The following is a 56742-nucleotide window of genomic DNA, read 5'->3' as shown; positions in this document are numbered from 1 at the left end:
TTCGCACACCAAAAGCAGTTTAGCCACACTGGCCGCCCTCTTTCCTTTTTTGCGCCCCTACCGCAGCCGATTCATTCTGGCTGGCATAGCCCTGCTGGTAGCGGCTGGCGCCACCCTGGCGATCCCTTACGCATTCCGCCAAATGATCGACCTCGGCTTCGGCGCCGCCGGCACGGCAGCCGCCGCAAGCGCCGCGCATATCGACCGCTACTTTCTCGCATTGTTCGGCGTCGCCTGCGTGCTGGCGCTTGCCACCGCCGCGCGCTTTTATGTGGTGTCCTGGCTGGGAGAGCGGGTGACTGCCGACCTGCGCAACGCAGTGTATCGGCACGTGGTCGAACAAAGCCCGCAGTTTTTCGAGACAGCCCAGACTGGCGAAGTTCTGTCCCGCCTGACCACCGATACCACGCTGATCCAGACGCTGGTCGGCACCAGCATTTCCATGGCCCTGCGCAATGCCCTGCTCCTTGGCGGCGGCATGGTGATGCTGTTTCTCACCAGCGCGCGTCTCTCACTGCTCATCCTGGTGTTGCTGGCATTGGTCATCGTGCCCATCATCCTGTTTGGCCGAAGAGTGCGCAAACTGTCACGCGACTCGCAGGATCGCATCGCCGCCGCCTCCGCGCTGGCGGGCGAAATCCTCAATGCCATGCCAACCGTACAAGCCTATACCCAGGAAAGGCGCGAATCGCAGCGCTTTGCCGCCACAGTCGAACAGGCTTTCGCTACTGCCATCGCGCGCATCCGCGCCCGCTCGCAGCTCACCGCATTGGCGATCCTGCTGGTCTTCGGCGCGATCGTATTCGTGCTGTGGCTAGGCGCGCAAGCCGTTCTGAACGGCAGCATGACCGCCGGCCAGCTCGGGCAGTTCATTCTCTATGCTGTCATCGTTGCCGGCGCCATTGGTGCGCTTTCAGAAGTATTGGGCGATGCGCAGCGTGCCGCCGGCGCCACAGAACGCCTGCTGGAATTGCTGACGTTAAGCTCACCGATCCAGACGCCGGCGCATCCGCATCCTTTGCCGCAACGCGATAGCAGCGGCGCTGCACTGACGCTACACGACGTCGGCTTTTGCTATCCATCGCGTCCGCAGACGCCCTCGCTTTCCCAGCTCTCACTGAGCGTTGCTCCTGGCGAGACGGTAGCGATCGTCGGCCCATCCGGCGCAGGCAAGACCACCTTGTTTCAACTGCTGCTGCGTTTTTACGATCCTCAGCAAGGCAACATTCACCTGGATGGCATGGATATCCGCCGCCTCGATTTGCATGACTTGCGTAGCCAAATCGGCATCGTCCCGCAGGATACCGTGATTTTTTCCGCAGACGCGATGGAAAACATCCGCTATGGCCGTCCCGATGCCAGCGACGACGACGTATTGAATGCAGCGAAAATGGCAGCCGCGCACGAATTCATCGAACGCCTGCCGGAGGGCTATCGCACCTTCCTCGGCGAGCGCGGCGTACGGCTCTCCGGTGGCCAGCGCCAGCGCATCGCCATTGCACGAGCCTTGCTGAAAAACCCGCCCCTGCTGCTTTTGGATGAAGCCACCAGCGCGCTGGACGCCGAATCCGAAAGACTGGTGCAAAGCGCACTGGAAGCCGCCATGCAAGGCCGCACGACGCTGGTCATTGCGCACCGCCTGGCCACCGTGCAGCGCGCCGACCGCATCGTGGTCATGGAACATGGCCGCATCGTCGAATCCGGCACCCATGCGGAACTGGTCGCGCACGGCGGGCTCTATGCCAGCCTGGCAGCGCTGCAGTTCGGCCAGACCTGAAGCAGCTTTTCCGGATAATTTCCCGCGCCATTATGGTAGGATGCCGGGCTGAACCCGCGACGGCGGGCGCCGCCACAAACACGAAATACGCATGCGCCAATATCTCGATCTGATGCGCCATGTCCTGGAACATGGCACCGAAAAAACCGACCGCACCGGCACCGGCACCCGCTCGGTGTTCGGCTACCAGATGCGCTTCAATCTGCAGGATGGCTTTCCGCTGGTGACCACCAAGAAGCTGCACCTGAAGTCCATCATTCACGAGCTGATCTGGTTTCTGGCCGGTTCCACCAACATCAAGTACCTGAAAGACAATGGCGTCTCGATCTGGGACGAATGGGCTGATGCCGAAGGCAACCTGGGGCCAATCTACGGTTACCAGTGGCGCTCCTGGCCGGCGCCGGACGGCCGCCACATTGACCAGATCGCCCAGGTGCTGGAGCAAATCAAGCACAACCCGGACTCGCGCCGCATGATCGTCTCGGCCTGGAACGTGGCCGATATCCCGCAGATGAAGCTGCCGCCCTGCCATGCCTTCTTCCAGTTCTACGTCGCGGACGGCAAGCTGTCGTGCCAGCTTTATCAGCGCAGCGCCGATATCTTCCTCGGCGTGCCGTTCAATATCGCTTCCTATGCCCTGCTGACCCACATGATGGCGCAACAGGCAGGACTCGAAACGGGTGAATTCATCTGGACCGGCGGCGATTGCCACCTCTACTCCAACCACATGGAGCAAGTGAACGAGCAACTCTCGCGCGAGACCTTGCCGCTGCCGACCCTGCACATCAAGCGCAAGCCGGAATCCATCTTCGATTACAAATTCGAGGATTTTGAAATCGTCGGCTACCAATCGCATCCGCCCATCAAGGCGCCGGTAGCAGTATGAAAAAGGCGGCCCGGCGCCGCCTTTTATTTTTGATGTGATTCTTGCCGCGTTGGGATGGATGTTGTGTGCTTAATCAAGCCTTGCCGAGCTGGTCGTTAAGTTTGCATGCTCGTAAAAACGTCACGTAAACTGAGCAGGCCGCAAGGCATCACGCCAGGATTTTTACAAACTTGTAATCTTCTGGGTACAAGTCATAGCAATAAATTGCCAGATTGCCACTTCTTTGCCGGATCACATTTATTTCTACTGCACAACAGCAGGATTACAACAATTTACTGGGCGCAATTACAGTAAAATAGGCAATCCGACTCAAGTCGCTCCCGGATATGCATCATGAGTAACACGATTTTCGAATTACGAGATTCAGTCGAAGTTTCCATCGGACGGCTAGGCCATGTCCGCATGAAACAGGAAAACTACAATCAGGAAGTTGCGATCATCACCGTGCACCCTGACGATATTCCGCAATTGATTGAGCAGCTCCAGAAAGCAGGGATAGAGGCTCAGGCAATTCGCGATGAATTGAATAACCGCTCGGTGGCAAAAGACACCGACAAGCAGTGATTTCCATCCCAATGCCTTGCTTGTCTTTAGCTTAAGCTATGGCAACGACCAGGGAAGTCAGGACTACTGCCATCAAGGCGTAAGCGATTTTTCTGGTCTGGCGCCGCGCTGTTTCCAGCTTGTCCCAGCGCTGATTAAATGTTTGATTCTGTGCTTCCACGATACCACTCCATGTATCAAAATCCCGCCGACAATTTTTGAGGGTTAGTAATTTATTGTAGGCCGTAAAAACGAGAATATATCGGGGTATTCGTCAATTAGTGTTGATTTGCGACATTCCGTAGGCTTTCAGTCAATTGCATACAACACTTTCCGCCTTAATCGCCTGCCCAAATAAAAGGCAAGCTTTCCTCCAGTTTTATTGCTGCAATGCACACCGATTGAGAAACATCTACTAGTTGATTTAGCTCACGCTCTCTCTTCCAAGAAGAATTAACCTTGCTCAAGCATTTGCAAGCGACGTCCTGACGGTAAATAAAAATGGAGGAGACAAATGGAATCAGCACTGAGGTATTTCACTAGCGAGTTGAAACAGGCAGTTTTTGCTTATCAGCCCATCACCAAATCAAGCGAGGAAGACCGCCATGCGAGGGCATGCTGGTACTGCAACCATCCGCTTTCCAATCGGCGCACGTTTTGCAGCAATGAGTGCCGGGATGCGTTGTATGAAGATAATGAATATGCCAGGTCGCGTCGCCTGATCCTCGGATGCCAGTGCTGAGGACGCACCCGCACAAACAAGACATATTCAAGCCGGTATTTTGTGTTCTTCCCTGCTGAAGAACCGGGCTTTGAGTACAAGCAGGCGAACCAGGCGAGGTAGTTGATAGAACATAACGGCCCCGACAATCAAAGATTTATTGTCAAAGTCATTCGATCAATGACTGCCTGGGGCTCTATATGTCCGTTACTACTACGCCAGTAATTCCTGACTTTGACATGCTGGTGAGCTTGCATGAACACGACCCGGAAGCATTCGAAGCATTGCGCCGGCACTTATTGTGGGACGCCGTCAGAGCCGCTCCTGTAGAACACCAACCGAGTCTTGAAAGGCTACTGGCTCGTATCGAAGCGACTCGGGCTTCCGCCGGCAGTCCGGCTCAGGCAGCCAACCAGGCGTTTGAAATGATGGCCGAGTCGCTGAAGGAATTACGAGAGTCCTGGCATCAGGCTTGCCATAGCTTGAGCGAACTTCAAGCCCGCTTGCTAATAGAACGGGTCAGGTAAGACATCCTGCCCTATTTTTTGCCAGCAAGAAATTAGCCTTCCAAATCATTCACTTAGAGGATTTCTCCCAAGCTTATCCACAAGCTTGTTCACGGTTCATGTGAACAACTTGGCGATGTGTTGCGGAACCGTGGATCAGTGAGCTTTTGCCGTCTCCTGCCGGCATCCGGCGAAATCCTCGAAGGCTCCGTAGGCCGCGCGCGCTGCCCGTTTGCCGTTGCATAAATCGATCGCGTCAACTGCAGCGGGCCGACGCCGCGGCACCTTACCCTGCCAGGCAAGGTCGAGTTCGGAAGGCTGGCGATACAGCTTGCGCATGGCATGCCAACCCAGGTAGCTGCCATAAATTCCGCCGACAAGATTATCCGCATCACGCACGACGCCATCATCCCGGCTGCGAATGATGCCATCCACGAGATTGCCTTCCAGGTCGGCGCTGCTGACGGCAAAGCGTACCGTGATCCCTGCTGTATCGAGCAGCGTGTTATGCGTCACGCGGGCTGTCGCAGATTTGTTCAGATAGATCCCGTCGTCCGAACAAAAGGCAATCAGGTTGTCATTGATGCTGCCGCCATCGTGCTCGGTCAAGCAACGCCGGTCGCGGCAAAATTGCGTGCCCGTTCCGCCGCCGCCGAACGACAACCCGACGCGTTGACCAGGAAATTCGCGCAAGCGATGTTCGCAAAGCACGATATTTTTTTCAAAGCGGTTGCCGCTGCCGGCTCCCTTGGCAAACGCCCCGTAACTGACAAGATTGCCATCCCCTTTCACGAAGTCGGTGATGAGATTGCGTTGGATTTTCCAGTCACTGGCGCCCACCATGTCAATCGGCGTGACCGGGTTGCTGGTTTGCCGCACGCCGGCATTGGTCAGCGTATTCGCTTCGATAATGCCCTGGTCCGGATAAATTCCTGCTTCCCCGTTCACCTTGAAGTGCGAGTTGAAATCTTCAACGACATTATTGCGGGCGATGAAATGGGAAGCCTCACCTACGACATGGAAGGCATGTTCGCATTCGGCATGGGCCTTGCACACGCCCCTGATCGTCAAGCCTTCGAAAATCCAGTAAGGCTTGGAAACCTTGAATCCTTCGGTGATGGCGAAATGCAGCACTACCTTGCCTGCATGCTGCGCCCGGACGGTAATCGGTTTGTCCGGCATCCCGGCTTGCCTCGCCTGTATGGAGCGCCCGTCAAAATAATAAGTGCCGGACAAAAATGTGATGACATCGCCCGGACGTGCCCCTTCGATGGCGGCACGGGCAGATGCGGGGGAATCGACGATGACCTCGCGTTCGCCTTTGCCCGCAACGGCGGGCGCGGTCGCGGATGAAGCATGTTGCGCCCCCAATGTCAGCGGCGGCAAGGCAAAAGGAAGTTGTTCGCCACGGTCTAGCGTGACGAGGGTTTGGCTCAGCCAACGCCCCGATTTCTCGATCAGGGCATGATGCCCCAGCGATCGTCGCTCCAGGTAAGGCCCAAGCGAACGGGGAGCGATTTTCAAGTGCCCGATGGCGAAAGCCAGAAGGAGCATCATGATTAGCAGGACGCCAATCAGGCTCCACAGAATTCGCTTACGGATAAGGAAAAATGCGGCAGGCATGTCCGTGTTCGCTCAAAGGATGGTGAGAAACGGGAAGCCATTAGGCGAACTTCCCGTCTTGCAGATCCCGGAGTGTAACGGATCAATGTATTGCTGGCAAAACTGACAATCTTCCTTTCCGGCGCCGTCTAATGCAAGGATGACGCCGTTCGTTGTTCAATCCATGTCGTCATGCAGCCTGGGCGCGGAAAGCCCAGGGTCCGATCACCAATGGCTTATCGGCCATGCTGGAGTGCAACATGCGCCTTGCCACTTGCTGAATCTTGTATTCATGTCGCCGGTAAATGGCATCCAGATCCTGCGGATCCGCATCCTCGGAAAGAAGATATAAGGCTTGCTTCAGCACGATGCATTTCCTTCTAGAAAATCCCTCGGCAAGAGTAAACATTACGCCATCCACATTCAGGTCTGTTTCATTGTTTGACAGCTCGTTTAGCATTGTCATCCTCCTAGTGATCCCGTTTGCAGGGTTGTACTAGAAGCAAGGATAAAAGTTGGCAACGATTAATTATTGTGACTGCTCAATGGTTGTATCTGTCGTGCTGCGGCCTTTTCTCTTCTCTGAACTTTGCGCATGCTGCTAACTGTGTTGCCACACCGACTACCAGAAATTTTCAAATAAATGCCACTAAGAATTAATTTCGATCTACAATCCGCTCATTCTCGTTTCGATGGTGATTTTGATGCTGTTCATCTTGACTATTTCGGTAGTACTTGTTCTTGCATTAATCAGTATTGGGTTGATCTGGTTTAGCTCTGAAGACGGCGTGACTGTCAAAGATCTCGACAAGGTGTTTTCCCTGGATCGCGCCTATATTGCCCAGGCCAGACGCGATTCCTGGAACGATCTCGATTAATTCCTTTTTTGCCGCGCCAGCGCATGTTCTCCTTAGGCCATGACGTGGCCGGACGGTGCTGGTCAAACCAAGCCTTTCATGAAAACCGCTCGTATAGCAGGAGCGGTTTTTTTATATCTTTTCCCGCTCATCCAGTCCCCTGGCGCCTGATCGCCAGGCGCAACACCCAAGTAGCGAACACTATCCAGCTCAATACAGTCTAACGACAGTCTTATCAAGTAAGGTGTCGATCATGCCTGCAATCACTTTCAACAAAGGCGGTTGCCATGGATAAGCCAATCACAGCACCTGCGGGTGCCGAACGCATGGCCAGTCCATGGCTCGGCACCCTGCATCGTGAATATCCCTTCTATCACGAACCATACAACCAGGCGCCCTCTGCCAACCTTGATCGCATCCTCAAATCCTGGATCGGCAAGCTGACAGCCAACGTTTCGCCGATGTCGATCTGGATGGCCTACGTTGACTGGTTGCTGCATGTCCAGTATTCGCCGTCCAAGCAGCAGGAGCTGCTGACCGACGCGGTACGCAAGATAATGCGCCTGAGCGAATACGAACTGGAAGTGGCACAGGATGATCCGAATGCCGAGATAACGTCGGTTACGCCGCTGCCGCAGGACAAGCGCTTCGCCGATCCGGCTTGGCGACGCTGGCCTTTCAACGTCATTTCGCAAGGCTTTCTGATGACGCAGCAATGGTGGCATCGCGCCACCACCGATGTGTCGGGCATGTCGCTCCACCACGAGGAAGTCATCAATTTCATTGTCCGCCAGATCCTCGACATGTATTCGCCGTCGAATTTCTTGCTGACGAATCCGGTGGTGTTGAATGAGACCTTGCATACGGGAGGAAAAAATCTCCTTGCCGGCATGCAGAATGCCGCCAAGGATTGGGAGCACGCCATCAACGACACGCATCCGCAGGATCGCACGGAGTTCAAGGTCGGCAAGAACCTCGCGATCACACCGGGCAAGGTCGTCTATCGCAATCGCCTCATCGAACTGATCCGCTACGAGCCGACGACGGAAACGGTCCACGAGATGCCGGTCCTGTTCGTGCCGGCATGGATCATGAAGTACTACATCCTCGACCTGTCGCCAAAGAATTCGCTGGTCAAGTACCTGGTGGATCAGGGCTACACGGTTTTCATGATTTCATGGAAAAACCCGCAGGCCTCCGACCGCGACTTGTCGCTGGAAGATTACCGCCGGCTGGGAGTGATGGATGCGCTGCGGGTGACCATCGAGGAAACCGGCGCGCCGCATGTCAACGCGGTCGGCTACTGCCTCGGCGGCACCTTGCTGTCGATTGCCGCGGCATGCATGGCACGCCACAATGACCGGCGGCTGGCCAGCATGACGTTGTTTGCCGCCCAGGTCGATTTCAAGGATCCGGGCGAACTGTCGCTGTTCATCGATGAGAGCCAGATCACCCTGCTCGAAGCCATCATGTGGGACCAGGGCTATCTCGATACCAAGCAGATGGCGGGAGCATTTCAATTGCTGCGTTCGAACGACCTGATCTGGTCGCGTCGGCTGAACCAATACCTGCTTGGCCGCGCCGAGCCCTATAACGACCTGATGGCATGGAATGTCGATGCCACCCGCATGCCGTTCCGGATGCATTCCGAATACCTGCGCAAGCTTTTCCTCGACAATGAACTTGCCGAAGGCAGCTATTGCATTGAAGACCAGCCGGTCGCCCTTACCGATATCCGCGTTCCGATATTTTCGGTAGGGACATTGGCGGACCATGTCGCGCCATGGCGCTCCACGTTCAAGATCCACCTCCTGACCGATACCGAAGTGACGTACCTGCTGACCACCGGCGGCCACAACGCCGGCGTGGTGTCGCCTCCCGGTCACCCGCGGCGCAGCTATCAGGTGGCGACCAGCCAGCACCATGATCCCTATGTCGATCCGGATATCTGGCAATCCAGGACGCAACGGCATGATGGCTCGTGGTGGCCGGAATGGGAACGCTGGCTGCGCAAACAATCCGGCAAACGTATCGAGCCACCGCCCTTCGGCCAAGTGCTCTACAACGCGCCGGGAAAATATGTCCTGCAGCCCTGACTTAATTTAACTCAGCGTATTATCCGTATCGGACATTCGCACTCAGGCACTCAATTCCTCCACCTTGATTTTCACGGAGATTGATTTCCCCTTACGCCAAACCTCGGCGTTGACCGTCGTGCCGGGACGCGTGCCGCTGACTTGCCTTGCCAGCTCCGCCGGATTCTCCACAACCTTGCCGTTGTAATTCAGGATGATGTCGCCCGGAATAATTCCCGCCCGGTCTGCGGGACCGCCACGCTGCACCGCAGCGACCAGCACGCCATGCGCCTCCTTCAAGCCGAGCGCTGTCGCCAGATCCTGCGTCAATTCCTGCGACTGCACGCCGATGCGTCCGCGCACGACCTTGCCGGTTTCGCGCAATTGCTTGGCGACGTCCATCGCGATATCGATCGGGATGGCAAAGGATATGCCCATGTAACCTCCGGTCTGGCTATAGATCTGGGAATTAATCCCGATGACATCGCCGCGCGTGCTGAACAAGGGACCGCCTGAATTTCCCGGATTGACTGCTACATCAGTCTGGATGAACGGCACATAACTGCCATTGGGAAGCAACCGTCCCTTGGCGCTCACCACCCCGACTGTGACGCTGTTTTCAAACCCGAAAGGCGCACCGATCGCCGCCACCCATTCGCCGGCCTCCAGCCTGTTCGGGTCTCCCAGCGTTACCACCGGAAGATTCTTGGCATCGATCTTGATGAGCGCCACATCGGTGTAGCGGTCGACGCCGACAACCTTGGCTTGAAATTCCCGCTTATCGGTCAGCTTTACCATGACTTCATCGGTATCGGCAACGACATGGGCATTCGTGAGAACATAGCCGTCGGCGTTGACGATGAATCCCGAACCAAGCCCGACCTGCGGTGCTTCGCCGAATTCCGGAACGCCGCCGAAGCGCTTGAAGAATTCGTAGAAGGGATCGCCCTCGCGCGGCCCGCCACGACCCGCGCGCAAGGTACTGATATTGACGACTGCCGGCCCCTCTCGCTTCACCAGGCCGACAAAGTTCGGCAGGCTTATCCCTGGCGCAGGTCCTGCCTGAACTGTTGTCGGCGGCGTTGACGCCACGGTCGCAGACGGCGTGGCGGATTCGTCGGATGAACGGGAACATGCTGCCAGTGCCACAAGCAGTATTGCAGCCATACAACTTGCAGAATGTGCTGACCGCTTGAACATGCTTGCTCCTTGTTTCGAGAGAATGAGAATGGAAGAATGTCGTCGCTTGCGTGGCAGCCAGAAGGTTCCGCCCCCTGGATACGGCATAGCCATGCCTATGATGCCTACATGCCCTGAAAACGGCCTTCATCTGCATCAACCACAACATCATTCCCTTGAATTCAAGCGGCAAGCCCACATGTCTAAGCAACAGTTTTCCGATCAAACCGGTTCATCATCTAGCCAGGAAAGTCCACGCCATGTCACTGCATCTCGTTTGCCCTGCTTGCCAGGCGGTCAATCGCGTTCCCGACGAGCGACTCCGTGACGCGCCCGATTGCGGACGCTGCCATCGCCCGCTGTTTTCCGGACAGCCGGTGGCATTGAACAGATCCGAATTTGAGCGGCAACTGGAGAAAAGCGACATTCCCTTGCTGGTCGATTTCTGGGCTTCCTGGTGCGGTCCATGCCGTATGATGGCGCCGGCTTTCGAACAAGCCGCGGCGCAACTGGAGCCGCACTTCCGCCTGGCGAAGGTGAATACGGAAGAACAACAGGAACTGGCCGCCCGTTACGCCATTCGCAGCATCCCTACCCTGGCGATCTTCAGGAACGGACGCGAGATCGCGCGCCAGGCCGGCGCCATGGGCACAGTCGATATTGTGCGCTGGGCACGCAGCGCAGCCGCTTGAACGCCATGCTCCAGGTCTTCAACTAGCGTGGCTCCGATAAAAAAGGCGCGGCATTTGCCGCGCCAACTCTCGCCAATTCGATAGCGTGAAAGCGATGCCTATTGCGCCTGCTTCAGCTGATCCAGGATGGCCGGGTTTTCGAGGGTGGAGATATCCTGGGTAATTTCTTCGCCCTTGGCCAGCACGCGCAGTAAGCGCCGCATGATCTTGCCCGAACGCGTCTTCGGCAGGTTGTCGCCAAAGCGCAATTCCTTGGGCTTGGCAATTGGCCCGATCTCTTTCGCCACCCAGTCGCGCAATTCCTTGGCGATCTGCTTGGCCTCGTCGCCGCTTGGCCGGGCTCGCTTCAGCACCACGAAGGCGCAGATCGCTTCACCCGTGGTCTCGTCCGGCTTGCCTACCACTGCCGCTTCGGCCACCAGGGGGTGCGCCACCAGCGCCGACTCGATTTCCATCGTGCCCATGCGATGCCCCGAGACATTGAGCACATCGTCGATACGGCCGGTGATGGTGAAGTAGCCGGTGTCCTTGTTACGGATCGCCCCGTCGCCTGCCAGGTACAGCTTGCCGCCAAACTCTTCCGGAAAATAACTCTTCTTGAAGCGCTCCGGGTCGTTCCAGATGGTGCGGATCATGGATGGCCAGGGACGCTTCACCACCAGGATGCCGCCTTGCCCATTAGGCAAATCATGGCCAGTCTCGTCCACGATTGCCGCCATGATGCCCGGCAAGGGTAAGGTGCAGGAACCCGGCACCATCGGCGTAGCACCCGGCAATGGCGTGATCATGTGGCCGCCGGTCTCGGTTTGCCAGAAGGTGTCGACGATCGGGCAGCGCTCCTGACCGACGTTACGGTAATACCACATCCAGGCTTCCGGGTTGATCGGCTCACCCACCGAGCCCAGAATGCGCAGGCTGGAAAGATCGTATTTCGACGGATGCACATTTGCATCGGCATCGGCCGCCTTGATCAGCGAGCGGATCGCCGTGGGAGCGGTATAGAAGATGGTTGCCTTGTGGCGGGCGATCATGTCCCAGAAGCGCCCGGCATTCGGATAGGTCGGAATGCCTTCGAAGACGATTTGCGTGGCGCCCACCGCCAGCGGGCCATAGGTGATGTAGCTGTGGCCGGTGACCCAGCCGATATCGGCGGTGCACCAGAAAATATCCTGCGGCTTGATATCGAAGGTCCACTTCATCGTCAGGGCCGTCCACAGCAGGTAGCCGCCGGAGGAGTGCTGTACGCCCTTGGGCTTGCCGGTGGAGCCGGACGTGTAGAGGATGAACAGCGGGTGCTCGGCATTGACCCATTCCGGCTCGCAGTCGGTGGGCTGGTTAGCCACCAGTTCATGCAGCCACAGGTCGCGCCCTTCTGTGAAACCAATATTGCCGCCCGTGCGGCGGTAGACGATGACGTTCCTGATGCTTTCGCAGCCGCCCAGCGAAATTGCCTCATCGACAATGGCCTTGAGCGGCAGCTGCTTGCCGCCACGCTGCTGCTCGTCAGCCGTAATCACCGCCACGGCGCCGGCATCGTTGATGCGTTCCTGCAGCGACTTGGCGGAAAAGCCGCCAAAAACGACCGAGTGGGTGGCGCCGATGCGCGCGCAGGCCTGCATGGCGGCGATGCCTTCGACCGACATGGGCATGTAAATGACGACGCGGTCGCCCTTCTTGATGCCCAATGACTTCAAGCCATTGGCCAGCCGGCAGACGCGCTCGTAGAGGTCGCGGTAAGTGACGCGGGTAACCTCGCCGCCATCGGCCTCGAACAGGATCGCGGCCTTGTCGGCGTTGCCATTCTTCAGATTGCGGTCTAGGCAATTATAGGAAACGTTCAACTCGCCGTCGTTGAACCATTGGTAAAACGGCGCCTTGGACTCATCCAGCACCTTGGTGAAGGGTTTGTGCCATTCCAGGGTTTCATTGGCAAGCCGGCCCCAGAAGCCTTCATAGTCGCGCTCCGCTTCCTGGCACAGTGCCTGATAAGCCGGCATTCCTGAAATCGTTGCCTGCTGCACCAGTGAAGCCGGCGGCTCGAATATGCGGCTTTCCTGTTTGGTGTTATCTGCTTCAGCCATGAAAGTCTCCTGCAAGCTGTTGAATTAATTAAATAAATTGCACCAAATTGGGCGCAGAAAGTTATTGGCAGCGCCAGACCATGTATTTTTTACTATTGTATCCCTAGTTATTTAATTTGCACGCTTATCGAAAAGTGGCTTGTTTCCTAACAAGCGAAATATCAATTCCCATATCTCCGGTAAATAAGGCCGTGCAAGCCATGGTCGGCGGCGTGTAAAATTGCAGAGATTCATTTTTACGCATTACTTTTAGGAAGAGCATGTCTTTGAAGGAAGATCCAAATCTGGTGGCCAGCCGGCCTATCCGCCCTCTACCCAATCTGATTTTCATGAGCCGTTGGCTGCAGCTGCCGCTGTATCTGGGCTTGATCCTGGCGCAAGCCGTGTATGTATTTCATTTCTGGGTTGAACTCACTGACCTGATCGGTGCGGCATTTGGCAATGCCAGCTCCCTTGAGCACATCCTGACCGCTGTCTCCATCGATGGCGCGCCACGCGGCACCAAACTGACTGAAACCACGATCATGCTGGTGGTGCTCGGCCTGATCGACGTTGTCATGATTTCCAACCTGCTGATCATGGTGATCGTCGGCGGCTATGAAACCTTTGTGTCGCGCATGAACTTGGAAAATCACCCGGACCAGCCGGAATGGCTGTCGCATGTGAACGCTTCGGTGCTGAAAGTCAAGCTGGCCACTGCCATCATCGGCATTTCATCGATCCATTTGTTGAAGACCTTTATCAATGCCGGCGCCTATGACATCAAGGTACTGCTGGCGCAAACCGGCATTCACATTACTTTCCTGCTGTCGGCGCTGGCAATCGCCTATACCGACAAGCTGCTCAATGCCGCCCACGGACCGAATCCTCATCATTAATCTTTTGAAAGCACTGACATGACTATCATCAAGCAAGAAGACCTGATCGAATCGGTCGCTGCAGCACTTCAGTACATCTCTTACTACCATCCTCAGGATTACATCCAGCATCTGGCGCGCGCCTACGAGAGCGAGCAAAGCCCGGCTGCCAAGGACGCCATCGCGCAAATCCTGACCAACTCGAAGATGTGCGCCGAAGGCCGCCGTCCGATCTGCCAGGACACCGGCATCGTCAACGTCTTCCTGAAGATCGGCATGGATGTGCGCTTCGAAGGCTTCAAGGGCTCGATCGAGGATGCGGTCAACGAAGGCGTGCGCCGCGGTTACCTGAATCCGGATAACGTGCTGCGCGCTTCCGTGCTGTCGGACCCGATCTTCGACCGCAAGAACACCAAGGACAATACGCCGGCTGTGGTGCACATGAGCGTGGTGCCGGGCAATACCATCGACGTCATCGTCGCGGCCAAGGGCGGCGGCTCCGAAAACAAGTCGAAGTTCGTCATGATGAACCCGAGCGACAACCTGGTCGACTGGGTCCTGAAGACCGTGCCGACCATGGGCGCAGGCTGGTGCCCGCCGGGCATGCTGGGCATCGGCGTCGGCGGCACCGCCGAGAAGGCCATGATGCTGGCGAAAGAGTCGCTGATGGAAGACATCGACATGTACGAACTGCTGCAGCGCGGCCCGCAGAACAAGCTGGAAGAATTGCGCATCGAGCTGTATGAGAAGGTCAATGCGCTCGGCATCGGCGCACAGGGCCTGGGCGGCCTGACCACCGTGCTGGACATCAAGATCAAGACCTATCCGACCCACGCCGCCTCCAAGCCGGTCGCCATGATCCCGAACTGCGCCGCTACCCGCCATGCGCATTTCGTGCTGGATGGTTCGGGCCCGTCCTACATCGAACCGCCGTCACTGTCCGACTGGCCGGACGTGCAGTGGGTGCCGGATACCGAGAAATCCAAGCGTATCGACCTGAACACCTTAACGAAGGAGGAAGTCGCCTCGTGGAAGCCGGGCCAGACCCTGCTTTTGAACGGCAAGATGCTGACCGGCCGCGATGCCGCGCACAAGCGCATCCAGGACATGCTGGCCAAGGGCGAAAAGCTGCCGGTCGACTTCACCAACCGCGTGATCTACTACGTCGGCCCGGTCGATCCGGTGCGTGAAGAAGTCGTCGGTCCGGCCGGCCCGACCACCGCGACCCGCATGGACAAGTTCACCGACATGATGCTGGAAAAGACCGGTTTGATCTCGATGATCGGCAAGGCCGAGCGCGGCCCGGTCGCCATCGAATCGATCAAGAAGCACAAGTCAGCTTACCTGATGGCCGTCGGCGGCTCGGCTTATCTGGTCTCGAAAGCGATCAAGAGCGCCAAGGTGGTCGGCTTCGAAGACCTGGGCATGGAAGCGATCTACGAATTCGAGGTCAAGGACATGCCGGTCACCGTGGCGGTCGATGCCAACGGTATCTCCGTGCACAACACCGGTCCGAAGGAATGGCAGGAGCGCATCGCTTCCGGCAAGGCCATCGGCATCCCGGTAAAGACTGTCTAAGTTTTTCGCTACCCTCCATGTCGCAAACTGCCTCCCACGGTCTGGCTGAGAAGCCGGACCGGCTGCGGCAGCGCGGAGCCTCTTCCGCGGATTCCAGCCTGCGCCCGATCGGCGTTTTTGACTCGGGCATAGGCGGCCTGTCGGTCTTGCGGCATATCTGCAAGCATCTGCCCAACGAAAACCTGCTGTATTTTGCCGATTCCGGCTTTGCTCCCTATGGCGGCAAGCCGGTTGACGTAATCGTTGCCCGCACCATGGGCATCGCGGAATTCCTGCTGAGCCAGGGCGCCAAGGCACTGGTAGTGGCCTGCAATACCGCTACTGCTGCCTCCATCAAGGCGCTGCGCGAGCGCTACCCTGCCCTGCCGGTGGTCGGCGTCGAGCCCGGCTTGAAGCCGGCCGCCGCGATTTCCAAAACTCGCAAGGTTGGCGTACTGGCCACGGAGCGCACTCTCGCCAGTGAAAAATTTCAGCTGCTGCGCGAGCAGATCAGCAGCGCGACTTCCGTCGAATTCCTTTCCCAGGCCTGCAAGGGCCTCGCCGACCAGGTGGAGAAAGGCGAGCTGCATTCGCCCGCTACGCTGGTGCTGTTGAACCAGTACGTCACGCCCCTGCTGCGGGAAGGCGTCGATACGCTGGTACTCGGCTGTACCCATTACCCGTTCGTCCAGCCGGCTATCGAAACCCTGATCCGGCAAATTTCCGCGCATCCGGTCGAAATCATCGATACCGGCGAAGCGGTCGCACGACAGCTTGGGCGCCAGCTGGAACTGCATGGCTTGCGAAGTCGGACAGGCGAACCCGGCGCGCTGCAGGCATTTACCACAGGCAGCCGGACGGCCCTGGCACAGGCATTTGGCACGCTGCTGCACCTGAATCCTGAGATCTCAGCGATCCAGTCCGAGGCTGCCGGTTAATCAAATCGCCTGCTCTGGCGCACCCGGATGAAAAAATTACAGCCGGAGTGCAGAAGCAATTGCCAGAATCGCGAGGCTTTTGTATAATGGCGGACTGCCAATATGCAAGTGATTGCGGCAAAGCTGTTTCAGTGGCGACTGTAGCTCAGTTGGTAGAGTCCAGGATTGTGATTCCTGTTGTCGCGGGTTCGAGCCCCGTCGGTCGCCCCACCAGATGCATGCGAAAAGCCCGGCCATGTGCTGGGCTTTTCCTTTCTATGCCTCTTCATCGGCCCATGTAGCTCAGTGGCAGAGCACTCCCTTGGTAAGGGAGAGGTCGGCAGTTCAATCCTGCCCATGGGCACCACCATCTTCTCCAGTTCTTCTCGAAGCCGGTAATAGCCGGATTCACATGCGTAGTCTCGCGGGCTGCGCTAAACGGCTTTCCCCATCCCAACAGGAACTCCACTCGCCAGGCGCAGACTAAAAATCTGATAACTGTCATGGAGCCTGTCTTATGCCCGAATTGATTTCAGTTGCCTATCCAGATCCGTACAAGGCAGCGGACGTACTCAACGCCATGCGCCGGCTCCAGAACGAATATCTCATCGATCTCGAAGATGCCGCCTATGTCACCAAAGACAGTGACGGCAAGATTCGCCTGCATCAATCCGTCAACATCCCCGCGATTGGCGCCGTATCAGGAACGTTCTGGGGTGCGCTGATCGGTTTGATTTTCATGAACCCCTTGCTCGGCGCAGCGATCGGCGCCGGCAGCGGCGCGCTGACCGGCGCCCTCACCGACTACGGCATCGATGATGACTTCATGAAAGACCTGGCAGCGGAACTGCGCCCGAACAGTTCCGCACTTTTCATCCTCGCCCGACGCTATACGCCGGACAAGGTCATTCAGGAATTGTCACGCTTCGGCGGCACCGTGCTGCGCACATCCCTGACGCACGACGCCGAAAATCAATTACAACTTGCACTAAATGGCGAAGGCCCGCTTGTTGAAGGTACGTACTCCGTCATGCCCGATGCACAAAGGGGCGCGCAATCTGCGCCTCCCTGATAAAGCGCAAGATAACGTCGATAAAAAACGTTGTAATGAATGCACGGTAGCGTAGTGATGCGCAGTTGGCGATATCGTTAGTTCGGCGCACGGTCGGTGAGACACATCGGGTCTTGACTCTGATGACGGACTTTCCGATTCGCGCTGCTCCTGAAAAGTTGTTTCCTTTAAAGAGTGCAATAGGAGTGCTTCCATGAATCCTACTTACCCATCGTCTTCTTCCACGACTTCCAGCGACATGACTTCATCCCAGTTGAGCAGCAATCTGGACGATGTCACCGACGATACCACCTTGAGCAGCGCATACCAGACAAGCAGCCGCAGTCAATCCACCAGCTCGGCATTGCGCACGGAGCTGAGCAATCTGAAAAGCGATCTCGATACCCTGCTGTCGCGCGCAACCAATTTGTCCGAGACCGAGCTGCGCCAGGAATATTCGCGCCTGATGGGCAAGTTCAGTTCTTTGCGTTCCTCCGCGCGCAACGTGGCGGCACAGGGGAAACAGCAACTCAACCGCGGCATGGATGTCACCAGCGGCTACGTCCGTGAAAAACCGCTGCAATCGGTCGCGGTCGCAACCGGCGTCGGCATGATGCTGGGCATGCTCTTCAAGCGCCATTAAGCAAACCTACGGATAATTAACGTCCCATGCTAAATACCTTACGCAAATCCAGAAAGCTCTATGCAATTGCATTGAACCGGATACAGGATTACAAGGAACTGCTCCGCATCGAAATGAAATTGCAAGGGCGTGGCGTCGGCATGCTCGTCGCCGCCTACGTACTCGCCGCGTTCTTTGCGGTTCTGGCCGTGATCTTCATTGGCGCGGCCATCATCGTGTCTGCCTGGGATACCGATTACCGTACCGAGGCGGCCTGGCTGGTCGTGGCCCTGTACTTTCTTATTGCCGGAGGCTGCGTCTATTTCGCCAAGAACTACCATGCCGAGTCGGCAATCAACACTGTAAAAAATGAACTGCAACGCGATTACAAGGCTTTGAAGGAGAGTCTGTGAACCGGCACCAGCGCGTATCCCTAACTGACGAAAAAGAAGCCCTGCTGGCCAGGATGCAGGCTAGCCGCGGGGCTTATCAACGTATGCTGTTGGGCCAGGAAGAGCCCATTGTCGAGGTAAAGCCGCCGCCACCTGCCAACGCTTTCCCTAAAAGTAAAACGATAAGCTGGATTCGCGACCATCCCTATCTGATGCTGGCCGGCGTGGCAGCCGCAATTCTAGCGACGCAACGCCGCCCGCGCCAGGCGGCACGAACCGTCGTGCGCAAAGGAGGGACGGCTGCGAAAGCGTTTTCACGCAATCACCAGACCATCCAGGCAGCGATCGGCATTGTCGCCATGCTAGCCCGCGCTGCGGGACAACGGCGGCGCCGATAAACGCCTTTGCACCGCTCGATTACGATTCGGTATCAGTTGGCTACACCAGGCATGGAAACATGCTTCTAGCTATGTTTTTTAATCCAATAGACAGGAGGCCTATATGGCAAAGCGATTGCTGCTTATTTTGAGTGTGCTCACTTTTACAGCTGGAATGACCGCATGCAATACGATGAAGGGGTTCGGCCAGGACGTAGAGCGTGGCGGTGAAAAGATTCAACGCGGTAGCGACGACGCCAGAAAGTAACGCCGCATAACGCTGGCAAATAAAAACGTGCCAATGCGAGTTGGCACGTTTTTATATTTAGCGTAAATGAGGAATGAATACTTCGATGAAAGAGTAAAGTGTTAACCCCTTCTGACAACGCCCATCTTCAATCTGCTTAGCCATTCAAGCTCGATTCACTCTTTATCCCTGCCATACCTTTCCGAACGATAGCTGTCGGTGCCGTAGCTTTCCCTGCTTCCCGCATCGCTTCCCGTCGATGACGTGGCGGACGAGTGCGATGGCCAGACAAACGTGACCGGGCGCGCATGACCTTTTCCAGCTTTGACGGCAGCAGATCGGTCAATCGTCCTGCCACCGGATTCGGCATGAATACGATAATTGCCGCCGGACGGCAAATCGACAAGAAGAATCGGCCCGTCACACTTGGTTTCCAGTACTGTACGGCCACGCGCATCCACGATCGATACATCGACATTTGCCACATAGGATCCGGTTTTCTCGGCGAAGGTCATCATCAGATCGTAATCCTTGGCCGCAGCTTGCTTCATGTAGGCAGTTTCATCCTCTCCCACGCCGCCGCACATGTAAGTCACGCCATTTTCGGTACGCGGCGTAACAGCGACACTTGATGAACTGCTTGCAGGACGCGACTGCGCGATATCGGGCGTAATCAGTTGACCACCGCCGCCGGAAGTCGAGGTCTGCATACCGCTTGCTCCAGACGAATCTCCTCCACCGTTCTCGCTGCCTGATGGAACCTGTGAACCGCTTCCCATGGTTGGCGGCGGATATTGCCCTGCGCCTGCAGGTGGCGTCGCGGTTCCCGATTCCGACATGCCGCCTGATGAAGGCTGCTGCGGGACTGACTGGACAGACTGCGCCAGGACGGTGGATGAAACAAGGCCCAGCGCGACAAGCAAGGTGCTACATGATTTCATGACTTATCCTCCTGCACAACAACAAAAAATTTACCTGCCCAATGCCGGCCAAGCGCCGACGGGCAAGCCGCGAAGATTCATTCATGCATCCAACAGTATCCGGCTAATACAGTCTGTTCGCCGTACCACCTTGTGGTGGCTTCTGCATCGATCCGGCTGCATGGGAATTGTTTCTGGCGGCGACATATCCATGCGACATTTCCCGCAAATACTCCATGACCTTGGCATCTTCCACGGGAGCGGAATCCTCATACCATTGATCCACGGAAGTGAGCCAATCCGGCACCATCAAGCAAACGACGTTTTGCACTTCCGTTCGCAATTCGGTGATGCTGTCGGCGCTGGCTACCGGCACGGCCACGATGATCTGCGCCGGCTGCTCATGCCGCAAGGCCCTGGTCGCGGCCAGCATCGTCGCACCGCTCGCCAACCCGTCATCGGCAACGATCACCACCTTGTCCTTCAGATCGAGAGGAGGACGCACGGCACGATAGGATCGTTCACGCTGCTTCATTGCTGTCAATTCCCGTTGCGCTATCGCTTCGATGGCATCCGGGGCAATATCCATCAATGAAATCGTTTCCGGACGCAAGACGCATACGCCTCGGCTACTTATCGCGCCAAGCGCGACACCGTCATGTCCGGGGACACCAAGCTTGGCAACGGGCATCACATCGAGCGGACATTCAAGACGCGATGCAATCGCAAAGCCTACCGGCACACCGCCGCGCGGCAGTGCCACGACCACCGCATCTTGTCGACCGGCATATTCTTTCAGCTGCTGGGATAGCAGCTGGCCTGCCTGCAATCGGTTGTGAAATGGTTCCATGATGGGAAGTCCCGCAACGCAGTTAAGTGTCTGCAAAATTGGGAAAACGATTTAACCGGGCACGCGTAATTTTGTCCCTGTGTATTGTTTTCCAGGTTTGCAAATTTCGACACTTTTGCAGCGTCGGGGTTCGCATGCCGCACGACGGCAGCATACGAATCTCATTCAGGGGATAAAGCGGAATTACACTTGTAAACGGCCGCGAGTGCCGATTTCCGGAGGCGGCTCGATGGCTGAAGAAGTTTTTTTTGCCGGCCTTGCATAATTGAAGATGGCAGTATGCACATCCTGCACCGGCTGCACCGCTTTCGCTTTCATTTTCGGCTTCGCCGGATCGATAGGAGATGGCGGTGTGCCGGGCCGGTCACATGCGCCGAGAAACAGCAGTAATGTAGCCGCCAGCACAAGCCGCCCACCTCTTTTCATGTTTCGTACGGCAAGGATCTGCGGAACGCGGTTTTCCATGATCTTCCCCGTTGAGAATTCGTCTGCGATCAGAACACTTGGCATTTATGCAAACGGCATGCCCGTATCGGCGAGCAAGGCGCGCACTGTCGTCAGCACGCGCTCGCGCACCAGTTCCGGCCGCTGTTTATTCTCGGTGGAAGCCACATGCACGCTGCGATGGCGGTGTCGGTCAAGGGGCGCCCAGCGGCGCGCGCCGCTGCCGCAGCACAGCGCAACGCTAGGGATCTGCAAGGCAGCGGCGATATGGGCAATGCCCGTATCGTTGCAAACAACCAGCCGCGCTTGCGACAGCAATGCGGAAAATGCGCCGACGCCAAGCTTGCCGACCAGGTTGAGCGCCGGCGCATGCATATGTTGCTGAACGGTGGACGCGATCGCAGTCTCCAGCGCCGAGCCGACCAGCACGACCTGCAGCCCGGCGTCATGCAAGGTATCGGCAATCCGCGCGAAGTCTTGCGGGGGCCAGCGCAGCGCCGGCATGCGCGCACCGGGATGGATGCAGACATAGCTGCCGGGTTGTGGAGGCTCCGGCAGACAGGCCCGCAAGGCATGCCGGTCTGCATCGGTGACAGGGAATTCCATGTCATGGCTGTTCATCGGAATGCCGAGAAAATTCATCAGGCGGGCGAGCCGCAGGATGTCATGGCAATTCTCGTCCCAGGGCATGAAGTGCAGCGGATCAGGGCAATACTCGCCCTGCCGGTAAAAGCCTGCATTCCTCGCTGCGCCGAAGGTGCGAACAATGGGATTGCTCAGGCCTCCGCTGCCGTGGATTTGCAGCACGCAATCGAAACGCTCCGCCTGCATGGCGGCCATGAACGTGGGGATGCGCGCCAGATCCACGGATTGCCCCGGCAAGCCGGGGAAACCAGGGAAGTCGACATGCGCATCAATATAGTGTGAAAAGCGCCGGGCGAAACTGGCCGCCCAGGGCAAGCCGATGAGCGTGATATGCGCCGAAGGTATTGCCTGTCGCAATGCGCGCAATGCCGGCACGGCACACAACATTTCGCCCAGATGCATGGCGCGAAACACGGCGATTTTTGGCCGCGCCGTCGAGGCGCAAGCATCGAGCAAACGAAATGGCAGGCTCACTGGATTCATGCAAATTGACTCCCAAGGGTTGCCGATATTCGCTAGCTCGGCATGGGGCTGATGCATTCATCTTAGCGGCGTGCCAACAGTGCAGTTTCGTTTCCCGCAAACTGCTTTTGTATCTATATCAGTATTCAATCATGCAGGGATGCTGATGTACTTTGCGCGTTTGATTCTGGCCAAGCAAACGGGAGCTTGCCGGTAATTGCTACAGGAGCGCCGGTAAAAAATTCTCTCGCCACTTTCTTTAACTGGCTCGTTTCGTGCGAGGAGAAATGGCTAGCTGGCTGCCCCGCTTGTTGCGCATGTAGATCGATTGCCCGACCAGTGCGGCGACCAGGTTGAAGGTATTGGTCCAGACGAATACCCAGCTATCCAGCATGTAGCTGTACACGACGAAGCCGATCGATGCCATGATCTGCCCGATGAACAGCCAGCCGGATACGCCCGCGCAACTCTTGCTGCGCCATTGCGTATAGACCTGCGACGAAATCGTTAACGCCAGGACCAATGCGCTTGCCCACCCTATTGCTTCTGACATCCTTTTCATTCCTTTTCGTTTGTGCCGCCCTGAGCATGCAAAGCAAAACTCCATGTCAGCGCAGCACTGTCAGCCTCATGCCGACATTGCCGCGACAAGCACTCAGCCCTGAATATTCAGGCGTCGCGCATGATTCGGAATGCTGGCGACCTGCAGCGTAATGTCGAGCACGCCATCGTGCATCGACGCTTTTGCCGAATCAGGATCGGCGCCTTCCGGCAAGGGAATCGACCGGTAGAAGTGACCCCGGTTGCACTCGGCTTGGCGATATTCCTGGCGATGCCGCCCCAGTCCTCCGCGCCGTTCTCCCTCGATCAATAACTGGCCGCGCACGATTTCAATCTGCACGTCTTCCTTGCTCACACCCGGCAGGTCGGCACAGATATGCACCTGGCCATCGTGCTGCTCAATATCCACCGGGGGCGTCCATTCGCCAGCCGTGCGCGACAATGGCAGCACACTTTTTCGCATGCTTCCTCCAGGACTGATCCACCGTCCCAGAAATTGTTCCATTTCTTCACCCATCTTGCGCACGATTCGCAAAGGATCGTCCCATGACTGCGGCATGCCGGAAGTCTGGCGCGCGGTACTCGCGCTGCCTTGAGCGGTCTTGTGCTCGCTTGTGGATGACGCAGTTCCCGCACCTGATGCACCTGAACCTGACATACCTGAGGAGTGGGACGCGCCGACAGCACTTCGCGTGTCCGCACCGGACATGCCGCTTTCCCGAGCCGCTGCGGAAGCCGAGGCTGGCGTCCCGTCTGCGCTGATATTGACGGATGCGCTCTTCGACTGGCTTTCCACCATTTTCTTGAAACGCGCCAGGTCGCCGTCATCCTGGGGCGAATCGCTGTAGATGGAAAACGGATGCCGCAGCGATTCCTCATCGGCTTCCATGTGCAGAGAGATCCGGGTCTTCTCCTGATCGATGACATGGAACTCCACCCGCCCCTCATTTTTCGGACCGCTCGTATTGCGCCAGGCAATACACTTTTCCGGAATGTTTTCGGTAATTTCTGCATCCCATTCCATTTCTTTCCCACCTTTTTCCGCGCGCCAGTGCAAATGAGATTCGTCAAGCTGGTGAACGGAATGGACCCCTTTCATGAATCGCGGGAATTCTTCGAATTCATTGAGCTTCCGATATGCAACGCTTATCGGCACATTCACTTCAATGGAACGTTCGACTGTGGTCATTGCTTTCTCCTCATATCCTGATGTGCTTCACCTTCATCAGATCAGCAGCAGTAAATGCTTTTCATCGCGAACATTAGACTGAATCACATGTCAATCGTTTAGTAAGCTCGATTCGGAAGAAAGATGGAACGGGAATTGCGTTAGGAGCTTGTGTAAGCGCGGCAAATAAACGAAAACATTTGGGGACGGAAATAGCCAATGGCAAAAATTATTGCTTTTCCCAAGAATTCCTGTTGTACCCATCAAGCCAGCAAACACCCTGGCATCAATCGGGCTTTGCTTGACGGCGCACTGCCGGTCATCCAACCTGAACCTGAACATGCAAAGCGCATTCAGCCGATCTGGAAATCGCGCATGCATGGCATTCTCATGTCGGTGGTATTGCCGGCACGTGGCCGCCCCGGATTGCTGAACCGCTGTCTGGCTGCCCTGATGCGACAGACGCTGTCGCCGATGCGCTACGAAATCATTGTGGTGGATACCGCGCCCAGCAGCACCAGCCGCAAGGTGGTGGAACATTACCTGACCAGGCCAGGCAATGGCCCCTGCATCATTTACCTGCCTGTGGAAAGTCGCGACAGTCCCGGCACTGCCCGCAATCATGGCTGGCATATCGCGCGCGGCACGCTGGTGGCGTTCACCGAAGAAGACATGATCCCCTGCCGCGACTGGCTTGCGCAGGGATTGCAAGCGTTCGATGGCGTGGCGCAAGCCGCACGTGGACGCGTCATCATGCCGACAGCCGGATTGCCGACATCGAACGAAGATACATTAATGAAGCTGGAGCAGGCGGAATTCGCCAGCGTCAATTGCTTTTTCCTGAAACGGGTGCTGGAAGACCTTGGCGGGTTCGATGAGCGATTCGGCGCAGCCGGGCGTGAAGATGCCGATCTCTATTTCCGCCTGTTGCAGGCCGAGGCAGTCATCGCCGATGCGCCATTGGCCGTGGTGGAACACCCGGTTGGATCGGTGCCGTGGGGCGCCAGTCTGTGGGAACAAAAGAATTTGCAGTTCGATGCGCTATTGCGTAAAAAGCATCCCCATCTGTATCGCGAAAAGATTGCCGCGCCTTTGCCGTGGCATTACCACATCAGTGTTGCGGCATTGCTGTTTCTGATCGCGGCGATGCTGACGCATAACCTGCCGGTCGCGATGTTCGCGGCATTTTGCTGGGGCATGACGAGCGCGTACATCTTCCTGCAGCGGCTGCGCGGCACAGCCAAGTCGCTCTTCAATATCTCCGATGTTCTGGTGACATCGCTGCTGCTGCCGCCGCTCGCGGTATTCTGGCGCATCGTCGGCGCGCTGCGCTTTCGGGTAGGTTTTATATAAGGCCGGATCTGTGGCAGTTGAGTCCGGCCTCGCCAATTTTCATCACCGGATATCGAGACGCACCGCCTGTTCGCAATGCGCGCCCGGCACTTCCCGTCCGGATTTGAACGCCATCGCGATCGCCTTTTTGTCCGGCACGGGACGAGGCGGCTCCGGTTGATGCATGAATTCCACAGGCAGCTCGGATTCCGAATCGATCACCACGGCCGGCGGGTTTTTCTTGACGGCGAGCGAAAACAGCGCGGTGGTCACGCGCTCCCGCTGCGCCCGCTGCATCAGATCCAGGATCAGCTTGCGCCCGCGCTCCGCCGCCTTTTGCAACGTGGCATGGCGGGCGGCGAGGTCTTCCATGGTCTTCACGATGCCGATGTCCGCCGTCTCCAGGTTGCGCACCATCTTCGCCAGGTTTTCCAGGTGCTCGTCCAGCGGCCCCGATTCGCTTTCCAGCGTATCGCGGATAACTTGCGGATCGTCGTGCTGCTCGGTCAGGAACTCTGCCAGGCGGCGATATTCCGCCGCTAGCTCAAAGGCCTCGAATACCGGTTTCATGCATGGGCTCCATAGATCAGATCCTCGGCGGATTCCAGCGCGGCCTTGCGTTCATCCTTCAAACGCGTCAGCTCCAGCAGCGCGGCCTGATCCGGGACCGCATTGGCGGTACGGTATGCCGATGCAAATACCCGATACAGCTCATCCAGGTCGCGCGCACCGCTGATCGAATCGGCCAACTCCTTCTTCTGCTGCTCGCTCAGCGCAGGCGGCGTGGCAGCCGGTTCTTCCTCGCCGGACTGCAACCATGCCAGCAACTGGCGGCCGGTGTCGACATCGGGCCGGATGATCTGGCCATCGAAGAGGCGCGTGCGATCCTTGCCGACATAGGCATTGTGCTGGGCGTCGAGCTCCATGAAGATGGTGAACTCGTAATCGATCCCGTCGCGCATGATGGGCGCCAGGCCGATCTTGCGCACCACGCTCTTGCCGGTACGCTCATCCTTTTCCTGCACATACTCGGTCTTGGCGCGCATGGTCGCGATGATGTGGCAGCGACTTTGCAGCAAGGCTTCCACCAGCGCGTTATGCTCGGGCGTCACCTGGCGCCATGCCTGCCACGAATTGCCGGAACGGTCGGCGATCTTGCCCTGGCGGTCCAGCGAACCGCCCTCGCCGCTCCAGGCATGCGTGAGGCTGTCGATGATGATCGTCGTCACGCCGGCCTGTTCGAGCGCGCGAATGGCTTCGATATAACGGCCCGGCGTAAACGGCGGCGCCAGGCGCAGCACGTCATATCCCTCAGGGAGCAGGTCGGCATAGAGATCGCCGCTGCCATGCTCGGTATCGATCATGCCGACCCGGCCTCCCAGGCCGGAAGCGATCAACAAGGCGGAATACGTTTTACCGCTGCCTGCCGGCCCCGACATACCCAGGCGCAGTTTGGCGCGGCGCTTGGTTGCGCGATGAATTTCGAATTCGCTCATGATGCGACATTTCCTTTCAAAGTTTTCGTCTTCAATCTGCTCAAGACGGCCAATTTGCGCGAACCATTGCAAACCGCCATCTCCATAATCCTGATGGTCATCCATGGTTAATATGGTGGCGATTCCGCGCCCTAAGTTAAGACAACTCAATACGACAATTTTGGTAGCTTTTCCTGCCAGTCTTGTGCCGATAAAAATTCGTTTTTATGGAATTTTTTTTAGCCGTATTTGCGCAAGCAGGTGGCTGGAGTGTGTTGACAACGACCGATAAGGTAGCAATTCTTTGACATAAGAAACGGGTAATCGTTCCTTCTCCAAGGCATCTTGCAAGACCATTTCACGCTCCTGCGGATCGCTTCCCAGCGACGGCGTCCAGACCACTTTTTCGCGCTTGCAGCGGGCGATCAGGACAGCATGCGTATAGCTTTCCTCGAAGAGGCGGCGCGCCAATACCAGCTCACCTTTTTGCAGAAGCGGCTGCACCTTGACCCACGATTGCGCCATCTCATCCGTCCACACCACGGAATTGGCTTCCGTGGCCGGCAGCATCGCCCAGGCCTCGTCGGCATCCGGCCGGCCATCATCGATCCGCACCAGGATTTCGCCGATATTGAGGGAGCCATGAAGCTCCATGCGGCAGCGCGCCAGCGCCTTCAGCACGCTGGAGCGGTCAAGTTTCTCCAGGTCCTTGGCAAGCAGCGCGACGGCCGAAGGCGACAAAGGATGCCCGCAAAGCTCCGAAGTCGCGGCGATTGCGCCTTCGAGATCCCGTGGAGGCATCACGACAGGCCGACGTGCCGGCATTTGACCTACTGTAGAAGTGCGTCGCATATTGATTTACCTTCAAAAATTAAACACGCCAACATCAAGCTTCAGCAAAAACCACAGGTAGCATTTCCATGCAAAATACAAGCCGGCCATGCTCGTGGCAGATTTACATCACCATTTCAACGCACTACCAATTTGGTTGTGGATTATCAACATAAAAAAGCGTTAAGCAGTTAAAATATGCACATTCTTGTAAATTGGAAAATGCTTTGAATGTAAGGCAGGAGTGCTATTGCCGCTTCAAGGCAGCTGCCGGACATTCAGCCGTATAGGATGCTTCATGGCTTTGGATAGCGCACAAATTCGTCATCGGAACTTTATGAAATTATTCAACGATTTCATAAACAAGCATCCGGACGAGCCAAGACGCGGCATGCTAAAAGCATTCGCCAATCGCCTGCAGCTTTCCGAGCGCTACCTCAGCCATATCAAGTGCAACCGCAAGAACATTGGTGCCAATCTCGCCCGCACAATAGAAAAACGTCTCAGGCTGACCCACGGCTGGATGGACAGAGAACACGAACCCTATACCGTACCTCTGGACGACAAGGAAAAACTCTTCATCGCCACAGCACTCACCTTTTTCCGTGCCCACCCCGTCGAAGCGCGGGAACAGCTGATGCGTTACTTCCAGCAGCAATTCATCGAAGCCGAATAAGCTGTTTGCCTTTCCTTCATCGATTGATCTGATAACAAAAACAATTGTTCCTCAGCTTGCTTCAAACAACGAAGCGCCGCATTAGCGCGTCGTATTAGCAAAAAATAAGCTTGTTTTTCTGCAATTCAGCTCGGTAATCCAAGCTTGCCGACTTTAGGCATACACCTATTCGAACTCTAAAATCATACCATAAAAGTAGCTTTTATCTGTATGGGCATACAGTATTTTTCAGGCAGTAATGGCTGGAACAACAGTGCGGTAAAAGCTGATCAGGAGCGCAGATTCTGAATATTCTTTTCTTCCAGAATGGGGATGGGAGCAATCTCGTCCAGTTCGCCGGAGCGATCCGGCATGCCATATTCTTCCAGGCGGTTGTACAGCGTTTTGAGGCTGATGCCGAGAATTGCGGCGGCACGCTTTTTCACGCCATCACATAGCTTGAGCGTGGCAAAGATAATTTGCCGATCCACTTCCGCAAGCGAAGTCCCGACAGGAACAGCGAGCGTCATGCCCTTTGCTGACGGAGATTCTTCGAAGTCAGGCGCCAGGGTACTCACGCTGATTACCTGGTCAGCGAGGATGTACGCACGCTGAACATGATTACGCAATTCACGGACGTTACCTGGCCATTTGCGCTCGGCCAGATTGTTCAAGGCGTCCGGCGTAAGAATCTTTGCGGTGCCATGCGCCGCGTTCAACTCGTCGAGAAAATACTGCGCGAGAAGCGCCACGTCTTCGCCACGTTCACGCAAAGGCGGGATATAGATTGGAAAAACATTGAGGCGGTGATATAAGTCCAGGCGCAACTTGCCTTCCGCTACAGCCTGTTCCGGATCGCGATTGCTGGCCGCGATCACGCGCACGTCGCAGGCGATTTCCTGCGCGCTGCCGATGCGCATGAACGATCCGCTCTCCAGCACGCGCAACAGCTTGACCTGGAGGTCGATCGGCATTTCGGTAATCTCGTCCAGGAATAATGTGCCGCCGTTCGCACGCTCGAAATATCCCTTGTGCTGCCTTTCCGCGCCGGTAAAGCTGCCTTTTTCATGCCCGAAGATTTCACTCTCGATGAGTTGCGGCGAAATAGCACCGCAATTCACAGCGATGAATGGCTGCTTCTGCCGCAGGCTGAAGGCGTGGATCGACTGGGCGGCAAGTTCCTTTCCCGTGCCGCTTTCCCCAAGCAATAACACGGTCGCATCGGTAGGCGCGACGCGGGCGATATGGTGATAAAGCTTCTGCATGGCAGGTGCCGCACCCATCATCAAGCCGAAATGGCCGCCCCCCCTCATTTCCTGCAGAGCCGTGTCCGTATCATGATTCAAAGGCTTGACCGGTTCCACATGTTCAACGGGAGCATTGATCGGGTTAACGTCATCCACTGCCAGTGCATTCGACATATCGCGTATTTTCCAGTGTTAAGGACGGACAGAAAATTTACCCTGCCCGATTGCCGCAGCAGCTTACTTCCGCAACAGCCTACTTCTTCAGCGTCATTTTGTTTTCCACGCTTTTCACGCCATCAATTCCTCTGACGATACTTGCCACGCGTTCTCGTTGACGCTCGTTTTCCACCGCGCCACTCAACGTCACGACACCCTTGTTCGTCTCGACATTGACCTCGCTGCCTTTCACGGTCGTATCGGCCAACAAGGCGGACTTGGCCTTCGTGGTAAGAACCGAATCATCGACTGCGCGCTCGGCTCGTTGCAGAGTAGAACTGGCTTCCGAGCCACTGTCGGATCGTGAAGAGGAACCGGCGGACTCAAGGCGCGCGGACTGTGCGCCGGAGGATTGTGAGGTCGTATCATCGGCGGCACGCCGCTCGCAAGCTGTCAGTGCCACACCGACAAAGAGTAAGACTACCGAGGTTTTCAACAAGTCGATGGCTTTCGTCATTCTCTATCCTTATACGTTTGCTAAAGGTGCTTGCTAGACTCTATGAGAATTAATAAGTTCTTTAACAATTCATTCGAGCAACTGCGAGTCATTAGCGAAATTCAACACAATCAAGCAAGTCTTACTTTAAGAATAGAAAAAAGAGGCATATCTGCCCTGTCACATTTTGTGACAGTTCACGATACATAGTGCGATAAGCCTGCTGTCACTCTCGTGAGGCAGGTCAAGCGGCGAACGTATTTCTCAAGGCGTTCTTTTTGGAGGGATCACATTGTCGGTATAAGCCAAAATGCTTGTCTTGATCGAAGTGTGTTGAGAAGCGCGTCTGTGTTTAATCAGGGAATGTTAAGCCGTTGCACTTTCATTCCGCATCGCGTGGCGAAAGTAGTCGATCGTTTGCCGCAATCCATCTTCGAGCCCGACTGCCGGTTCCCATTTCAGCTTTTCCCGCGCCAGCGTGATATCGGGTCGGCGCCTGACCGGATCGTCGCTTGGAATCGGCTTGAATTCCAGACGCGAAGACGACTCCGTCAAGGCAATGATACGCTCGGCCAGTTCCAGCATGGTGTATTCGCCAGGATTGCCGACATTCACGGGTCCGGTGAAATCATCCGGCGTATTCATCAATGCATGGAATGCGCGAATCATGTCGTCGACGTAGCAGAACGACCGCGTCTGCTTGCCATCGCCGTATATCGTTATCGGCTTTCCGGCCAATGCCTGGATGACGAAATTGGATACCACGCGTCCGTCGTTCGGATGCATGCGCGGGCCATAGGTATTGAATATGCGGGCGACTTTCACTCGCAGGTTATGCTGCCTGCGATAGTCCATGAACAGCGTTTCCGCGCACCGCTTGCCTTCATCGTAGCAGGACCGCAGGCCGATCGGATTCACGTGCCCCCAGTAGTTTTCGGTTTGCGGGTGCGCCTGGGGATCGCCATAGACTTCGCTGGTGGACGCCTGCAGAATCTTCGCTTTCACGCGCTTGGCAAGTCCGAGCATGTTGATCGCGCCATGCACGCTGGTCTTCGTGGTCTGTACAGGATCAAACTGGTAGTGGATCGGCGACGCCGGACAGGCAAGGTTGTAGATCTCATCCACTTCCACATAGAGCGGAAAGGTAATGTCATGGCGCAGGAATTCAAAGCGCGGATTGCCGAACAGATGGGCGATATTGGCTTTTGTACCTGTATAAAAATTATCCACGCATAGCACGTCATGCCCTTTGGCCAGCAGGAATTCACACAAGTGGGAACCTAAGAACCCGGCGCCGCCAGTGACGAGTATCCGCTTGCTATGCAATTCTCTCATGGCTACCTCATCTCGAAATATGGGTGAATGGACCGGCAGGCAAGTCAGTTCTGGCGTTATCGCTCAGTACCAGGCAAACTTCCCGATACACGGCTTCAGCATCAATTTGATCGGCGCATAAATGTCCGATCGGGCAGACCTGGTGCATGCATGGACGACAAGGCACGTCGGCGGCCAGCGTCCGGTGGCGGCGCGAATCGAGCGGTGCCCATCGCCTGGAGTCCGAACCGCAACTGATGACCACGCTCGGCGTTTTCACTGCCGTGGCGATATGCGAAGTGCCGGTATCATTGCAAACTACCAGCCTCGCTTCCGCCACCAGTGCAGCGAAAGCACCGAGATCGGTTCTGCCGCACAGGTTGATCGGCTTCGCATGCATGGCGCGCTCGACTGACTGGACCAGTTCGCTTTCTTCCTTGGCGCCGGTCAGCACGACTGCCAGCCCTTCCCGGCGCAGGCGGTCCGCCACTGCCGCGAAGCGCTCGGCAGGCCAGCGGCGGGATGGCATGCGTGCACCGGGATGAATGCAGACGTAGCTTCCCGGCGGCGGCAATTTTTCGCCGCATTCATGCAAGCGGCGCCAATCCTTTTCTTCGAGCGGAAATTCCAGCTCATCGTCTTCGGCAGGTAAACCCAGCCAGGAAAGTAGTTGCAGGTTGCGCCTGATTTCATGCTGCTTCTCTTCCCATGGCATGAAGTAGCGGGCGTCCGGGCAGAAATTACCTTCTGTGAAAAAGCCGGCGGTCCGCGCAGCGCCAAAGCTGGCCACAAGCGGATTGGTCAGTACGCCACTGCCGTGCAACTGCAGCAGGACATCGAAGCGCTGCTCCTGCATCACGAACATGAAGCCGGGGATACGGCTCAGTTCGACTGGATGCTCGGGCAAGCCGGGATAGCCGGGAAAACTGAAAAAGCTGTCGATATACCGATGAAATCTTCTGGCAAAGCTTTCCGCCCACGGCAAGCCAATGAGGGAAATATGCGCATCCGGCGCTGCCTGCCGCAAGGCGCGCAGCGCCGGCACCACGCACAGCATGTCGCCAAGCTGCAGCGCGCGAAACACGCCGATGCGGCAGCAACTTTCCAGGCCGGACAGAATATGGTGTCCAGCCCCAAGTCGCGGAAAATTGACGACCTCGTCCATGGCGTCAATTTTTCTCCAGGATGAACGAGCCGATCGCCAGCGCATCGAGCGGCGTGGTCAGGTAGGACTCGACCGCATCACGCGGCGTGCACACCACCGGTTCTCCGCGCGTATTGAAGGAAGTATTGATCAGGACAGGCACATCCGTCTTCCGCGCAAACGTGCGCAACAGATCGTAATAGAGCGGATGCTGGTCGCGGTTGATCGTCTGCACGCGCGCCGTGCCGTCGACATGGCGCACGGCCGGGATGGCATCCGCCTTGGACGGTATCACGTCATACACAAACACCATGAAAGGCGCCACGCCGCCGTTGACGAACCACTTGTCGACTTCTTCTTCCAACACGACCGGCGCGACCGGGCGGAAGTCTTCGCGATCCTTGATCAGGTTGAGGTGCGCCTGCATTTCCGGCTTGACGGGCGATGCCAGGATCGAGCGCGCCCCCAGCGCACGCGGGCCGAATTCCATGCGCCCCTGGAACCAGCCTATGACCTTGTTCTGCGCGAGCAGTTCCGCCGCCGCCTCGGCAATATTGTCCACGCGGCGATAGCGCAGCTTGGCCTGTTTCAGGAACGCTTCGATTTCATCGTCGCCATAGGCGGGGCCGAGAAAGGCATGGTCCATTTGCCAGTAGCGGCGGCGGTCTTGACGTTCCTGCGCATCGATCCGTAACGCCGCGCCAAGCGCCGTGCCGGCATCGCCCGCTGCCGGCTGGACCCACACTTCATCGAACGCCGAGCGGTCACGCAAGCGCGCATTCATGACGCAATTGAGAGCAACGCCGCCCGCCATCGCGAGTTTTTTCATGCCGGTTTCCTGCTGCAGCCAGTTCGCCATTTTCAGCACGGTTTCTTCCAGCACCACCTGCAGGGAGTGCGCGATATCCATGTGGTTTTGCGTCAGCTCCGAGCCGCGTTCGCGCGCCGGTCCCAGCAGCTCTTCCCACTGCACCGGTTGGACTTCGTATTCGCCTGCGCCCTTGTAGGTGATGATTTCGCGGAACAGCGGCGCGTATACCGGTTTGCCGTAGGATGCCAGCGCCATCACCTTGTATTCGTCCGAGGAATGCAGGAATCCGAGATGGCTGGTGACGGCTTCGTACACGAGACCGAGCGAATGCGGCAAGTTGACCTGCTTGATGCGTTGGTACTCGCCACCCGCGTAGCGGCCGAAGCTGGTGGTGGCCTGTTCGCCGCGCCCGTCCATGGTCAGCACTGCGCAGTCGTCGAAGGGTGCGGCCAGGAATGCGCTGGCCTCATGGGAAAGATGGTGTTCGACGAAGTGCCAGCGGTACGGCCCATCGTGCCGCACGCCCTTGAAGCGCTTCTTCAAATGATGCGGTGCGCCGCTGGCCAGTTGGCGCGGCGCATTGACGATCGAAGACAGGAAAAGAGGGTCCCAGGGAGATAGCCAGTCGGACTGATGACGCGACGGCTCCAGCGGCAAGGTGATGGTCTCGGCGCCTGCCCACTCGCCCAGCAACAGGTTCGGCTGATATGAATAGGCGACATGGTCCACATCCTTCAATTCGATCCTCGCTTCTTTCAGGCAGTAGTCGATTGCATGGAAGGGCAATTCCCACGTCGTGAACGGCACTGGCCGCTTGCCATGCTTCACACGAGTAAAGCGCTCATCTTCCACGGCTGCCAGTACGATGCCGTCCTGCACGAGGCAGGCAGCCGAATCATGATATGCGGCATTGATCCCTAAGGTGTACACATAGACCTCCGGTAAGTCGACATCCTGTCTGTAGAGACCTCCCGGTAAAGCAATTGATGTACCCGCCATTTCGATATTTTTTCGCCGGCATTAGTTAGGACCGTGACCTGATCCGGACCAGCCACCGCGCGACTGGCGCTCATCCGAACAACGTGAGCAGCAGTTATTGCAAAACACCTGTGCAAGAACTATAGGAACGCATATCCGAAAAAGACTTGAAAAAAATTAATGCAAATGAGAGATCGAACGTAATGCATGCGAAGTTCTCTTAGCTCTACTCGTTTAGCACAGGCCTTCACTATGTAAATATTGCAGCGTCAAGTAGTGCTTACCATCGCAAGTTAAAACACTGCATGAAAATTGCTTAGCAAGCTTCACCTATCGATCAGTCACCTGAATTTCCATGGATCAGCCAAACAAAAGCATCGACCATCCTGAGCAGGGGCCGAATATCATGCGTAGCTTGTGGAACGTGATCGCGTTATATCGCGGGCGCGTGATATTTGCCCTGGTATTCCTGATCATGGCTAAAGTGGCGACCGTCGGCGTCCCGCTGATGCTCAAACGTATCGTCGATCATTTGTCGCGGCCGGAAACGATCCATACCCTGCCGATACTCATGCTTTCCGGCTACGCCATCCTGCGCTTTTCGAGCACCTTGTTTACCGAATTGCGCGACCTATTTTTTTCGCGCGTGACCCAGCACACGGTGGCGGAATTTGCGCAAAAGACTTTCAATCATCTGCATGAACTGGGAGCGAGCTTCCATGCACGTCGCCAGCTGGGTGGCCTCTTGCCCAATATCGATCGCGGCACTGCCGGCATTTCGTTTCTGCTCGGCGTGGGCCTGTTCACCCTGGTGCCGACCTTGATCGAGATCGGGATGGTGCTCGTCATCATGCTGGCGAACTACAGCGTCTGGTTCACGGCCATCATTGCCGTCACCTTTCTCCTGTATACCGGCTTTACCTTGTCGTTCACGCAGCGGCGGGCCATATTCCAGCGGCGCGTCAACCGGCTCGACACCACCGCCAAGAACCGCCTGGCAGACAGCCTGATGAACGCAGACGCGGTCAAGTATTTCACCAACGAGTCGCTGGAAGCCCGGCGTTTCGAGCGCATCATGGGACGCTGGGCGGATGCCGCCGTCTCGAATCAGAAGGCTCTCTTCATCCTGCACGTCGGCCAGAGCGGCATCATCGCCATCGGCGTGGCGTCCGTCATGCTGCTAGCCGGGCAAGGCGTGGCCACGCAACAGATGACGGTAGGCGACCTCGTGCTGATCAATGCGTATGTGATTCAAATCTGCCTTCCGCTGAATGCACTGGGCTTTGTCTATCGCGAAGTACGCGACGCGCTGATCAATGCCGAAAAGCTGCTTGAGCTTTTACGCGAGAAACCGGATGTCGTGGAGCCGCCGGGCTTGCCCGATCTGCAGCTTCGCAAGGCGGAAATCACTTTCGAGCATGTCGCCTTCCAGTACGATCCGGGCCGCCCCATCCTGCATGACGTCAGCTTCACCATCCCGGCGGGCACGACCATCGCCGTCGTAGGCGGCAGCGGTTCCGGCAAATCGACACTGGCGCGCCTGCTGCTGCGTTTCTACGATGTCGGCGCCGGCAGCATCAGGATCGATGGACAGGATATCCGCAACGTCAATACCGCCAGCCTGCGCCACATGATCGGCGTGGTGCCGCAGGATACGATCCTGTTCAACGATACCATTGCCTACAACATCGCCTATGGCCGCCCTACAGCGGCGCGCAGCGAAGTGATTGCCGCGGCAAAGGCGGCGCAAATCCATGACTTCATCAGTGCCCAGCCGCAGGGATACGATACGCCAGTCGGCGAACGCGGCGTCAAGATCTCCGGCGGCGAGAAACAGCGCATCGCGCTGGCACGGGCCATTCTGAAAAATCCGCCCATCCTGATCTTCGACGAAGCCACGTCGGCGCTCGATCTCGAATCCGAACGGGCCATCCAGGCCGAACTGGACCGGCTGGCGCGCAACCGCACCACGCTCGTCATCGCGCACCGCCTGTCGACGATCGTCGGGGCCGACCAAATCATCGTCATGGACCATGGGCATATCGTCGAACGAGGCACCCACGCTTCGCTCTTGCAGCAGAACGGCGCCTATGCGCGTCTATGGTATCTGCAGGAGCACGGCCTTCCTCTTGAAAAAGCCTGAAGGCTTTCTCGATTTGAGTTTCCTCAAAAGCGGCGATGGAATGCGAATTGCATCATTCCCGAGGTTTTGCGTTGACTCGCGAGTGCCAGTTTTCAGGCAAATGATTTCTTTCTTGCGCAGGAAGGAATAAACGAATGGCTTCCATGTCGAAAACCGCCGGGATGTACAAAAGTTTTCTTGATTTGCTGAACCTCAGAAAGGATGCTCCGCCCAATCCGGCTGGCAATGAAGCCAGGCTCCGCGCAGGCAATCGGAAAAATTTTCAAGAGCATAGTAGAGCCGCTCACGACCCCGGCAGCGTGTCGCCCATCCGTCCCGGCGCGGGCAATACGCAGATTTCCGTGGTCGTGCCGACATACAACAGGCCGGACTTGCTGGAGCGGTGCCTGCGCGCCCTTGCCGCGCAAGTATTCGATGCCACTCGCTTCGAAATCATCGTCGTCGACGACGGCCCGCATCAGGCCACGCGGGATGTGGCGGAAAAATGGATCAACCAGCTGAAGGTCACCGGGCCGCGCGTGATCTACATTCCCTCGGAAGGGCCGCATGGCCCCGCCGCCGCGCGCAATCGCGGCTGGCAGAGCGCAAGCGGCGCAGTCATCGCCTTCACCGACGACGACACCATTCCCTATCGCGACTGGCTGGCCAACGGTCTGGCTGCGTTCGATGGCAATGTGCAGGCGGCCTGGGGAAGAATCGTGATGCCATTCAGCGGCACGCCGACCGATTACGAACGCGATGCCAAGGGTCTGGAGACTGCCGAATTCGTCACGGCGAACTGCTTTTGCCTGAAACATGTGCTGGAAGAACTGGGCGGCTTCGACGAGCGATTCCAGCTCGCTTGGCGGGAGGATGCGGACCTGTACTTCCGCCTGCTGCAAGCCGATATCGCGATCGCCCATGTGCCGCAGGCAGTGGTGGAGCATCCCATCCGCCCGGCCCGCTGGGGCGTAAGCCTGTCGCAGCAAAAGAAGGTGCAGTTCGATGCCTTGCTATTCAAGAAGCACCGCGACCTGTACCGCAAGAAGATCCGCGCCAGGGCGCGCTGGGATTACTATGCCATCGTCATTTTCCTGCTCATGATGGTCGTGGCGCCGCTGGCCGGCAATTCATGGCTGGGTCTCGCAGCCGGTCTCGGCTGGCTTGCGCTCACCGGGCGGTTTTGCCTGCAACGGTTGCGCGGCACGATCCTGACGCCGTCACACGTCATGGAAATGATGGTGACCTCCGTCCTTATTCCTCCCCTGGCCGTGTTCTGGCGGCTGGTGGGGGTGATTCGCTTTCGGGTCGGTTTCGCATGATTTCGCCTGGAAGCCGCCAGTTGCCTCGACATCCACCATTTCCATGCCGGAGCATGATATGCGGAGAATGAAAATCCTGACGTGGCATACCCACGGCAGCTATCTGTACTACCTCACCCAGGCGCCGCACGACTTCTTCGTCGTGTCCAAGCCCGGACGTCCTCCCGGTTACGGCGGGCGCTGCGGGCATATCCCCTGGGGCGATAACGTGCATGATCTGCCGCTTGAGGAAGTCGCGCAACAGGAGTTCGACTGCATCATTTTCCAGGACGACCATCAGTACCTGGAAGACCAGCATCAGTACCTCAACGCGGCGCAGCGCCGCCTGCCGCGCATCTACATCGAGCACGATACGCCGCGCGAGCATCCGACCGACATGCGCCATCCGGTTGACGATCCCGCCGTGCTGCTGGTCCATGTCACGCACTTCAATGCCTTGATGTGGCATGGCCCCGGCATCAGGACGCGCGTGATTGAACATGGGGTATTGCCGCCGCAAGGCGTAAGCTACCAGGGCCATCTCGAGCGCGGCATTGTGGTCGTCAACAATATCGCGCGACGTGGCCGCCGGCTCGGCGGCGATATCTTTCAGCAGGTGCGCGAGCAGGTGTCGCTTGACCTGGTGGGAATGGGCGCCGAGGAAGCGGGAGGAATCGGCGAAGTGCTGCATGCCCAATTGCCGGCATTTTCCGCGCAATACCGGTTCTTCTTCAATCCCATCCGCTACACCAGCCTGGGGCTGGCGGTCATCGAAGCCATGATGGTCGGCATGCCGATCGTCGGCCTGGCGACCACGGAAATGGCGACGGTGATCGACAACGGCGTATCGGGCTTCGTCAACACGGATGTCGGCAAGCTGACCGGGCAAATGAAGTTGCTGCTGGCAGACCCGAAGCTGGCGCGCACCATGGGAGAGGCGGCGCGCCGATGCGCCATGGAGCGCTTTCACATCGAGCGCTTCGTCGCCGACTGGAATGCCGCGCTGAAGCTGGTTGCAGCTTAGGCTGCAGTTAGGAACATTCACCGATGAACAAGGCAGGAATCCCGCCTGGTTTTATACAGATTCGCAGCCCGGTGAATTCCTGTACCGGTGGCGCAACCGTACCGGTTAATGATCCTTGATTTTCTATCGACTATTTTCGCTTCTTGATCTTCGGGAGACGCCATGTCAGCATCAGCCAGCCATTTCATCGATCGTGCCACTGCCGAAGCCGCGGTTCGCTACAGCCTGCCTACCATAACCGAGGCGATGAAGGATAAAAAAGTGGGCGACAGCGGCTTTTTATACATCGTCGTGATGGACCCGGGGCGTCCGCCGCAATTGGCAAGTTTCGAGGAAGCCATCTTGTATGAGCACGCCATCGGCGACCGCGAGCGCTGGGATGCCGACTACGCCGCCTTTGCGCGCGCCAAAGCGCAGGTAGCCTGGAAAACCGGCATGAACAGCCATGCCGTGCAGGAGCTGTATCCGCATCTGCTTGGCGCAGGCGACACGCTCCTGTGGGGCAGCGTCGCCATGGATGGCATCGTGGTCGGCGTGAGCGGCCTTCACCCATGGTTCGACGAAGCCGTCGCGGGCACCATCGCCATGTGGTTGCGCGCATTGTCGAAGGTGCAGGCGCATGCCGCGCGCCGCGACAACCTGTTCATTCCAAAGGATTGATTCTGCCGCGAGACCGGCATTGCTGCGAGCCGTCCTGTTGGCATTGGCAGGCCGCCAAACAATCGTCGAATAAAAATGGTCGAATAAAGGTGGCCGAATAAAAGCACTTTACCGTTAAGCGGCGCTTTTCGCCTATGCCGGCTGCATCGCCAGGATATGATCGACCGCCTCCGCCAGGTCGGCACACACCACGGTATGGGGCGGCAGACCGCCCTTGGCTTGCGTCGTTTTCCCCTTCCCTGTCAGCACAAGATAAGGCGTACAGCCTTCAGCCACGCCTGCCTGCAAATCGCGCAGCGAATCGCCTACGGCCGGAACGCCTGCCAATGACTCCCCATAAGTCTGCGCGATCTGTTGAAACATGCCGGACTTCGGCTTGCGGCATAGACAGGCATCATCCGGCCCGTGCGGGCAAAACAGGATGTTGTCGATACGTGCGCCGACGCTTTCCGCCATCGCATGTAACTTTGCGTGGATCGCATCGAGCGTGACATGATCGAACAAGCCGCGCGCAATGCCGGACTGATTGCTGGCGACGATGACGTGATAGCCCGCCTGGTTCAGCCGCGCGATGGCTTCCAGCGAGCCGGTTATCGGCAGCCATTCTTCTGGAGACTTGATGAAGGCATCGGAGTCGTGGTTGATGACGCCGTCGCGGTCGAGGATCACCAGTTTCATCATATTCACTCGCAAATTCCCATCGCCTTACTGGCGCAGGCTGCTGCCGGCCTGCATCTTGTGGCTGTCTTGCAGCAGGCTCGCATGCTCGATCACCCGGGTCGTCGAATAGCCCTCGTGGAAATCAAGCGCCACGACTTTGCCGCCATACGATTGCACGGTGTCGTAGCCGACGATGTCTTCGACCGCGTAATCGCCGCCCTTCACCAGCACGTTGGGCAAGACCTTGCGGATCAAGCGCTCCGGCGTATCCTCGGCAAACCTGACTACCCAGTCGACGCATTTCATGCCAGCCAGTAAATTCATGCGGTCTTCGCAGCGATTGACCGGCCGCGACGGCCCTTTCAGACGCGACACCGAATCATCGTCATTCACGGCGACGATCAGCACGTCGCCCAAGCGCCGCGCCGCCTCGAGATAGCGCAGGTGGCCGACGTGGAGAATGTCAAAGCATCCATTGGTAAACACGATGCGCTTTCCGCTGGCCTTGGCGCTGCCGACACGCATCAGCAATTCCTGTTCGGATAGCACGGAAGCGGCGCATCCCTCGCCGATGTTCAGGGAATATTCCAGTTCGGCGGCGGACACCGTCGCGGTGCCGAACTTGCCGACGACGATGCCGGCTGCCAGATTGCCGAGCATGCAGGCGGATACCAAGTCCTTGCCGGATGCCAGCGCCGTGCCGACCGTGGCGATCACGGTATCGCCGGCGCCGGTGACGTCGAACACTTCGCGCGCCCTGGCCGGCAAATGCAATGGCGACCTGTCCGGAAGCAGGAGCGTCATGCCATGCTCGCTACGCGTGATGAGCAAAGCGCCGAGATCAAGATCGTCGCGCAATGCGATGCCCTTGCGCACCAGGTCGCTTTCATCCGCGCAGCGTCCGGCCACCGCTTCGAATTCGGACAGGTTCGGCGTGATCATGGTCGCGCCGGCATAGCGCCGGTAGTCCGTGCCCTTGGGGTCGACCAGCACCGGCTTTCCGGCGGCGCGGGCCGCTTCGATCAGCTCGGCCGCCATATTCAAGGTTCCCTTGCCGTAGTCTGACAGGATGACCGTGTCCATGTTGGGAAGCGCGCGCCGATACCTGTCCATCAGTTCGGCCTTGTCCTGTTCATCCGAAGCCAGCGGCGAATTCTCGAAGTCGAGTCGTAGCAACTGCTGATTGCGCGAGACAATGCGAAGCTTGGTGATGGTCGGGCTCGCGTCCGACACGACAAAGTCAGTCGCCACGCCCTGCTTGGCGGTCAGCTCCTGCAGCAGCCTGGCCTGGTCATCCTTTCCTACCACGCCAAGCAGCGTAACCCTCGCGCCAAGGCTGGCGGCATTGACGGCGACGTTGGCCGCGCCGCCCGGGCGCAGGTCGTCGCGATCGACATTCACGACCGGCACCGGCGCTTCCGGCGAAATCCGCGCCGTGCCGCCGAACCAGTAACGGTCCAGCATCACATCGCCGACCACGAGCACGCGCCCGAAATGCAAGCCCAGCGATGCGCTCAAATCCTGCACTGCCATGCGTTTCCTTTCCTAGGTTACCTATGCCAGTTCCAGCTTCAGTTCCACGAGCTCGACCAGAATGTGCAAAACCTTGATGTGCAATTCCTGCACACGGTCGGAAAACATCCCGACCGGCGTGGCGATGCAGATATCGGCCAGCTCGGCCAGGCTGCTTTCCGGCTTGCCGGTCAGGCCGATCACCGTCACGTCCTGCTCCCGTGCGGCCACGGCGGCATTGAGTATGGATGGGCTGGTGCCGCTGGTGCTGATCGCCAGCAGGCAATCGTGCGGCTTGCCGTGCGCTTCGACGAAGCGGGAGAAGACGAATTCGTAGCCGAAGTCGTTGGCGACGCAGGTCATGTGCGCGGGATCGCTGATGGAGACCGCCGCCAGTGCCTTGCGGTTTCGACGAAAGCGGCCGGAAAGCTCTTCGGCGAAATGAATGGCATCGCACATCGATCCGCCATTCCCGCACGACATGACCTTGCCGCCCGCGCGCAGCGATGCCGCCAGGGCATTGGCCGCCTGGTCGATATCGCGCAGCGTCCGTTCATTGGCAAGCAGGCTTTCCAACGCCGCATGTGCTTCCTGCAAGGAGTGTCTTACCACTTCAACCGTCATAAGGCACCTCTTGTTCGCATTGACTCGCAATGACTTGCATTGGCAATAAATCCCCGGCCGCCCTTCGCCAAAGCGGCCGGGGACCATCAACATAACAGGCTGGCGGCGCGATCACCATGCCGCCGCGCCGGTTACATGCGCTCGATCACACCATTGCTGATTCGAACCCGATCGCCAATGCGCAAGCTCGGCGTGGATTCCTGCACCAGGGTTTGAATCGTGCCATCGTCCATGCGCAAGGTAACGCGATATACCTGCGCCGCCTGGCCCTGGGTCCGGTTTTCGATGGCATGACCGGCCAGCGCGCCACCGGCTACACCGGCTACCGTCGCCGCGGTTCTGCCCGTGCCGCTGCCGACCTGATTGCCGAGTACGCCACCGACGACAGCGCCGGCGACCGTGCCGATGCCGATGCCACTACCCGCATTTTCACGCGGCACCATGTCGATGGCTTGCACGACGCCGTAGCCGGATGCGAGAGTCGCCGACTGGCTTGCAGCAGGATAGTTGGTCGTTCCCGGATAGGTTGACGTACGTGGATAGGTGGATGAGTTTGTACTGCATGCAACAAGGAAAACCAGCATGACACTACTGGCCAAGGCTGACAATTTTCTCTTAATCATGTTTATCTCCTGAGTCGTTATGCATACCCATACAGCGATCATGTCGACGCAGTATTCATGCCAGTTTCCTAAGATATAAAAATCACCGAAATTGTCGCGCGATTCCTGCATTGCAGAAGGCGGCAAAGAGAATTTTTTACCTTACCCGGTATGAATTACCCATGTGTACTAAATCACGCTCCATTCATTTCTTCCGACAGAAACGCGCGCCGACCATGTAAATGATGAGAAGCGCCGATTTTTAGCCAACTCTTGTTGTCAGTCGCATGCGCTTGGCCGCATTAGGTATAGCCTTTGCTTTAACCGTTGCATTCCTAACATACGCACGCACCAGCGCTACTGTCACCATGAGAAATCTTGCCCTCATCAGCGAGCATGCATCCCCACTGGCCACGATCGGCAGCATTGATAGCGGCGGGCAAAATGTCTATGTGGCGCATGTTGCCAGGCAGTTGGCGGCGCTCGGCATCCAGGTCGATGTGTTCACGCGACGCGACGACCCTGACCAGCCCATCGTCGTGGATTGGCATCCGGGCGTAAGGGTTATCCATGTTCCGGCGGGACCCGCCTGCTTTATCCCCAAGGAAGCCATGTTGCCCTACATGGGCGAATTCGCCGAGCGCATGATCGATTTCATCCGTGTCGAGAACATCGATTACGACCTCGTGCATGCCAACTTTTTCATGTCGGGCATGGTGGCCGCCGAACTCAAGCGCCGGCTCGGCCTGCCGTTTGTGATTACCTTCCATGCGCTCGGGCTGGTACGGCGCCAGTGCCAGGGCCAGGCCGATGGCTTTCCGGATCAGCGGTTTGCCGTCGAAGCGCAACTGATGCAGGAAGCGGACCGCGTCATAGCGGAATGCCCGCAAGACCTGGAAGACATGGAACAGCTTTACGGTGCCGACGGTGCAAGCATCGATATCGTGCCTTGCGGTTTCGACCCCGAAGAGCTTTCCCGGGTAAGCGTCAACGCGCGCGCCGAGCTTGGACTGGATCCGGACGAGTTCATCGTGCTGCAGCTCGGGCGCATGGTGCCGCGCAAGGGGGTCGATAATGTAGTACGCGCACTGGCCGCCATGAAATCGGAGTACGGCATTTGCGCCCGCCTGCTCATTGTCGGCGGCAACACGGCCGAGCCCGATCCGCAAGCCACGGCAGAAATCGGCAAGCTGATGCAACTGGCACAATCGCTCGGCATTTCGCAACAGGTCCAGTTCACCGGCCAGCGCCCGCGCTCAGTGCTGCGCTATTACTATAGCGCAGCGAATGTCTTTGTCACCACGCCCTGGTATGAACCCTTCGGCATCACGCCGATCGAGGCGATGGCGTGCGGCACGCCGGTTATCGGCTCGGCGGTCGGCGGCATCAAGCATACCGTCGTCGATGGCGTCACCGGCTACCTGGTGCCGCCCAACGCGCCCAAGGCGTTGGCGGAACGCCTGGCCTGGCTATATCGCCATCCACGGCTCGCCCAGCGTCTCGGCTGGGCCGGCATGCGGCGCGCCTATCAGCTCTACACGTGGCGCAACGTTGCCGCGCAACTGCTCAGCGTCTATGAGGAAGCCCTCAGCGACACCCCGGCTTACCTGATTCCATTGCAGGCAACCGATCACAACGCCATGCAGAATTCTCTGTAAGTCTGTATTCACCATTCAGGAGGATAGATTGGATACCTTGTCATCGGCTGCATCGGCCCAAGGCTCTGCGCGCAGCGGTTCCCTCGCTGGAAAGAATGTCTTCGTCACCGGCGGCGGCAGCGGACTCGGCGCAGCGCTGTGCCAGGTACTGACGGGCGCCGGTGCGACAGTCGTCGTCGGCGACATCCGCCAAGAAAACGCCGAACGAATCGCAGGCCTGCTGCGCGAAGAAGGCGCGCAGGTCCACGCGATGGCCTGCGACGTCGGCGACCCGGAGAGCGCCAGGCAGGCGATCGACAACGCGATCAGCGCCTGCGGCCGTCTCGATGTCCTGATCAATAATGCCGGCACCGATATCACCTGCTCCATCGATGAACTCGAATACGGCGACTGGGACAGGGTCATCCATACGAATCTGTACGGCCCATTCCTGATGTCGAAATACGCCGCCCGCCACATGCGCGAGCAAAAAGGCGGCGCCATCGTCAACATCGCCTCTACCGCCGCACGCCGGGCCTGGCCGAACGCGTCGGCCTACCACGCCAGCAAGTGGGGCGTGCTGGGGCTGTCGCATGCGCTGCACGCCGAGCTACGTCCGCACAATATCAAGGTTACCGCAGTCATCGCCGGCGGCATGCGCACGCCCTTCCTGCTCGACCGTTTCCCGGATATCGATATCTCGACGCTGCAGGACCCGCGCAATGTCGCGGAGGCGGTGCTTTCAGTCTTGCAATTGCCGGCGGAAACCGTGATACCCGAGATCATGGTGTTGCCGATGAAAGAGTCGTCATGGCCGTGATTTTTCGAATGGGTGCCGAATAATCATGCGCGCGGTATTCATTGACAAGGATGGCACGCTGGTCGACGACGTGCCCTATAACGTCGATCCGGCCCGCGTTTGCCTCAGCAGCGGCGCGGTAGCGTGCTTGCGCCTGCTGCGCCGGCAAGGGTTCAGGCTGTTCGTGGTGACCAACCAGCCGGGCGTGGCACGCGGTTATTTTGACGAGTCGGAGCTCATGCCGCTGTTCGACCATCTTCACCGTGTGCTCGATTGCCAGGACGTGGCGCCGGATGGCTATTATTATTGCCCGCATAGCCCGGACGGCGTGGTGCCGAAATATGCAATCGAATGCGAATGCAGAAAGCCCTTGCCCGGCATGCTCCTGCATGCGGCCGAAACACATGGCATCGACCTGTCGGCCTCATGGATGATCGGCGACATTCTCAATGATGTGGAATGCGGACGGCGCGCCGGCTGCAAGACCGTCCTGATCGACAATGGCAATGAAACGGAATGGCTCTGGTCGGACATGCGGCGCCCTCACCTGGTGGCGCCCGACCTGCATGCGGCAGCAACGATGATTTGCCAGTGCGAGCAAGCCAGATCTTCAATGAAAGTCCATAGCGACGCCGAGATATGACCCAGACTTCAGCCTGGAACACAGCAAGAAACATCCTCTGCATTCGGCTCGATCATATTGGCGATGTGCTGATGGCGACGCCTGCGCTCCGTGCTCTCAAGGAATCCTTTGCCGGATGTCGCCTCACCTTGCTGGCCGCGCCTGCAGGCGCCATCGTTTCCCGCCATATTCCGGAGGTCGACGACACCATCGAATACGCCGCGCCGTGGATGAAGAGCAGCACGCCGCACGATGTCGCTGATGACATCGACATGATCACGCTGCTGCGCGAGCGTCGGTTCGATGCCGCGATCATTTTCACGACATACAGCCAAAGTCCCCTGCCGGCCGCCATGCTGTGCATGCTGGCAGGCATTCCCCTGCGCCTGGCGCATTGCCGCGAGAACCCCTATCAGCTCCTGACTGACTGGATTCCGGACCCGGAACCGCGGCAAGCCATCCGCCATGAAGTCAGACGCCAGCTTGACCTGGTCGCCGCTGTCGGCGCGCAGACAGGCAATGAGCGCCTGTCCTTCGCGCTGCATCCTGACGACCTCATCTGGGCAAGCGCGCAACTGGAGGCGCGCGATATCGACCGCAGCCAGCCCTGGATTCTGCTCCATCCCGGCAGCACGGCGCAATCACGCCGCTACCCGGCCGAACACTGGGCTCATGCCGCAGCAGAATTGAGCCGGCGACTCTCATGCAATCTCGTCTTTTCCGGCAGCGTAGGAGAAGCGGCGCTGGTTGCCGGCATCATCGAGCATGTGCGCAGCCTGCGCCCCGGCGCGCGCGCTCACAACTTCGCCGGCAAAGCCACGCTCGGTCAGCTTGCCGCCATCATGTCCCAAGCCTCGCTCCTCATCACCAACAACACCGGGCCGGCCCATCTGGCAGCGGCGCTCGGCAAGCCTGTCGTGGACCTGTATGCCCTGACCAATCCGCAGCACACGCCCTGGAAGACGCCGAACCGCGTGCTGTACCAGGATGTGCCTTGCCGGTTTTGCTACAAGAGCGTTTGCCCGCAAGGGCATCACCGCTGCCTTAGCGATGTCGAACCGGCGCGCGTGGTCAATGCCGCGCTCGAACTGTTGCGCGACGACCCGATGACGCTGCCGCAGGATATGCAGGACAGCCCGCCCCTGGCGCAATCCCTGCCCGCCTGAGCTGCGCGCCGCTGACGGTGGCGCCTTACAGGAAATAAGCCCACATGCGCGCCAGGCTCTCGCGGACGCGTTCCCCCAATCCGCGCTTATCCCAGGCGGCGGTGTCGATATTGACCGATGCCGCTACATCATCCGCGAACATGCTCTCCATTTGTCCGCCAAATTCCTTGCCCAGCACGATGGCATTGACTTCATCGTTATGCAGGAAGCTGCGGAAGTCGATGTTGCTCGACCCGACGGTGGACCACACGCCATCGACTACCGCCGTCTTGGCATGCAGCAGCGCATCCCTGCGCTCATATATGCGCACGCCGGCCGCAAGCAATTCCTCGTAGTAGGAACGGCCGGCGTACTGGGAGATCCAGACATCGCTGACGCCCGGCAGCACCAGCTGCACATCCACGCCCCGGCGCACTGCGTCCTTCAGCGCTTCCACGGTCTGGCGATCCGGCACGAAATAGGCGGAGGTAATGTAAATAGTCTTTTCCGCATGGGCAATGGCCGATAGCAGCTCGACGTAGATCAGGTTGATATCATCGCCGGGCGTGCTTCCCAGAATCCGCAAGACCGTATCGCCGCGACGCTCAATGCGGGGATAGTATTTTTTTTCAGCCAGCGTGTCGCACCCCTGACGCCGCCAGCTATCGATGAACAAGTCCTGGAATGCCTTGACTGCCGGGCCGCGCACCTCGATCTGCGTATCCCGCCAAGGTTGCGGAGCGCCGGTTCGCTTCTTCCTCACCGCCGAACTGCTGGAATACACGCTGCTGATATTGATTCCCCCGGTATAACCAAGCTCGCCGTCGACGATGAGCAGCTTGCGATGGTCACGGTTATTCAGAGTAAAGGGATTGCCGCGCAAGGGATTCAGCGGATTGAATTCGCAGACATTGATGCCGGCTTGGCGTAATTGCTGAAAGAATGCCGGCCGGGTCGACAGGCTGCCGAGGCTGTCGTACATCACGTTGACTTGCACTCCCTGGCGCTGTTTTTCCGCCAGCAGCCTTCCCAATTTTTCGCCGACGCCCTCTTCGTCAAAAATGTAAGTCTCCAGATTGACATGGTCCCTGGCGCTGCGAATGGCATCGAACATGGCGCGATAGGTCGCGGAACCGTCCACCAGCAGGTTCACGGCATTGCCGGTCCAGAGCGGTTCCGGGCTAATCGATTGCATGAAATCAAGGTGACGCTTCAGCAGGTCCGTCTTGCCTTCCTGCTGAAGCTGCAGCCGCCGGATAATTTCTGCGCTGCGTTGCGGCGACAGCACGCCACGCTGCCCGACGACCGGCGGCGTGGTGCCGCGCACTCCAGGCTGACCGAGTGACGCGAGTTCGGGCAGGCTTGCGCAAGCCGCCAGCATCGCGAGCAAAGTTGCGGAAAGAAGGAGAGAAAAACTGTAACGCTCGTTAAGCTTCATGAGATTCAATGTTTTTACGCAACCTGAATATTCCTTAGCAATTTTCGTGCTCACAACATGTGACGGAATTCATTACTTCCGATTCATGTCGCTGTAAAAATTATCTGCACTTCGGTAAATTTTTCCTGGATTACTGTCACTCACCAAGCACAGGGCAGTAATCATTGAAATCACGGCACAAATAAATATGCGTGGCACATGCTTTGCACGGAAAATGGCTTTGCCGCTTCAAGGAGAATCTCATGGCTAAAAAATCCAGCGCCACTTCCCAATCGCACGATGCGCTTGAACTGCTGAAAGCAGACCACAAGCACGTTCTGCAGCTATTCGCGGAATTCGAAAAAATGGATAAGGAAGACGAGGATGCCAGGCGAGAATTGGTGGAGAGAGTATGCAACCAGTTGACGGTCCACGCCGAGATTGAAGAAGAACTGTTCTACCCCGCCTTGCGCGATGTCGTGGATGAACAGGACCTTCTCAACGAGGCGCAGGTCGAGCACGACATGGCCAAGCAACTGATCGCCGACCTCGAATCGATGGAACCGGACGAAGACCTCTACGATGCCAAATTCACGGTGCTCGGCGAATATGTCAGGCACCATGTCGAGGAAGAGGAAAAGGAAATCTTCGCTCGGGCGAAAAAAGCCAAGCTGGATCTCGATACGATTGGCGCCGACATGTTCGACCGCAAGAAGGAATTGATGGCCGAATTCGGCATGGATATCGATGAAGAAATGATGCAGGATGCGCAGATCGGCGAGAAAAAATCATCCGGGAAGGCGGCTCGTCATCCGCGTGCCCATTGAAGGTCGTGCGCGTAAAGAAGCGCCGATAATCGCGGCGCTTCTTTTTTGCGGCTTTTCAGGCTATTCCGAGAGATAGTTCAATCGGCCAGGACTGCCTGCCACGATTCATTCAACCGCTTTCTCACCCCATGCTTATACGTATGGACTCGTATCGATGGCCAAGTCAGATATCAGCTCTCTCAACCACTTTACCCGTCAGCCGTTAATGATCTCGCCGCCATTCGGATGCAGGACCTGACCCGTCATGTAGGACGCTCCTTCGCTGGCAAGGAAGACATAACTGGGCGCCACTTCGTCCGGCTGCCCCGGTCGTTCCAGCGGCGTGTCCTGGCCAAATTTCGCCACTTGTTCATCGGTGAAGCTGGCAGGAATCAGCGGTGTCCAGATCGGCCCCGGCGCCACGGCGTTGACGTGAATGCCGCGCTTGACCAGCTGCAGCGCCAGCGAACGCGTGAAGGCCACGATGGCGCCCTTGGTGGAACCATAGTCGAGCAGATGATTGGTGCCGCGATAGGCAGTCACGGAGGTGGTATTGATGATACGAGCGCCCTCCTTCAGATGAGGCAGCGCCGCCTTGACGACATAGAACATCGAAAAGATATTGGTGCGGAAGGTGCGCTCGAGCTGCTCGACACTGATATCTTCGATGCTGCCCTGCTGGTGCTGTTCTGCCGCATTGTTGACGACGATATCGAGCTTGCCGAATTTCGCCACGGTGTCACGGACGATGCGCTCGCAAAAGGCCGGATCGCCGATATCGCCTGCCATCGTGATGCACTCTCGCCCGCAATCCATGATCTTCTGCCGCGTTTCCTCGGCATCGTCATGCTCGTCTAGATAGGCAATGGCAATGTGCGCGCCTTCTTTGGCGAAGGCAATCGCCACCGCCTTGCCGATGCCGCTGTCGCCGCCGCTGATCAATGCCACTTTGTCTTTCAGCTTGTCACTGCCGACATAGTTTTCCATGGAAGATGCCGGCCCCGGCTGCATCGGCTGTTCCAGTCCGGGCTGTCGATCCTGGTGTTGCGGAGGGAGAGAAGGTTTTTGCTGCGCCATGGGCATTCCTTATGGGTGAATGAACATGCCGGATAAGCAGCAGCTTCCATGCCAATGGCAAATGGGGGCAACAGGCTGTCTTGGGCTTCGGGCTCATGGCTCGAGAGTCGGGGCTCGGGCGCAGGACCTTGGTTTGGCAATTGGATTTGAGACCTGTGCTGACGCCAGACCAAGCGTTACAACTCCAGGGAATCCAGGTTACACATTAAACAGATCCCCCGCACCAGCCTACGCCGCCAGCGCAGGCATGCGGTCAATCGCGTCCAGCAGCAAACGTGGATCGCCCGTCGCCAGCCGCTTCGAATCGGACAAAGTCTGACGGAATTGACGCGCCCCCGGCACGCCAGTCATCAAGCCGAGCATGTGACGCGTGATGCTATTCATGCGCAACCCGCTTCCATTGGCGCCAAAGCGATCCAGCTGATCCCGAATGTAGGGCAGCATGGCTAGCACGATTTCCGCGCGGGACTTTATCGGCGCGGAATCGCCATAGTAGCGCGCATCGAAAGACGCCATCACATAAGGATTGTGGTAAGCCTCGCGCCCGAGCATCACGCCATCGACGTGCTGCAAGTGCGTATCGATTTCCTCGATCGTCTTGATGCCGCCATTGATCAGGATTTCCAGCTCGGGAAAATCCTGCTTCAACCGATAGGCATAGTCATACTTCAGCGGCGGAATCTCACGGTTTTCCTTCGGGCTCAAGCCTTTCAGAATCGCATTACGCGCATGCACGATGAACGTGCGGCATCCCGCCTGCGCGATCGTGCCGACAAAATCGCGCACGAAGTCATAAGAAGACACGTCATCAATGCCGATGCGATGCTTGACCGTGACATCGATCGACACCGCGTCGCGCATGGCCTTGACGCAATCCGCCACCAGAGAAGCTTCATTCATCAGGCAAGCGCCGAAAGCGCCCTTCTGCACCCGTTCCGAAGGACAGCCGCAATTGAGGTTGATTTCATCGTATCCCCACTGCTCGCCCAGCTTTGCGCATTTCGCCAGATCGTCCGGCTCGCTGCCGCCGAGCTGCAAAGCGAGCGGATGCTCCGCCTCGTTGTAATGAAGATGGCGCTCGACATCTCCATAAATCAGTGCGCCGGTCGTCACCATCTCGGTGTACAGCCAGGTATGGCGCGTAATCTGGCGATGAAACACGCGGCAATGGCGATCGGTCCAGTCCATCATCGGCGCAACCGATAAACGGCGGGACGGGAGAGTTTTGGTCATTTCTGCTATTGAAAGGATTGCAGCTGCGACAGTAAATGCAGCAAAGCTCGAAGTATACGGAAAATTCGTCCAACCGGCTCGCCGGCCGACGTACTATGATGGCGATATTGACCACGAATCGATGGAGGCCTGTGCCATGCCCGATACGCCCCAAGCACGCGATACCAGTCATTTTTGGATGCCCTTTACAGCCAATCGGCAATTCAAGAGCAATCCGCGCATGCTGGTTTCCGCTTCCGGCATGTATTACTACACCGATGACGGACGCCAGATTCTCGACGGCACGGCCGGTCTCTGGTGCGTCAATGCCGGCCACTGTCATCCCAAAATTACCGAAGCAATCCGGCGCCAGGCGGGCGAACTCGATTATGCTCCGGCATTCCAGATGGGCCATCCGCAGGCTTTTGAAGCTGCCAGCGCACTGGCCAGCATTGCTCCCGCCGGGTTGAACCGCGTCTTTTTCTGCAATGACGGTTCCGAAGCGGTCGATACCGCCCTGAAGATTGCCCTTGCTTACCATCGTGTGCGCGGCGACGGCCTGCGTCATCGCCTGATCGGTCGCGAACGTGCCTATCATGGCGTCGGCTTCGGCGGCATCTCGGTCGGCGGCATTGCCGGCAATCGCAAGCATTTCGGCTCGGCCCTGGCAGCGGTGGACCACTTGCGCCACCCGCTGGATATGGCGCGCAATGCCTTTACGCGCGGCCTGCCGCAGCAAGGCGCCGAACTGGCCGATGAACTGGACACGCGCCTGCTGTCTCTGCACGACCCTTCCACCGTGGCAGCCGTCATCGTCGAGCCGATCCAGGGTTCGACCGGCGTGATCCTGCCGCCTGTCGGCTACCTGCAGAAGCTACGCACGATCTGCGACAACTACGGCATCCTGCTGATCTTTGATGAGGTCATTACCGGATTCGGCCGCCTTGGCACGGCGTTCGGCGCGGACTATTTCGGCGTCGTGCCCGACATGATCACCTGCGCCAAAGGCTTGACCAATGCCGCCGTGCCGATGGGCGCCGTGCTGGTGCGCCAGGACATTCACGATGCATTCATGGACGCCGCACCAGAGAATGCCATTGAATTCTTTCACGGCTATACCTATACCGCGCATCCGCTGGCCGCCGCAGCGGCGATCGCCGCGATCGATGTCTATACCAGCGAAGGCTTGTTCACGCAGGCGGCGACGATGGCGCCACTGTTTGAAGAAGCCGCGCACAGCCTCAAGGGACTGCCCTATGTGAAAGACATTCGCAATCTCGGACTGGTATGCGGCATCGAACTGGAAAGCATCCCGGGCAAACCGACGACGAGAGCTTTCGATATTTTCCTGAAATGCTTTTGGGAGAAGAATATCCTGATCCGCACAACCGGCGACATCATTGCCCTATCGCCGCCCCTGATTATCAATCGCGCGCAAATCGAGCAATTATTCGAAGGCTTGGGAGACGTGCTGCGAAATATATGACCTTTCCATCACCACAGAACTGTTGCCAATTTTAATTGCCTGATTGCTCAAACTTCCCTTGATTTACATTGTCTACCTGATTCCCAGTCGTATCGCCAATCAACGGAGGATGAAGAATGGAAACAGTGGAAAAATCTTGTGAAGTTAATGTTCCAGTCAACACGGCATACAATCAATGGACCCAGTTCGAAGACTTCCCGAAATTCATGGAAGGGGTCAAGGAAGTCCGGCAGCTGGATGACACGCACCTGCATTGGCATGCCGAAATTGCTGGCAAAGACAAGGAATGGGATGCCCAGATCACGGAGCAAATTCCAGACAAGCGTATTGCCTGGCGCAGCACCAGCGGCGCCCCCAATGGCGGCGTGGTCACCTTCCATCGAATTGACGACAACACTACCCGTATCATGCTGCAGATGGATTACGAGCCGGAAGGCGTGGTGGAAAATGTCGGCAATGCCATGGGTGTCTTCACGCGGCGTGTCGAAGGCGATCTGGAACGCTTCAAGGAATTCATCGAATCGCGCGGCCAGGAAACTGGCGCATGGCGCGGCCAGGTAAACCAGCCGGGCAGCATCCAGCAGCCACGCACCTGAGCTGTTAGGTGATCTGTTGAATAGACCTTCAAGGCATCAGCCTTAAAAATAAAGCCCCCGCATTTTTCAATACGGGGGCTTTCTTACATCTGGAGCCAATCAGGCTTATGCGGCTTCGCGCGAAGCCTTCTTGCGCTCATGCTCCTTCAGGAAGCGCTTGCGCAGGCGAATGCTCTTCGGCGTGATCTCGACCAGTTCATCGTCCTCGATGAATTCGACTGCGTATTCCAGGCTCATCTGGATCGGCGGCACCAGGCGCACTGCTTCGTCGGTACCGGAAGCACGCACGTTGGTCAACTGCTTGCCCTTGATCGGGTTAACCACCAGGTCGTTGTCGCGCGAGTGAATGCCGATGATCATGCCTTCGTACACCGGAGTGTTGTGTTCGACGAACATGCGGCCGCGGTCCTGCAGCTTCCACAGTGCGTAGGCGACCGCCTGGCCATCATCCTGCGAAATCAGCACGCCGTTGCGGCGGCCGGCCAGATCGCCCTTGCTGGTATCGACCGGCGCATAAGCGTCGAACACGTGGCTCATCAGGCCGGTGCCGCGGGTCAGCGTCATGAATTCCGACTGGAAGCCGATCAGACCGCGCGCCGGAATACGGTATTCCAGGCGCACACGGCCTTTGCCGTCCGGTTCCATGTTCTGCAGGTCGCCACGACGACGGCCCAGCTCTTCCATCACGCCGCCCTGGTGGGCGTCTTCCACGTCCACCGTCAGGTTTTCATACGGCTCGCACTTGACGCCGTCGATTTCCTTGAACACCACGCGCGGACGCGACACGGCCAGCTCGTAGCCTTCACGGCGCATGTTTTCCAGCAGGATGGTCAGGTGCAGTTCGCCACGCCCTGCCACTTCAAAAGTCGTATCATCGCCGGTGTCGGTCACGCGCAGCGCCACGTTCGACTTCAGCTCGCGCTCGAGGCGGTCGCGGATCTGGCGGGATGTGACAAACTTGCCTTCACGGCCAGCCAGAGGCGAGTTATTGACCAGGAAGTTCATGGTCAGTGTCGGCTCGTCGACGGTCAGCATTGGCAGCGCATCAGGAGTATCCGGCGCACACACGGTGGAACCAATGCCGATTTCCTCGATACCATTGATCAGCACGATGTCGCCAGCCAGCGCTTCATCGACCAGTTCACGCTCCAGGCCCTTGAATTTCAATACCTGGTTGATGCGTGCCTTGATCGGCGTGGAATCCGGGCCGTTCATCACCACCACATCCTGCAGCGCTTTCACGCGGCCGCGCTTGATACGGCCGATGCCGATCTTGCCGACGTAAGAAGAATAATCGAGCGAGGAAATCTGCAACTGCAGCGGACCGTCCGGATCATCGTCGCGCACCGGCACGTGTTCCAGTACCGCGTCGAACAAGGGCTTCATATCGCCGTCGCGCACGTCCGGGGTCAAGCCGGCGTAACCGTTCAGGCCCGAGGCATACACCACCGGGAAGTCCAGCTGCTCTTCGGTCGCGCCCAGCTTGTCGAACAATTCGAACGTCGCATTGATGACCCAGTCCGGACGCGCACCCGGGCGGTCGATCTTGTTGATCACAACGATCGGTTTCAGGCCCAGCGCCAGCGCCTTGCGGGTCACAAAACGGGTCTGCGGCATCGGGCCTTCGACCGAATCCACCAGCAGCAGCACCGAATCCACCATCGACAGCACGCGCTCGACCTCGCCGCCGAAGTCGGCGTGGCCCGGGGTATCGATGATGTTGATGTGGGTGCCGTTGTATTCGACCGCGCAATTCTTCGACAGGATGGTGATGCCGCGTTCCTTTTCCAGGTCATTGGAATCCATGACACGGGTATCGACTTGCTGGTTTTCACGGAAGGTGCCGGATTGACGCAGCAACTGGTCGACCATAGTGGTCTTGCCGTGGTCAACGTGGGCAATGATGGCGATATTGCGTAGGGCGCGTTTGGTGTTGGACATGTTCGCTCGGATCGTTAATGTACGGGCCCGAAAATTCGGGAAACCCAAAATTATAGCATGCTGCGCTGCAGAGGATTAAGAAAAGCCTTGTTTTTCAATGGCTTGCCGGACTTACAGTCTGGCGCGGCAGACGATAGGTGAAAGGATCAAGCGCACAGACAACAATGTTTCCCGGAAGGTTCCGCTTGGGGCCGCCTTTCCATTGGGAAATGAGATCTTCCCTAACAGAACAATTGCAAAAACTGCAATTTTGTTTTATCTTTTCAATTGATAAAAATACAACCCCATCTCCGAGACAATCCATGTCCGCTCAACTACCCGGTATAGCCAGTCTGATTGACCGCATTGCCGCTTTCAGCGCCGACACGCGCCTGTACGAGCTGGACACACCTCTCGGCGCCGATGCCTTGCTAGTTGAAAGCTGGGTGGGACGCGAAGAATTGTCGAGCTTGTATGAGTGGCATGTCACTTGCCTCTCAACCGATTGCCACCTCGAACTCAAAAGCCTGCTCGCACAGCAAGTCAGCCTTTACACGACACTGGCCGATGGCACGCGCAGCCGCCGCAGCGGCTGGGTGTCGGAGGTCGCCCAGCTTGGCGCCGATGGCGGACTGGCGCGCTACCGCTTAACGCTCGTACCCTGGTTGTGGCTGGCCACGCAACGCCGCACATCGCGCGTCTTTCAGGATGTCTCTGTCCTGCAAATCGTCGAAACAGTATTGTCTGCGGATGCCCCACGCAACAACTGGCGCATTACGCCCGAAGCGCAAGACTTCATCGATAACCTGCGCCCGCGCAGCTATTGCTGCCAGTACCGCGAGTCCGACTATACCTTCCTGACGCGCATACTGACCGAGGAAGGCATCGGCTTTTATTTCGAGGAAGACGAGGACGATGGCGCGCCATCGAGGCAGCGCCTGGTGCTGTTTGCCGACTCGGTTGCCTCGCTTGCCGAAGACTATTCATCGCAACATGCCAATGGCGGGCGCGGCATTCGCTTCCATCGCGACGCGGCGGTCGAAGTTCAGGACACGATCCAGCAACTTGGCTGTGAACGCCTGTCGCAACCCG

General features: G+C 57.7%; 53 protein-coding genes, 2 tRNA genes and 2 pseudogenes (1 of these 57 only partly in view). 30 read left to right on the top strand and 27 right to left on the bottom strand.

All coding sequences use genetic code 11. The features are described 5' to 3' along the window. From EDC30_RS15820 to EDC30_RS15810, 3 genes are all read left to right on the top strand, one after another. Positions 1-1777, top strand: partial view of an ABC transporter transmembrane domain-containing protein gene (locus tag EDC30_RS15820; RefSeq protein WP_132259825.1) — the 3' portion only. It extends 14 nt beyond the left edge of the window; only the last 1777 of its 1791 coding nucleotides appear in the window; its start codon lies beyond the left edge, outside the window; the stop codon is at positions 1775-1777. Positions 1778-1868: 91 nt separating this feature from the next. Then, complete coding sequence (locus tag EDC30_RS15815) at positions 1869-2663, top strand: thymidylate synthase (RefSeq protein ID WP_132259824.1); 795 nt, start codon at positions 1869-1871, stop codon at positions 2661-2663. A 333-nt stretch (positions 2664-2996) separates the two neighbouring features. After that, positions 2997-3227, top strand: coding sequence for a hypothetical protein (locus EDC30_RS15810; protein WP_132259823.1), 231 nt, complete (start codon positions 2997-2999; stop codon positions 3225-3227). 31 nt (positions 3228-3258) lie between these two features. On the opposite strand, the gene EDC30_RS19930 is transcribed toward EDC30_RS15810, so the two are convergent. After that, entirely contained in the window at positions 3259-3387 is a 129-nt protein-coding gene (locus EDC30_RS19930) for a hypothetical protein (RefSeq protein WP_279389769.1), read from the bottom strand. Between the two features lie 740 nt (positions 3388-4127). Between EDC30_RS19930 and EDC30_RS15800 the strand changes: the two genes are divergently transcribed. Then, positions 4128-4454, top strand: a complete 327-nt coding sequence (locus tag EDC30_RS15800) for a DUF3135 domain-containing protein (RefSeq protein ID WP_132259821.1) — start codon at positions 4128-4130, stop codon at positions 4452-4454. 135 nt (positions 4455-4589) lie between these two features. Here EDC30_RS15800 and EDC30_RS15795 read toward each other — a convergent pair whose 3' ends face one another. Beyond that, entirely contained in the window at positions 4590-5990 is a 1401-nt protein-coding gene (locus tag EDC30_RS15795; RefSeq protein WP_243656814.1) for a right-handed parallel beta-helix repeat-containing protein, read from the bottom strand. A 235-nt stretch (positions 5991-6225) separates the two neighbouring features. After that, entirely contained in the window at positions 6226-6495 is a 270-nt protein-coding gene (locus tag EDC30_RS15790) for a hypothetical protein (RefSeq protein ID WP_132259820.1), read from the bottom strand. Between the two features lie 684 nt (positions 6496-7179). On the opposite strand from EDC30_RS15790, the gene EDC30_RS15785 reads away from it, so the two are divergent. Beyond that, positions 7180-8988, top strand: coding sequence for a PHA/PHB synthase family protein (locus EDC30_RS15785; protein WP_132259819.1), 1809 nt, complete (start codon positions 7180-7182; stop codon positions 8986-8988). Between the two features lie 45 nt (positions 8989-9033). On the opposite strand, the pseudogene EDC30_RS15780 reads toward EDC30_RS15785, so the two are convergent. Continuing rightward, a pseudogene (locus tag EDC30_RS15780) lies at positions 9034-10134 on the bottom strand (Do family serine endopeptidase); the annotation flags it as partial. Positions 10135-10406: 272 nt separating this feature from the next. On the opposite strand from EDC30_RS15780, the gene trxC reads away from it, so the two are divergent. Continuing rightward, positions 10407-10838, top strand: coding sequence for a thioredoxin TrxC (trxC, locus tag EDC30_RS15775; RefSeq protein ID WP_132259817.1), 432 nt, complete (start codon positions 10407-10409; stop codon positions 10836-10838). 98 nt (positions 10839-10936) lie between these two features. Here trxC and acs read toward each other — a convergent pair whose 3' ends face one another. Continuing rightward, on the bottom strand, positions 10937-12919 hold the full coding sequence (gene acs / locus EDC30_RS15770) for an acetate--CoA ligase (RefSeq protein WP_132259816.1): 1983 nt from the start codon (positions 12917-12919) through the stop codon (positions 10937-10939). Positions 12920-13179: 260 nt separating this feature from the next. On the opposite strand from acs, the gene EDC30_RS15765 reads away from it, so the two are divergent. From EDC30_RS15765 to EDC30_RS15720, 10 genes are all read left to right on the top strand, one after another. Further along, positions 13180-13797, top strand: coding sequence for a YqhA family protein (locus tag EDC30_RS15765; RefSeq protein ID WP_132259815.1), 618 nt, complete (start codon positions 13180-13182; stop codon positions 13795-13797). Positions 13798-13815: 18 nt separating this feature from the next. Next, the gene (locus tag EDC30_RS15760; RefSeq protein WP_132259814.1) at positions 13816-15354 is read left to right on the top strand and encodes a fumarate hydratase; all 1539 of its coding nucleotides are present in this window, start codon (positions 13816-13818) and stop codon (positions 15352-15354) included. Positions 15355-15371: 17 nt separating this feature from the next. Beyond that, positions 15372-16271 carry a glutamate racemase gene (gene murI, locus EDC30_RS15755; protein ID WP_132259813.1) on the top strand — a complete coding sequence of 300 codons (900 nt, stop codon included), beginning with the start codon at positions 15372-15374 and terminating at the stop codon, positions 16269-16271. Between the two features lie 134 nt (positions 16272-16405). Next, positions 16406-16481 (top strand) — tRNA-His (locus EDC30_RS15750). Between the two features lie 61 nt (positions 16482-16542). Further along, a tRNA-Thr gene (locus EDC30_RS15745) sits at positions 16543-16617 on the top strand. Positions 16618-16767: 150 nt separating this feature from the next. Beyond that, positions 16768-17322: a DUF1269 domain-containing protein gene (locus EDC30_RS15740; RefSeq protein WP_132259812.1), complete on the top strand. Its 555-nt coding sequence runs from the start codon at positions 16768-16770 to the stop codon at positions 17320-17322. A 193-nt stretch (positions 17323-17515) separates the two neighbouring features. Beyond that, positions 17516-17944, top strand: coding sequence for an ElaB/YgaM/YqjD family protein (locus EDC30_RS15735; protein ID WP_132259811.1), 429 nt, complete (start codon positions 17516-17518; stop codon positions 17942-17944). A 26-nt stretch (positions 17945-17970) separates the two neighbouring features. Next, the gene (locus EDC30_RS15730) at positions 17971-18336 is read left to right on the top strand and encodes a phage holin family protein (protein WP_132259810.1); all 366 of its coding nucleotides are present in this window, start codon (positions 17971-17973) and stop codon (positions 18334-18336) included. Further along, complete coding sequence (locus EDC30_RS15725) at positions 18333-18713, top strand: hypothetical protein (protein WP_132259809.1); 381 nt, start codon at positions 18333-18335, stop codon at positions 18711-18713. The genes EDC30_RS15730 and EDC30_RS15725 overlap by 4 nt, the downstream gene beginning before the upstream one ends. Before the next feature lie 103 nt (positions 18714-18816). Then, on the top strand, positions 18817-18960 hold the full coding sequence (locus EDC30_RS15720; RefSeq protein WP_132259808.1) for an entericidin A/B family lipoprotein: 144 nt from the start codon (positions 18817-18819) through the stop codon (positions 18958-18960). 155 nt (positions 18961-19115) lie between these two features. On the opposite strand, the gene EDC30_RS15715 is transcribed toward EDC30_RS15720, so the two are convergent. The 6 genes from EDC30_RS15715 to EDC30_RS15690 all read right to left on the bottom strand — a co-directional run bounded on the left by EDC30_RS15715 (position 19116) and on the right by EDC30_RS15690 (position 24010). Then, the gene (locus tag EDC30_RS15715) at positions 19116-19880 is read right to left on the bottom strand and encodes a hypothetical protein (RefSeq protein WP_132259807.1); all 765 of its coding nucleotides are present in this window, start codon (positions 19878-19880) and stop codon (positions 19116-19118) included. A 103-nt stretch (positions 19881-19983) separates the two neighbouring features. Then, a complete protein-coding gene (locus tag EDC30_RS15710; protein WP_132259806.1) occupies positions 19984-20709 on the bottom strand; it encodes a phosphoribosyltransferase in 726 nt (241 codons plus the stop codon). Between the two features lie 183 nt (positions 20710-20892). Continuing rightward, positions 20893-21174 carry a hypothetical protein gene (locus tag EDC30_RS15705; protein ID WP_132259805.1) on the bottom strand — a complete coding sequence of 94 codons (282 nt, stop codon included), beginning with the start codon at positions 21172-21174 and terminating at the stop codon, positions 20893-20895. 45 nt (positions 21175-21219) lie between these two features. Then, positions 21220-22281 carry a glycosyltransferase family 9 protein gene (locus EDC30_RS15700; RefSeq protein ID WP_165973853.1) on the bottom strand — a complete coding sequence of 354 codons (1062 nt, stop codon included), beginning with the start codon at positions 22279-22281 and terminating at the stop codon, positions 21220-21222. A gap of 238 nt (positions 22282-22519) precedes the next feature. Continuing rightward, the gene (locus EDC30_RS15695; protein ID WP_132259803.1) at positions 22520-22813 is read right to left on the bottom strand and encodes a hypothetical protein; all 294 of its coding nucleotides are present in this window, start codon (positions 22811-22813) and stop codon (positions 22520-22522) included. Positions 22814-22915: 102 nt separating this feature from the next. After that, positions 22916-24010 carry an Hsp20 family protein gene (locus tag EDC30_RS15690; RefSeq protein WP_132259802.1) on the bottom strand — a complete coding sequence of 365 codons (1095 nt, stop codon included), beginning with the start codon at positions 24008-24010 and terminating at the stop codon, positions 22916-22918. 198 nt (positions 24011-24208) lie between these two features. On the opposite strand from EDC30_RS15690, the gene EDC30_RS15685 reads away from it, so the two are divergent. Then, on the top strand, positions 24209-25342 hold the full coding sequence (locus EDC30_RS15685; RefSeq protein WP_132259801.1) for a glycosyltransferase family 2 protein: 1134 nt from the start codon (positions 24209-24211) through the stop codon (positions 25340-25342). A 42-nt stretch (positions 25343-25384) separates the two neighbouring features. Here EDC30_RS15685 and EDC30_RS15680 read toward each other — a convergent pair whose 3' ends face one another. The 3 genes from EDC30_RS15680 to EDC30_RS15670 form a co-directional block, all read right to left on the bottom strand. Next, positions 25385-25891 (bottom strand): siphovirus Gp157 family protein, encoded by a 507-nt coding sequence (locus tag EDC30_RS15680; protein WP_132259800.1) that lies wholly within the window; start codon positions 25889-25891, stop codon positions 25385-25387. Continuing rightward, entirely contained in the window at positions 25888-26817 is a 930-nt protein-coding gene (locus EDC30_RS15675; RefSeq protein WP_132259799.1) for an ATP-binding protein, read from the bottom strand. The genes EDC30_RS15680 and EDC30_RS15675 overlap by 4 nt, the downstream gene beginning before the upstream one ends. A gap of 204 nt (positions 26818-27021) precedes the next feature. Next, entirely contained in the window at positions 27022-27621 is a 600-nt protein-coding gene (locus tag EDC30_RS15670) for a hypothetical protein (protein ID WP_165973852.1), read from the bottom strand. 304 nt (positions 27622-27925) lie between these two features. Here EDC30_RS15670 and EDC30_RS15665 point away from each other — a divergent pair, with 304 nt between their 5' ends. Then, a complete protein-coding gene (locus tag EDC30_RS15665) occupies positions 27926-28303 on the top strand; it encodes a hypothetical protein (RefSeq protein ID WP_132259797.1) in 378 nt (125 codons plus the stop codon). A 269-nt stretch (positions 28304-28572) separates the two neighbouring features. Here EDC30_RS15665 and EDC30_RS15660 read toward each other — a convergent pair. The 5 genes and pseudogenes from EDC30_RS15660 to EDC30_RS15640 all read right to left on the bottom strand — a co-directional run. Then, positions 28573-29592: pseudogene (locus EDC30_RS15660) on the bottom strand (sigma-54 interaction domain-containing protein); the annotation flags it as partial. Between the two features lie 190 nt (positions 29593-29782). After that, positions 29783-30202: a BON domain-containing protein gene (locus EDC30_RS15655; RefSeq protein ID WP_132259795.1), complete on the bottom strand. Its 420-nt coding sequence runs from the start codon at positions 30200-30202 to the stop codon at positions 29783-29785. 345 nt (positions 30203-30547) lie between these two features. Then, positions 30548-31516 carry a UDP-glucuronic acid decarboxylase family protein gene (locus EDC30_RS15650; RefSeq protein ID WP_207907304.1) on the bottom strand — a complete coding sequence of 323 codons (969 nt, stop codon included), beginning with the start codon at positions 31514-31516 and terminating at the stop codon, positions 30548-30550. A gap of 7 nt (positions 31517-31523) precedes the next feature. Next, entirely contained in the window at positions 31524-32660 is a 1137-nt protein-coding gene (locus EDC30_RS15645; protein WP_165973851.1) for a glycosyltransferase family 9 protein, read from the bottom strand. Positions 32661-32664: 4 nt separating this feature from the next. Further along, entirely contained in the window at positions 32665-34380 is a 1716-nt protein-coding gene (locus EDC30_RS15640) for a carbamoyltransferase family protein (protein WP_243656813.1), read from the bottom strand. A gap of 403 nt (positions 34381-34783) precedes the next feature. On the opposite strand from EDC30_RS15640, the gene EDC30_RS15635 reads away from it, so the two are divergent. The 4 genes from EDC30_RS15635 to EDC30_RS15620 all read left to right on the top strand — a co-directional run bounded on the left by EDC30_RS15635 (position 34784) and on the right by EDC30_RS15620 (position 39535). Next, positions 34784-36571: an ABCB family ABC transporter ATP-binding protein/permease gene (locus EDC30_RS15635; RefSeq protein ID WP_132259792.1), complete on the top strand. Its 1788-nt coding sequence runs from the start codon at positions 34784-34786 to the stop codon at positions 36569-36571. Positions 36572-36705: 134 nt separating this feature from the next. Further along, positions 36706-37872, top strand: coding sequence for a glycosyltransferase family 2 protein (locus EDC30_RS15630; RefSeq protein ID WP_243656812.1), 1167 nt, complete (start codon positions 36706-36708; stop codon positions 37870-37872). A gap of 58 nt (positions 37873-37930) precedes the next feature. Beyond that, positions 37931-38875: a glycosyltransferase family 4 protein gene (locus EDC30_RS15625; RefSeq protein ID WP_132259791.1), complete on the top strand. Its 945-nt coding sequence runs from the start codon at positions 37931-37933 to the stop codon at positions 38873-38875. A 162-nt stretch (positions 38876-39037) separates the two neighbouring features. After that, on the top strand, positions 39038-39535 hold the full coding sequence (locus EDC30_RS15620; protein ID WP_132259790.1) for a heme-degrading domain-containing protein: 498 nt from the start codon (positions 39038-39040) through the stop codon (positions 39533-39535). A gap of 132 nt (positions 39536-39667) precedes the next feature. On the opposite strand, the gene gmhB is transcribed toward EDC30_RS15620, so the two are convergent. The 4 genes from gmhB to EDC30_RS15600 form a co-directional block, all read right to left on the bottom strand. Continuing rightward, a complete protein-coding gene (gmhB, locus tag EDC30_RS15615; protein WP_132259873.1) occupies positions 39668-40213 on the bottom strand; it encodes a D-glycero-beta-D-manno-heptose 1,7-bisphosphate 7-phosphatase in 546 nt (181 codons plus the stop codon). Between the two features lie 27 nt (positions 40214-40240). Then, entirely contained in the window at positions 40241-41728 is a 1488-nt protein-coding gene (gene hldE, locus EDC30_RS15610; protein ID WP_132259789.1) for a bifunctional D-glycero-beta-D-manno-heptose-7-phosphate kinase/D-glycero-beta-D-manno-heptose 1-phosphate adenylyltransferase HldE, read from the bottom strand. Between the two features lie 21 nt (positions 41729-41749). Next, the gene (locus EDC30_RS15605) at positions 41750-42331 is read right to left on the bottom strand and encodes an SIS domain-containing protein (protein ID WP_132259788.1); all 582 of its coding nucleotides are present in this window, start codon (positions 42329-42331) and stop codon (positions 41750-41752) included. 131 nt (positions 42332-42462) lie between these two features. Next, positions 42463-42954, bottom strand: coding sequence for an outer membrane lipoprotein (locus EDC30_RS15600; protein ID WP_165973850.1), 492 nt, complete (start codon positions 42952-42954; stop codon positions 42463-42465). Positions 42955-43301: 347 nt separating this feature from the next. Between EDC30_RS15600 and EDC30_RS15595 the strand changes: the two genes are divergently transcribed. From EDC30_RS15595 to waaF, 4 genes are read left to right on the top strand one after another with little or no spacing between them, the layout of a single operon-like run. Then, positions 43302-44591, top strand: coding sequence for a glycosyltransferase family 4 protein (locus tag EDC30_RS15595; RefSeq protein WP_132259786.1), 1290 nt, complete (start codon positions 43302-43304; stop codon positions 44589-44591). A 37-nt stretch (positions 44592-44628) separates the two neighbouring features. Further along, complete coding sequence (locus EDC30_RS15590) at positions 44629-45390, top strand: SDR family oxidoreductase (RefSeq protein ID WP_132259872.1); 762 nt, start codon at positions 44629-44631, stop codon at positions 45388-45390. Between the two features lie 25 nt (positions 45391-45415). Further along, positions 45416-46012, top strand: a complete 597-nt coding sequence (locus EDC30_RS15585) for a D-glycero-alpha-D-manno-heptose-1,7-bisphosphate 7-phosphatase (protein WP_207907303.1) — start codon at positions 45416-45418, stop codon at positions 46010-46012. Next, positions 46009-47157, top strand: coding sequence for a lipopolysaccharide heptosyltransferase II (gene waaF / locus EDC30_RS15580; RefSeq protein ID WP_132259784.1), 1149 nt, complete (start codon positions 46009-46011; stop codon positions 47155-47157). The genes EDC30_RS15585 and waaF overlap by 4 nt, the downstream gene beginning before the upstream one ends. A 25-nt stretch (positions 47158-47182) precedes the next feature. Here waaF and cls read toward each other — a convergent pair whose 3' ends face one another. Continuing rightward, positions 47183-48574 carry a cardiolipin synthase gene (cls, locus tag EDC30_RS15575; protein WP_132259783.1) on the bottom strand — a complete coding sequence of 464 codons (1392 nt, stop codon included), beginning with the start codon at positions 48572-48574 and terminating at the stop codon, positions 47183-47185. A 242-nt stretch (positions 48575-48816) separates the two neighbouring features. On the opposite strand from cls, the gene EDC30_RS15570 reads away from it, so the two are divergent. Continuing rightward, positions 48817-49380, top strand: a complete 564-nt coding sequence (locus EDC30_RS15570; protein WP_132259782.1) for a hemerythrin domain-containing protein — start codon at positions 48817-48819, stop codon at positions 49378-49380. Positions 49381-49575: 195 nt separating this feature from the next. On the opposite strand, the gene EDC30_RS15565 is transcribed toward EDC30_RS15570, so the two are convergent. Both EDC30_RS15565 and dusA read right to left on the bottom strand, forming a co-directional pair. Further along, a complete protein-coding gene (locus EDC30_RS15565; RefSeq protein WP_132259781.1) occupies positions 49576-50436 on the bottom strand; it encodes an SDR family oxidoreductase in 861 nt (286 codons plus the stop codon). 228 nt (positions 50437-50664) lie between these two features. Further along, complete coding sequence (gene dusA, locus EDC30_RS15560) at positions 50665-51669, bottom strand: tRNA dihydrouridine(20/20a) synthase DusA (protein WP_132259780.1); 1005 nt, start codon at positions 51667-51669, stop codon at positions 50665-50667. Positions 51670-51805: 136 nt separating this feature from the next. Between dusA and aptA the strand changes: the two genes are divergently transcribed. Next, a complete protein-coding gene (gene aptA / locus EDC30_RS15555; protein ID WP_132259779.1) occupies positions 51806-53134 on the top strand; it encodes an omega-aminotransferase AptA in 1329 nt (442 codons plus the stop codon). A 116-nt stretch (positions 53135-53250) separates the two neighbouring features. Continuing rightward, positions 53251-53730, top strand: coding sequence for an SRPBCC family protein (locus tag EDC30_RS15550; protein ID WP_132259778.1), 480 nt, complete (start codon positions 53251-53253; stop codon positions 53728-53730). Positions 53731-53835: 105 nt separating this feature from the next. Here the strand turns inward: EDC30_RS15550 and typA are convergent, their stop codons facing one another. After that, the gene (gene typA, locus EDC30_RS15545) at positions 53836-55671 is read right to left on the bottom strand and encodes a translational GTPase TypA (protein ID WP_132259777.1); all 1836 of its coding nucleotides are present in this window, start codon (positions 55669-55671) and stop codon (positions 53836-53838) included. Between the two features lie 302 nt (positions 55672-55973). Between typA and EDC30_RS15540 the strand changes: the two genes are divergently transcribed. Further along, positions 55974-56742 (top strand): type VI secretion system Vgr family protein (locus EDC30_RS15540; RefSeq protein ID WP_165973849.1); only part of this gene is annotated, 769 nt, incomplete at its 3' end.

Source organism: Paucimonas lemoignei, from assembly GCF_004342585.1.
In the GTDB taxonomy this organism is placed as follows: domain Bacteria; phylum Pseudomonadota; class Gammaproteobacteria; order Burkholderiales; family Burkholderiaceae_D; genus Paucimonas; species Paucimonas lemoignei.
Note: the sequence above shows the minus strand (reverse complement) of the source record. Positions and strands in the feature narration are given on the sequence as shown.

Excerpts from the sequence above, each read along its gene's own strand:
- EDC30_RS15815 (WP_132259824.1), top strand. The coding sequence starts at position 1,869 with ATGCGCCAATATCTCGATCTGATGCGCCATGTCCTGGAACATGGCACC.
- EDC30_RS15810 (WP_132259823.1), top strand. The coding sequence starts at position 2,997 with ATGAGTAACACGATTTTCGAATTACGAGATTCAGTCGAAGTTTCCATC.
- EDC30_RS15800 (WP_132259821.1), top strand. The coding sequence starts at position 4,128 with ATGTCCGTTACTACTACGCCAGTAATTCCTGACTTTGACATGCTGGTG.
- EDC30_RS15795 (WP_243656814.1), bottom strand. The coding sequence starts at position 5,990 with ATGATGCTCCTTCTGGCTTTCGCCATCGGGCACTTGAAAATCGCTCCC.
- EDC30_RS15790 (WP_132259820.1), bottom strand. The coding sequence starts at position 6,495 with ATGCTAAACGAGCTGTCAAACAATGAAACAGACCTGAATGTGGATGGC.
- EDC30_RS15785 (WP_132259819.1), top strand. The coding sequence starts at position 7,180 with ATGGATAAGCCAATCACAGCACCTGCGGGTGCCGAACGCATGGCCAGT.
- trxC (WP_132259817.1), top strand. The coding sequence starts at position 10,407 with ATGTCACTGCATCTCGTTTGCCCTGCTTGCCAGGCGGTCAATCGCGTT.
- acs (WP_132259816.1), bottom strand. The coding sequence starts at position 12,919 with ATGGCTGAAGCAGATAACACCAAACAGGAAAGCCGCATATTCGAGCCG.
- EDC30_RS15765 (WP_132259815.1), top strand. The coding sequence starts at position 13,180 with ATGTCTTTGAAGGAAGATCCAAATCTGGTGGCCAGCCGGCCTATCCGC.
- EDC30_RS15760 (WP_132259814.1), top strand. The coding sequence starts at position 13,816 with ATGACTATCATCAAGCAAGAAGACCTGATCGAATCGGTCGCTGCAGCA.
- murI (WP_132259813.1), top strand. The coding sequence starts at position 15,372 with ATGTCGCAAACTGCCTCCCACGGTCTGGCTGAGAAGCCGGACCGGCTG.
- EDC30_RS15740 (WP_132259812.1), top strand. The coding sequence starts at position 16,768 with ATGCCCGAATTGATTTCAGTTGCCTATCCAGATCCGTACAAGGCAGCG.
- EDC30_RS15735 (WP_132259811.1), top strand. The coding sequence starts at position 17,516 with ATGAATCCTACTTACCCATCGTCTTCTTCCACGACTTCCAGCGACATG.
- EDC30_RS15730 (WP_132259810.1), top strand. The coding sequence starts at position 17,971 with ATGCTAAATACCTTACGCAAATCCAGAAAGCTCTATGCAATTGCATTG.
- EDC30_RS15720 (WP_132259808.1), top strand. The coding sequence starts at position 18,817 with ATGGCAAAGCGATTGCTGCTTATTTTGAGTGTGCTCACTTTTACAGCT.
- EDC30_RS15715 (WP_132259807.1), bottom strand. The coding sequence starts at position 19,880 with ATGAAATCATGTAGCACCTTGCTTGTCGCGCTGGGCCTTGTTTCATCC.
- EDC30_RS15710 (WP_132259806.1), bottom strand. The coding sequence starts at position 20,709 with ATGGAACCATTTCACAACCGATTGCAGGCAGGCCAGCTGCTATCCCAG.
- EDC30_RS15705 (WP_132259805.1), bottom strand. The coding sequence starts at position 21,174 with ATGGAAAACCGCGTTCCGCAGATCCTTGCCGTACGAAACATGAAAAGA.
- EDC30_RS15700 (WP_165973853.1), bottom strand. The coding sequence starts at position 22,281 with ATGAATCCAGTGAGCCTGCCATTTCGTTTGCTCGATGCTTGCGCCTCG.
- EDC30_RS15695 (WP_132259803.1), bottom strand. The coding sequence starts at position 22,813 with ATGTCAGAAGCAATAGGGTGGGCAAGCGCATTGGTCCTGGCGTTAACG.
- EDC30_RS15690 (WP_132259802.1), bottom strand. The coding sequence starts at position 24,010 with ATGACCACAGTCGAACGTTCCATTGAAGTGAATGTGCCGATAAGCGTT.
- EDC30_RS15685 (WP_132259801.1), top strand. The coding sequence starts at position 24,209 with ATGGCAAAAATTATTGCTTTTCCCAAGAATTCCTGTTGTACCCATCAA.
- EDC30_RS15680 (WP_132259800.1), bottom strand. The coding sequence starts at position 25,891 with ATGAAACCGGTATTCGAGGCCTTTGAGCTAGCGGCGGAATATCGCCGC.
- EDC30_RS15675 (WP_132259799.1), bottom strand. The coding sequence starts at position 26,817 with ATGAGCGAATTCGAAATTCATCGCGCAACCAAGCGCCGCGCCAAACTG.
- EDC30_RS15670 (WP_165973852.1), bottom strand. The coding sequence starts at position 27,621 with ATGCCGGCACGTCGGCCTGTCGTGATGCCTCCACGGGATCTCGAAGGC.
- EDC30_RS15665 (WP_132259797.1), top strand. The coding sequence starts at position 27,926 with ATGGCTTTGGATAGCGCACAAATTCGTCATCGGAACTTTATGAAATTA.
- EDC30_RS15655 (WP_132259795.1), bottom strand. The coding sequence starts at position 30,202 with ATGACGAAAGCCATCGACTTGTTGAAAACCTCGGTAGTCTTACTCTTT.
- EDC30_RS15650 (WP_207907304.1), bottom strand. The coding sequence starts at position 31,516 with ATGAGAGAATTGCATAGCAAGCGGATACTCGTCACTGGCGGCGCCGGG.
- EDC30_RS15645 (WP_165973851.1), bottom strand. The coding sequence starts at position 32,660 with ATGGACGAGGTCGTCAATTTTCCGCGACTTGGGGCTGGACACCATATT.
- EDC30_RS15635 (WP_132259792.1), top strand. The coding sequence starts at position 34,784 with ATGGATCAGCCAAACAAAAGCATCGACCATCCTGAGCAGGGGCCGAAT.
- EDC30_RS15630 (WP_243656812.1), top strand. The coding sequence starts at position 36,706 with ATGGCTTCCATGTCGAAAACCGCCGGGATGTACAAAAGTTTTCTTGAT.
- EDC30_RS15625 (WP_132259791.1), top strand. The coding sequence starts at position 37,931 with ATGCGGAGAATGAAAATCCTGACGTGGCATACCCACGGCAGCTATCTG.
- EDC30_RS15620 (WP_132259790.1), top strand. The coding sequence starts at position 39,038 with ATGTCAGCATCAGCCAGCCATTTCATCGATCGTGCCACTGCCGAAGCC.
- gmhB (WP_132259873.1), bottom strand. The coding sequence starts at position 40,213 with ATGAAACTGGTGATCCTCGACCGCGACGGCGTCATCAACCACGACTCC.
- hldE (WP_132259789.1), bottom strand. The coding sequence starts at position 41,728 with ATGGCAGTGCAGGATTTGAGCGCATCGCTGGGCTTGCATTTCGGGCGC.
- EDC30_RS15605 (WP_132259788.1), bottom strand. The coding sequence starts at position 42,331 with ATGACGGTTGAAGTGGTAAGACACTCCTTGCAGGAAGCACATGCGGCG.
- EDC30_RS15600 (WP_165973850.1), bottom strand. The coding sequence starts at position 42,954 with ATGATTAAGAGAAAATTGTCAGCCTTGGCCAGTAGTGTCATGCTGGTT.
- EDC30_RS15595 (WP_132259786.1), top strand. The coding sequence starts at position 43,302 with ATGAGAAATCTTGCCCTCATCAGCGAGCATGCATCCCCACTGGCCACG.
- EDC30_RS15585 (WP_207907303.1), top strand. The coding sequence starts at position 45,416 with ATGCGCGCGGTATTCATTGACAAGGATGGCACGCTGGTCGACGACGTG.
- waaF (WP_132259784.1), top strand. The coding sequence starts at position 46,009 with ATGACCCAGACTTCAGCCTGGAACACAGCAAGAAACATCCTCTGCATT.
- cls (WP_132259783.1), bottom strand. The coding sequence starts at position 48,574 with ATGAAGCTTAACGAGCGTTACAGTTTTTCTCTCCTTCTTTCCGCAACT.
- EDC30_RS15570 (WP_132259782.1), top strand. The coding sequence starts at position 48,817 with ATGGCTAAAAAATCCAGCGCCACTTCCCAATCGCACGATGCGCTTGAA.
- EDC30_RS15565 (WP_132259781.1), bottom strand. The coding sequence starts at position 50,436 with ATGGCGCAGCAAAAACCTTCTCTCCCTCCGCAACACCAGGATCGACAG.
- dusA (WP_132259780.1), bottom strand. The coding sequence starts at position 51,669 with ATGACCAAAACTCTCCCGTCCCGCCGTTTATCGGTTGCGCCGATGATG.
- aptA (WP_132259779.1), top strand. The coding sequence starts at position 51,806 with ATGCCCGATACGCCCCAAGCACGCGATACCAGTCATTTTTGGATGCCC.
- EDC30_RS15550 (WP_132259778.1), top strand. The coding sequence starts at position 53,251 with ATGGAAACAGTGGAAAAATCTTGTGAAGTTAATGTTCCAGTCAACACG.
- typA (WP_132259777.1), bottom strand. The coding sequence starts at position 55,671 with ATGTCCAACACCAAACGCGCCCTACGCAATATCGCCATCATTGCCCAC.